This is a genomic window from Streptomyces sp. NPDC037054 (genome assembly GCF_055606745.1).
This window is the reverse complement of sequence record NZ_JBVJSJ010000009.1, coordinates 55,272-112,942: the sequence shown is the minus strand read 5'-3', so window position 1 is coordinate 112,942 and position 57,671 is coordinate 55,272. Positions and strand designations below refer to the sequence as shown.

At 73.1% G+C, this 57,671-nt stretch carries 43 protein-coding genes and 1 pseudogene (2 of these 44 cut by a window edge); 18 read left to right on the top strand and 26 right to left on the bottom strand.

Annotation, left to right across the window (positions count from 1 at the left end):
• The 3 genes from ACZ7D7_RS22225 to ACZ7D7_RS22215 form a co-directional block, all read right to left on the bottom strand.
• Positions 1–13,615 carry the 5' portion of an amino acid adenylation domain-containing protein gene (locus ACZ7D7_RS22225; RefSeq protein WP_470826372.1) on the bottom strand. Its footprint begins 1,301 nt before the window's first position, so only the first 13,615 of its 14,916 coding nucleotides appear in the window; the start codon lies at positions 13,613–13,615; its stop codon lies off the left edge, out of view.
• Between the two features lie 104 nt (positions 13,616–13,719).
• Positions 13,720–14,724, bottom strand: a complete 1,005-nt coding sequence (locus ACZ7D7_RS22220) for a beta-ketoacyl synthase N-terminal-like domain-containing protein (RefSeq protein WP_470826371.1) — start codon at positions 14,722–14,724, stop codon at positions 13,720–13,722.
• Positions 14,721–15,857, bottom strand: a complete 1,137-nt coding sequence (locus tag ACZ7D7_RS22215) for a beta-ketoacyl-[acyl-carrier-protein] synthase family protein (protein WP_470826369.1) — start codon at positions 15,855–15,857, stop codon at positions 14,721–14,723. The genes ACZ7D7_RS22220 and ACZ7D7_RS22215 overlap by 4 nt, the downstream gene beginning before the upstream one ends.
• A 253-nt stretch (positions 15,858–16,110) precedes the next feature.
• On the opposite strand from ACZ7D7_RS22215, the gene ACZ7D7_RS22210 reads away from it, so the two are divergent.
• The 3 genes from ACZ7D7_RS22210 to ACZ7D7_RS22200 all read left to right on the top strand — a co-directional run bounded on the left by ACZ7D7_RS22210 (position 16,111) and on the right by ACZ7D7_RS22200 (position 18,272).
• Positions 16,111–16,668, top strand: coding sequence for a hypothetical protein (locus ACZ7D7_RS22210; protein WP_470826368.1), 558 nt, complete (start codon positions 16,111–16,113; stop codon positions 16,666–16,668).
• Positions 16,669–16,796: 128 nt separating this feature from the next.
• The gene (locus ACZ7D7_RS22205; protein WP_470826649.1) at positions 16,797–17,228 is read left to right on the top strand and encodes an NfeD family protein; all 432 of its coding nucleotides are present in this window, start codon (positions 16,797–16,799) and stop codon (positions 17,226–17,228) included.
• Between the two features lie 3 nt (positions 17,229–17,231).
• Entirely contained in the window at positions 17,232–18,272 is a 1,041-nt protein-coding gene (locus tag ACZ7D7_RS22200) for an SPFH domain-containing protein (protein WP_470826367.1), read from the top strand.
• A 99-nt stretch (positions 18,273–18,371) separates the two neighbouring features.
• Here ACZ7D7_RS22200 and ACZ7D7_RS22195 read toward each other — a convergent pair whose 3' ends face one another.
• Positions 18,372–18,923: a rhomboid family intramembrane serine protease gene (locus tag ACZ7D7_RS22195; protein WP_470826648.1), complete on the bottom strand. Its 552-nt coding sequence runs from the start codon at positions 18,921–18,923 to the stop codon at positions 18,372–18,374.
• 198 nt (positions 18,924–19,121) lie between these two features.
• On the bottom strand, positions 19,122–20,000 hold the full coding sequence (locus ACZ7D7_RS22190) for an alpha/beta fold hydrolase (RefSeq protein ID WP_470826366.1): 879 nt from the start codon (positions 19,998–20,000) through the stop codon (positions 19,122–19,124).
• Between the two features lie 157 nt (positions 20,001–20,157).
• On the opposite strand from ACZ7D7_RS22190, the gene ACZ7D7_RS22185 reads away from it, so the two are divergent.
• The 4 genes from ACZ7D7_RS22185 to ACZ7D7_RS22170 all read left to right on the top strand — a co-directional run bounded on the left by ACZ7D7_RS22185 (position 20,158) and on the right by ACZ7D7_RS22170 (position 23,501).
• Positions 20,158–21,030, top strand: coding sequence for a TetR/AcrR family transcriptional regulator (locus ACZ7D7_RS22185; protein WP_470826365.1), 873 nt, complete (start codon positions 20,158–20,160; stop codon positions 21,028–21,030).
• A 111-nt stretch (positions 21,031–21,141) separates the two neighbouring features.
• Complete coding sequence (locus tag ACZ7D7_RS22180; protein WP_470826364.1) at positions 21,142–22,032, top strand: beta-keto acid cleavage family enzyme; 891 nt, start codon at positions 21,142–21,144, stop codon at positions 22,030–22,032.
• 48 nt (positions 22,033–22,080) lie between these two features.
• A complete protein-coding gene (locus tag ACZ7D7_RS22175) occupies positions 22,081–23,046 on the top strand; it encodes a 3-hydroxyacyl-CoA dehydrogenase NAD-binding domain-containing protein (protein ID WP_470826363.1) in 966 nt (321 codons plus the stop codon).
• The gene (locus tag ACZ7D7_RS22170; RefSeq protein ID WP_470826361.1) at positions 23,043–23,501 is read left to right on the top strand and encodes a thioesterase family protein; all 459 of its coding nucleotides are present in this window, start codon (positions 23,043–23,045) and stop codon (positions 23,499–23,501) included. Before ACZ7D7_RS22175 ends, ACZ7D7_RS22170 begins: the two co-directional genes overlap by 4 nt.
• A 117-nt stretch (positions 23,502–23,618) precedes the next feature.
• Here the strand turns inward: ACZ7D7_RS22170 and ACZ7D7_RS22165 are convergent, their stop codons facing one another.
• Together ACZ7D7_RS22165 and ACZ7D7_RS22160 are read right to left on the bottom strand one after the other, a co-directional pair.
• Entirely contained in the window at positions 23,619–24,557 is a 939-nt protein-coding gene (locus ACZ7D7_RS22165) for an endonuclease/exonuclease/phosphatase family protein (RefSeq protein WP_470826359.1), read from the bottom strand.
• Between the two features lie 153 nt (positions 24,558–24,710).
• Complete coding sequence (locus ACZ7D7_RS22160) at positions 24,711–25,049, bottom strand: plasmid stabilization protein (RefSeq protein ID WP_470826357.1); 339 nt, start codon at positions 25,047–25,049, stop codon at positions 24,711–24,713.
• 201 nt (positions 25,050–25,250) lie between these two features.
• Between ACZ7D7_RS22160 and ACZ7D7_RS22155 the strand changes: the two genes are divergently transcribed.
• Complete coding sequence (locus tag ACZ7D7_RS22155) at positions 25,251–25,673, top strand: SRPBCC family protein (RefSeq protein ID WP_470826356.1); 423 nt, start codon at positions 25,251–25,253, stop codon at positions 25,671–25,673.
• Positions 25,674–25,692: 19 nt separating this feature from the next.
• Entirely contained in the window at positions 25,693–26,001 is a 309-nt protein-coding gene (locus ACZ7D7_RS22150) for a hypothetical protein (RefSeq protein WP_470826354.1), read from the top strand.
• 39 nt (positions 26,002–26,040) lie between these two features.
• Here ACZ7D7_RS22150 and ACZ7D7_RS22145 read toward each other — a convergent pair whose 3' ends face one another.
• The 3 genes from ACZ7D7_RS22145 to ACZ7D7_RS22135 form a co-directional block, all read right to left on the bottom strand.
• Positions 26,041–28,245 carry a SpoIIE family protein phosphatase gene (locus tag ACZ7D7_RS22145; protein ID WP_470826352.1) on the bottom strand — a complete coding sequence of 735 codons (2,205 nt, stop codon included), beginning with the start codon at positions 28,243–28,245 and terminating at the stop codon, positions 26,041–26,043.
• A 233-nt stretch (positions 28,246–28,478) separates the two neighbouring features.
• Positions 28,479–28,676, bottom strand: coding sequence for a hypothetical protein (locus ACZ7D7_RS22140; protein WP_470826351.1), 198 nt, complete (start codon positions 28,674–28,676; stop codon positions 28,479–28,481).
• A gap of 377 nt (positions 28,677–29,053) precedes the next feature.
• Positions 29,054–29,581, bottom strand: a complete 528-nt coding sequence (locus ACZ7D7_RS22135; protein ID WP_470826350.1) for a hypothetical protein — start codon at positions 29,579–29,581, stop codon at positions 29,054–29,056.
• 112 nt (positions 29,582–29,693) lie between these two features.
• On the opposite strand from ACZ7D7_RS22135, the gene ACZ7D7_RS22130 reads away from it, so the two are divergent.
• From ACZ7D7_RS22130 to ACZ7D7_RS22120, 3 genes are all read left to right on the top strand, one after another.
• Positions 29,694–31,163, top strand: a complete 1,470-nt coding sequence (locus ACZ7D7_RS22130) for a BTAD domain-containing putative transcriptional regulator (RefSeq protein ID WP_470826349.1) — start codon at positions 29,694–29,696, stop codon at positions 31,161–31,163.
• Between the two features lie 10 nt (positions 31,164–31,173).
• Positions 31,174–32,247: a bifunctional class I SAM-dependent methyltransferase/NUDIX hydrolase gene (locus ACZ7D7_RS22125; protein WP_470826348.1), complete on the top strand. Its 1,074-nt coding sequence runs from the start codon at positions 31,174–31,176 to the stop codon at positions 32,245–32,247.
• 191 nt (positions 32,248–32,438) lie between these two features.
• Positions 32,439–33,137 (top strand): hypothetical protein, encoded by a 699-nt coding sequence (locus tag ACZ7D7_RS22120; RefSeq protein ID WP_470826346.1) that lies wholly within the window; start codon positions 32,439–32,441, stop codon positions 33,135–33,137.
• A gap of 174 nt (positions 33,138–33,311) precedes the next feature.
• On the opposite strand, the gene ACZ7D7_RS22115 is transcribed toward ACZ7D7_RS22120, so the two are convergent.
• The 5 genes and pseudogenes from ACZ7D7_RS22115 to ACZ7D7_RS22095 form a co-directional block, all read right to left on the bottom strand.
• Positions 33,312–34,388 carry an NADH:flavin oxidoreductase/NADH oxidase gene (locus ACZ7D7_RS22115; RefSeq protein WP_470826344.1) on the bottom strand — a complete coding sequence of 359 codons (1,077 nt, stop codon included), beginning with the start codon at positions 34,386–34,388 and terminating at the stop codon, positions 33,312–33,314.
• A gap of 139 nt (positions 34,389–34,527) precedes the next feature.
• The gene (locus ACZ7D7_RS22110; protein WP_470826342.1) at positions 34,528–35,661 is read right to left on the bottom strand and encodes an amidinotransferase; all 1,134 of its coding nucleotides are present in this window, start codon (positions 35,659–35,661) and stop codon (positions 34,528–34,530) included.
• Positions 35,662–35,786: 125 nt separating this feature from the next.
• A pseudogene (locus ACZ7D7_RS22105) lies at positions 35,787–36,221 on the bottom strand (LuxR C-terminal-related transcriptional regulator); the annotation flags it as partial.
• Positions 36,222–36,927: 706 nt separating this feature from the next.
• The gene (locus ACZ7D7_RS22100) at positions 36,928–37,590 is read right to left on the bottom strand and encodes a lysophospholipid acyltransferase family protein (protein ID WP_470826340.1); all 663 of its coding nucleotides are present in this window, start codon (positions 37,588–37,590) and stop codon (positions 36,928–36,930) included.
• 186 nt (positions 37,591–37,776) lie between these two features.
• The gene (locus tag ACZ7D7_RS22095; RefSeq protein ID WP_470826339.1) at positions 37,777–38,337 is read right to left on the bottom strand and encodes a DUF2269 domain-containing protein; all 561 of its coding nucleotides are present in this window, start codon (positions 38,335–38,337) and stop codon (positions 37,777–37,779) included.
• 325 nt (positions 38,338–38,662) lie between these two features.
• Between ACZ7D7_RS22095 and ACZ7D7_RS22090 the strand changes: the two genes are divergently transcribed.
• The gene (locus ACZ7D7_RS22090) at positions 38,663–39,352 is read left to right on the top strand and encodes a glycoside hydrolase family 11 protein (protein ID WP_470826338.1); all 690 of its coding nucleotides are present in this window, start codon (positions 38,663–38,665) and stop codon (positions 39,350–39,352) included.
• A gap of 70 nt (positions 39,353–39,422) precedes the next feature.
• Here ACZ7D7_RS22090 and ACZ7D7_RS22085 read toward each other — a convergent pair whose 3' ends face one another.
• From ACZ7D7_RS22085 to ACZ7D7_RS22065, 5 genes are all read right to left on the bottom strand, one after another.
• Positions 39,423–40,271 (bottom strand): SCO2400 family protein, encoded by an 849-nt coding sequence (locus tag ACZ7D7_RS22085; RefSeq protein ID WP_470826337.1) that lies wholly within the window; start codon positions 40,269–40,271, stop codon positions 39,423–39,425.
• Between the two features lie 252 nt (positions 40,272–40,523).
• Positions 40,524–41,417, bottom strand: coding sequence for an SDR family oxidoreductase (locus tag ACZ7D7_RS22080; protein ID WP_470826335.1), 894 nt, complete (start codon positions 41,415–41,417; stop codon positions 40,524–40,526).
• A gap of 115 nt (positions 41,418–41,532) precedes the next feature.
• A complete protein-coding gene (locus ACZ7D7_RS22075; RefSeq protein WP_470826334.1) occupies positions 41,533–43,164 on the bottom strand; it encodes a phytoene desaturase family protein in 1,632 nt (543 codons plus the stop codon).
• Positions 43,157–43,675: an SRPBCC family protein gene (locus tag ACZ7D7_RS22070; RefSeq protein WP_470826332.1), complete on the bottom strand. Its 519-nt coding sequence runs from the start codon at positions 43,673–43,675 to the stop codon at positions 43,157–43,159. Before ACZ7D7_RS22070 ends, ACZ7D7_RS22075 begins: the two co-directional genes overlap by 8 nt.
• A 230-nt stretch (positions 43,676–43,905) precedes the next feature.
• Positions 43,906–44,889 carry a winged helix-turn-helix domain-containing protein gene (locus tag ACZ7D7_RS22065; RefSeq protein WP_470826330.1) on the bottom strand — a complete coding sequence of 328 codons (984 nt, stop codon included), beginning with the start codon at positions 44,887–44,889 and terminating at the stop codon, positions 43,906–43,908.
• 281 nt (positions 44,890–45,170) lie between these two features.
• Between ACZ7D7_RS22065 and ACZ7D7_RS22060 the strand changes: the two genes are divergently transcribed.
• The 4 genes from ACZ7D7_RS22060 (at position 45,171) to katG (ending at position 49,567) form a co-directional block, all read left to right on the top strand.
• Entirely contained in the window at positions 45,171–45,665 is a 495-nt protein-coding gene (locus tag ACZ7D7_RS22060) for a hypothetical protein (protein WP_470826328.1), read from the top strand.
• An 85-nt stretch (positions 45,666–45,750) separates the two neighbouring features.
• Positions 45,751–46,698, top strand: coding sequence for a hypothetical protein (locus ACZ7D7_RS22055; RefSeq protein ID WP_470826326.1), 948 nt, complete (start codon positions 45,751–45,753; stop codon positions 46,696–46,698).
• Positions 46,699–46,880: 182 nt separating this feature from the next.
• Positions 46,881–47,327 carry a Fur family transcriptional regulator gene (locus tag ACZ7D7_RS22050; protein WP_470826325.1) on the top strand — a complete coding sequence of 149 codons (447 nt, stop codon included), beginning with the start codon at positions 46,881–46,883 and terminating at the stop codon, positions 47,325–47,327.
• Positions 47,328–47,350: 23 nt separating this feature from the next.
• Positions 47,351–49,567 (top strand): catalase/peroxidase HPI, encoded by a 2,217-nt coding sequence (gene katG / locus ACZ7D7_RS22045; RefSeq protein WP_470826324.1) that lies wholly within the window; start codon positions 47,351–47,353, stop codon positions 49,565–49,567.
• Positions 49,568–49,675: 108 nt separating this feature from the next.
• On the opposite strand, the gene ACZ7D7_RS22040 is transcribed toward katG, so the two are convergent.
• The 6 genes from ACZ7D7_RS22040 to ACZ7D7_RS22015 all read right to left on the bottom strand — a co-directional run bounded on the left by ACZ7D7_RS22040 (position 49,676) and on the right by ACZ7D7_RS22015 (position 57,320).
• Positions 49,676–50,302 carry a hypothetical protein gene (locus ACZ7D7_RS22040; protein WP_470826323.1) on the bottom strand — a complete coding sequence of 209 codons (627 nt, stop codon included), beginning with the start codon at positions 50,300–50,302 and terminating at the stop codon, positions 49,676–49,678.
• A 121-nt stretch (positions 50,303–50,423) separates the two neighbouring features.
• Positions 50,424–50,771, bottom strand: a complete 348-nt coding sequence (locus ACZ7D7_RS22035; RefSeq protein ID WP_470826321.1) for a VOC family protein — start codon at positions 50,769–50,771, stop codon at positions 50,424–50,426.
• 136 nt (positions 50,772–50,907) lie between these two features.
• A complete protein-coding gene (locus ACZ7D7_RS22030; protein ID WP_470826320.1) occupies positions 50,908–52,593 on the bottom strand; it encodes a hypothetical protein in 1,686 nt (561 codons plus the stop codon).
• Between the two features lie 67 nt (positions 52,594–52,660).
• Positions 52,661–53,758: a DUF4185 domain-containing protein gene (locus tag ACZ7D7_RS22025; protein WP_470826318.1), complete on the bottom strand. Its 1,098-nt coding sequence runs from the start codon at positions 53,756–53,758 to the stop codon at positions 52,661–52,663.
• Between the two features lie 125 nt (positions 53,759–53,883).
• On the bottom strand, positions 53,884–55,518 hold the full coding sequence (locus tag ACZ7D7_RS22020; protein WP_470826316.1) for a fucose isomerase: 1,635 nt from the start codon (positions 55,516–55,518) through the stop codon (positions 53,884–53,886).
• Positions 55,519–55,841: 323 nt separating this feature from the next.
• Complete coding sequence (locus tag ACZ7D7_RS22015; protein ID WP_470826314.1) at positions 55,842–57,320, bottom strand: FGGY-family carbohydrate kinase; 1,479 nt, start codon at positions 57,318–57,320, stop codon at positions 55,842–55,844.
• A 280-nt stretch (positions 57,321–57,600) separates the two neighbouring features.
• Between ACZ7D7_RS22015 and ACZ7D7_RS22010 the strand changes: the two genes are divergently transcribed.
• Positions 57,601–57,671, top strand: partial view of a glycoside hydrolase family 172 protein gene (locus tag ACZ7D7_RS22010; RefSeq protein ID WP_470826312.1) — the 5' end (the start) only. Its footprint extends 1,021 nt past the window's final position; only the first 71 of its 1,092 coding nucleotides appear in the window; its start codon is at positions 57,601–57,603; the stop codon falls past the right edge of the window.

Here is a 57,671-nt window from a genome sequence, read left to right as displayed (position 1 = left end):
CGGCCACCGCCTGCCGTACGCCGGGCCGCCGGGTCAGCACGGCCTCGATCTCGCCGAGCTCGATGCGGAAGCCGCGCACCTTGACCTGTTCGTCCGCCCGGCCGACGAACAGCAGTACGCCGTCCGCGTTCCAGCGCACCAGGTCACCCGTGCGGTACATGCGCGCGCCGGGCGGGCCGAAGGGGTCGGCCACGAACCGGGAGGCGGTGAGGCCGGGCCGGTGCAGGTAGCCGCGTGCCAGGCCCGTTCCGGAGACGTACAGTTCACCGGCGATTCCCACGTCCACGGGGCGCAGACGCCGGTCGAGGACGTAGAAGACGGTGTTGGCCATGGGGCGTCCGAGGGGCACCGGGCCGTCGGGCAAAGGGTCCCCGGGTTCGATCCGGTGGTCGGCGCAGCTCACCGTGACTTCGGTGGGCCCGTAGCAGTTGAGCACGCTCGTGCCGGGGTGTGCGGCACGCCATGCGTGCAGCGCTTCGCCGGTCAACGCCTCGCCGCCGAGGAGCAGTTCGGTGCGGGGACTGAACTCGTCCGGCAGTTCGGCCAGCATCGGCAGATGGCTCGGGGTGACCTTGGTCAGCGCGCACGGCCGGTCCCGCAGGGCCGTGACGGTGTCCGGGTCGTCGTCGAGGTCGGCCAGGTGCACGGTGCCGCCCACGGTGAGCGGCACGAGGAGGCCGGTGACGGTGAGGTCGAAGGCGGCCGTGGTGGTCACGAGCACCTCGTCGCGCACTCCCTCGTAGCGCGATCCGGCGAAGGCCACGTAGTCGGACAGCGAGCGGTGTTCGACCAGCACGCCCTTGGGACGCCCGGTGGAGCCGGAGGTGTAGATGGCGTACGCCGGGTGGCGCGGGTGCGGTGCGGGCAGCGGGACGGGGTCCGCCGCCGGTGCCTGGGCCGTGCCGGTTTCGAGGTCCACGACCAGGGTCGGAACGCCGCCGGACAGGTGGCGGGCGGCCTCCCGCGTGGTCAGCAGCAGGGCCGCCCGGGCGTCGTCCATCACGTACCGGAGCCGGTCGCGCGGGTGGCCGGGGTCGAGCGGCACATAGGCGCCGCGGGCCTTGAGGACGGCGAGCAGCGCCACCATCTGACCGGTGGACTTCGGCATGGCCACCGCCACCACCCGCTCCGGCCCGACGCCCCGCTCCACGAGGACGTGGGCCAGCCGGTCGGTCGCCGCGTCCAGCTCGGCGTACGTCATCGCCGTGCGGCCGTGCCGGACGGCGACCGTGTCAGGGGTGCGGAGGGCCTGTGCGGTGAGCAGTTCGGGCAGTGTGGCGGTGGCGGGTCCGGTCGCGGTGTCGTTCCAGTCCACGAGCAGGCGCCGCCGGGTCGCGTCGTCGAGCAACTCGATGGTGCCGATGGGTTGTTGCGGCGCCCGCGCGACCTGGGCGAGGAGCCGGCCGAACGCCTGGGCGAGCCGTTCCACCGTGTCCCGGTCGAACAGGTCGGCCCGGTAGCGGACGGTGCAGCTGAGGCCGTCGGGCGCGCCGTCCGGCCCGGTCCGCTCGGCGAGCTGGACGGCCAGGTCGAACTTCGCTCCGCCGCCGTCGGACACGGCCACCTCGGTGACGTCCACGCCGGAAGCCGTGAACGCCGTGGGCGGGTCGTTCTGGAAGGACAGCATGACCTGGAACAAGGGGTGCCGGGACAGGGTGCGGGCCGGGTTGAGGACCTCCACCAGCCGCTCGAACGGCACGTCCTGGTGCGCGTAGGCCTCCAGGTCCGCGCGCCGCACCCGGTCCAGCAGCTCGGCGAACGACGGATCACCCGATGTGTCGGTGCGCAGGACCAGCGTGTTCACGAAGAAGCCGACGAGATCGTCCAGGGCCTCGTCCTGACGGCCCGCGATCGGCGTGCCGATCGGGATGTCCTCGCCCGCGCCCACCCTGGTGAGCAGCGCCGCGAGCGCGGCGTGCGCCACCATGAACATGCTGGCGCGCCGCTGTGAGGCGAGTGCGGCGAGCCCCCGGTGCACCTCGGCGGGGACGTCGGTCCGCACGCTGTCGCCGCGGTGGTCGGCCACCGCGGGCCGGGGCCGATCGGCGGGCAGTTCGAGCCCTGCCGGCAGTCCGGCCAACGTGGCTCTCCAGTAGGCGAGTTGCGTGCTGATCACCGAGCCGGGGTCGGTCTCGTCGCCGAGCCACTGACGCTGCCACAGGGCGTAGTCGGCGTACTGCACCGGCAGCGGCTCCCAGGCGGGACTTCCGTTCCGGCAGCGCGCCGCATAGGCCTCGGACAGGTCGCGCACCAGGGGCGCGGTCGAGGCGCCGTCGCCGGCGATGTGGTGCAGCACGATCATCAGTACGTGTTCAGCCGCGCCCAGCCGGAACAGCCGTGCCCGCAGCGGCGGTTCGGTCTCCAGGTGGAACGGCCTGCCGACGTCGGCGGCGAGTGCGCCGGGCAGCTCGGCCTCGGTGGTGTCCACCGGCTCGTCCCACACCGCGATGTCGTGGACCGGCAGGACGACCTGATGCGGCTCGCCCTGTACGGCCGGGTAAACCGTGCGCAGCACCTCGTGCCGCTCGATGACGTCGTCGAGGGCGGCCCGGAGCGCCGCCGTGTCCAGCGGGCCGGTGAACCGCAGCGCGGCCGGGATCCGGTACGGGGAGGCCTCCGGATCCATGGCGTTGAGGAACCACAGCCGGCGCTGTCCGAACGACGCGGGGACCCGTTCACCGCGCGGCACGGGACGCAGGGCCGGGCGGCCCGGCCGGGCACCGTCGAGCACCGCGGCGAACTCGGCCACGGTGGGCGCCTCGAACACCGCGCGCACCGGGACTTCCACGTCCAGTTCGGTCCGCATCCTGCTGACCAGTCGAGTGGCGAGCAGGGAGTGCCCGCCCAGCGAGAAGAAGTTGTCGTCGATGCCCACGTGTTCCGGCGCGAGGCCCAGCACCTCGGCGAACAGGCGGCACAGGGCCTCCTCGCGCGCGGTCCGGGGACCGCGCCCGCCGGGTGACGACAGCACGGGCGCGGGGAGCGCGCTCTGGTCGACCTTGCCGTTCAGCGTCAGCGGCAGCGCGTCGAGCGGGACGAAGGCGCTGGGCACCATGTAGTCGGGCAGTACATCGGACACCGAGGCACGGATTCCGCTCGCGTCCGGCCGTGCTTCGGGGGACGGAACGTAGTAGGCGACGATCCGCCTGTCCCCCGGCGTGTCCTCGCGGACCACCACCGCGGCCTGGCCGACGCCGGGCAGCGCGGCCACCGCCGTCTCGATCTCCCCCGGCTCGATGCGGAACCCGCGGATCTTGATCTGCTCGTCCGCCCGGCCGACGAAGTCGAGGTTCCCCTCGGCGTTCCAGCGCGCCAGGTCCCCGGTGCGGTACATCCGGGCGCCCGGCATGAAGGGGTCGGCCACGAATCGTGCCGCGGTGACGTCCGGCCGTCCCAGGTAGCCGCGCGCCAGGCCGGCGCCCGACACGTACAGCTCTCCGGTCACTCCGCGGGGCACCGGCCGCAGCCACGGGTCGAGTACGTACACGCGGCGGTTGTCGATCGGTCGGCCGATGGGCACCGGCGCGGTCACGTCGTCGGCGGAGCGCATGGTGAACGCCGTGGGCATCACGGTGGTCTCGGTGGGCCCGTAGCCGTTGTGCAGCACCAGCGACGGGTTGGCCGCGAGGACCCGCCGGGCCGCGGGCGCCGGCAGCGCCTCACCGCCGACCAGCAGGTCCCGCACGCCCGCGAAGCACTCGGGGTGCTCCTCGGCGACCAGGCGGAAGACCGCGGTCGCCATGACCAGCGCGGTCACCCCGTTCTCCCGGATGGTGCGGGCGAGTTCGGCGACGTCGAGCTCACCGGGCGGGGCGATGACGAGTTGGCGGCCGAACAGCAGCGACACCCACAGTTCGTAGGCCGAGGGGTCGAACGAGTGCGCCAGGTTCTGGAGCATCCGCGCGTGGTTCGGTCCCTCCCACAGCCGGTCGAGGGCGAGGTTGAGGACGGCCCGGTGCGAGACCCCGACGCCCTTGGGCTCCCCGGTCGACCCGGAGGTGAACATGACGTAGGCGAGCTGGTCCGGGAGGACGTGGACGCCGGGATCGGTGTCCACGTCCGGCAGCGGTTCCGCGCCGACCAGCAGCACCGGTGCCGGGTGCGCGCGTTCGTATCCCTCGACGTCGGTGAGCACGACGGCGGCGCCACTGGTGTGGAGCATCCTGGTCTGCCGGTCCGCCGGGCTGCGCGGGTCCAGCGGCACATAGGCGGCGCCCGCCTTCAGCACCGCCAGGACGGACACCACGAGGTCCACGGAGCGTTGCTGCACGACCGCGACGCGGTCCTCACGGGCCACGCCCATGGCGAGCAGCCGGTGGGCGAGACGGTTCGCCCGGCGGTCCAGTTGCCGGTACGTCACCTCGTGCCCGTCCGAGATCAGCGCCACCGCGTCGGGGTCGGCGGCCACCTGCTCGGCGAACCGCTCCGGGATCGACATGTCGGGCACCGCGCGCTCGCGCCCCCGGCCGTCCGCCAGCACCGCGGAGCGTTCGGCGGCGGGCATGAGGTCGGCCGTGACGAGCACGGTGTCGGGATCACGGGTGAGCCGTTCGGCGAGGGTCCTCAGGTGCTCGGCGACGGAGGCGACCTCGGTGCGGGGCAGCAACTCGTCGCGGAAGTGCAGCAGCAGCTCCAGTTCCTCGCCGGGGTGCGCGACGACGGTGAGCGGGTAGTGGCCCGTCTCCTCGCTGCTCGCGCCGGTCAGCCGCAGGCCGGTGCCGGGCAGGTCCATGGTGTCGGGGTCGAGCGGGTAGTTCTCGAACACCACGAGGGTGTCGAACAGTTCTCCGGTGCCCGCCGCCCGCTGGATGTCGGTCATCCCCAGGTGGTGGTGGCCGAGCAGGTCGGCCTGCTCGGCCTGGAGCCGGGTCAGCAGGTCGCGGAAGGAGCGGGCCCCGGCAGTCCTGACCCGCACGGGAACCGTGTTGATCAGCAGACCGACCATCGACTCCACACCGGGCAGCTCCGGCGGTCGGCCGGAGACCGTGGAACCGAACACGACGTCGTCACGGCCGGTCCGGGCCGCGAGCACCAGCGCCCACAGCGCCTGGAGGACGGTGTTGGTGGTGACGCCGCACGCCTGGGCGAGGCCTGCGAGCCCGGTCAGCCGCACGGTGAGGCACTCCGGCCGGTGCTCGTCCGACGACGTGGAGCGGGCCCGGTCGGCGAGCAGGGTCGGCTGGTCCACGCCCGCCAGGGCCCGGCGCCAGGCGTCGGTGGCGGCGGCCCGGTCCTGCCGGGCGAGCCAGGCGAGGTAGTCGCGGTACGAGGCGGTGGGCGCGAGTGCCGAGGGGTCGGCGCCGGCGGCGTAGCAGTCGAACAGGGCGCGCAGCAGCAGCGGCACCGACCAGCCGTCGAGCAGGATGTGGTGGTTGGTCATGACCAGCCGGTACCGGCGGTCGCGGTGGACGAGCAGGGTGAACCGGACCAGCGGCGGTTCGTCGAGGACGAAGCCGGCGCTCCGGTCGTCGGTGAGGACCCGGCGGGCCTCGGCCCGCGCGGCGTCGTCGTCCAGGTGGGTCAGGTCGACGACACGGAAGGGCACGTCGGTGGCGGCAGGCACGAACTGGACCGGGGCGCGCAGCCCGCGGTCGGTGAAGCCGGAGCGCAGGTTGGGGTGGCGGTCCAGCACGATGCGCGCCGAGGCGCGCAGCCGGTCGGCGTCGAGGGGGCCGGCGAGGTCGAGGACGATCTGCGGGGTGTAGGGGTCGGCGCCGCGGTCGTGGTAGGCGGCGTGGAAGAAGAACGACTCGGCGAGGGGCGACAGGGGCAGCAGGTCGTCCAGGTCCGGCACGGCGGCCACCAGGCCGTCCACCTCGGCCTGGTCGAGCGGGACGAGCGGGAAGTCGCTCGGGGTGTGCCCGCTCGCCGTGCCGGCCGCGTCGCGCAGTGCCTCCAGGGCGTGCCGCCACAGTGCGGTCAGCTCCACGACGTCGTGCTCGGCGAACAGGTCGGCCGGCCAGCTCACGGTCGCGGACAGTTCCGGTCCGTCGGCGTTGTCGACGCTGATCGCGTTGATCTCAAGCGCGTGCCGGACGGGGGCGTCGGCGCCCGCTCCGCCGCCGAGTTCGGCCTGTTCCGGGGCGAGTGCCCAGTCGTCGCCTCCGGTGGCGGCGGTCAGCCGGCCGAGATAGTTGAACGCCACTTGGGGTGTGGCGAGGCCGGTGAACTCCGGGGCGGTCTCCGGGTTGAGGTGGCGCAAGAGGCCGTGACCGAGGCCGGGGGGCAGCGTCCTGAGGTGCTGCTTGACCCGGCGTACGGCGGCGGCCGCCTGCTCGGCGGTGTACGCCGGTGCGCCGGAGTCGTCGTAAACGGCGCACACGTCGATGCCGGACAGGTCGAACCGGGCGGGGTGCATGGTGGTGAACCAGCCGACCGTGCGGGATACGTCGAGTTCCTCGATCTGGTCCCGGCCGTGGCCCTCCAGGTCGACCAGCAGGGCGTGGGAGTCGTCGCCGCGCCGGGTCCGCCAGTGGGTGACCGCCAGGGCCAGCGCGGTGAGGAGCATCTCGTGGGTGCGGGCCCGGAACGCGGCCGGCACCGTGGTCAGCAGGTCGCCGGTCAGCCCGACGGGGAGGGTGACGCGTATCCGGCGGAGGTCCGCCGCCCTGTCAGTGGCCGGGTCGACGGGGCGGGAGCCGAGCGGGGCCTCGGGCTCGGCGAGCACCGCCAGCCAGGCGTCGAGGTCGGACAGGACGGCCGGGTCGTGCGCGGTGTCCGCGACGGCCTGTGCCCAGCGCCGGTACGGGACCGGCCGCGGTGAGTCCGCGTCGGCGAGCGCGGGGCCCGCGGCCAGGTCGGCGCCGAGGACACGCCAGGACACGCCGTCCACCACGAGGTGGTGCAGGACGAGCAGCAGCCGTCCTTGCCGGTCGGGTCCGGCGTCGAACCACACCGCGCGCACCATTACGCCGGATTCCGGGGCGAGTTCGCCGTGTGCGCGGTCGTGTTCGGCCCGCAGGGCGGCGAGGAGGTCGTCCGGGGTGTGTCCGGCGGTGTCCACGCGGCGCAGGCAGGTGTCGGCGGTCACCGTGCCGGGTTCGTCGATCACCGCGCGCCAGGTACGGCGGCCGACCAGGCGCATGCGCAGCGCGTCGTGCCGGTCCAGCACGGACTGGAGGGTGGCGCGCAGGTCGGACTCGGTCAGGCCTGCGGGGGTGGTGAGCAGCATGGACTGCGCGAAGTCGGCGACCGGGCGGTCGTGTTCGCGCAGCCAGTGCATGATCGGGGTGAGCCGCACGGGTCCCGTGGCGTCGGCCGGGTGCTCGTCGGCGCGGTCGGCCGTGTCCCGGTCGGCGGGCACGGCGGCGGCCGCGAGGGCGGCGACGGTGCGGTGGCTGAACACGTCCTTCGGGGTGAGCAGCAGGCCGGCCGCGCGGGCGCGGGTGACCAGCTGGATGGACATGATGCTGTCGCCGCCGAGGTCGAAGAAGCTGTCGTGGACGCCGACTTCGGGCACGCCGAGCACCGTGGCGAACAGGTCGCACAGGACGGTCTCGGTGGCGTCGCGGGGTGCGGTGCGGGTGCCGTGCGCGGTGAACTCGGGCGCGGGCAGGGCCCTGCGGTCGACCTTCATGCCGTTGGCGGTCATGGGCAGCGCGTCCAGCACCACGACCGTGGCGGGCACCATGTACTCGGGGAGTTTCGTGGCCGCGTGAGCGCGCAGTTCGTCGCCGTCCGCGCCACCGGGTACGGCCGGGAGGACGTACGCCACGAGGCGCTTGACACCCGGGGTGTCCTCGCGGACGACGACCACGCACTGCCGGACGGCGGGGTGGTCGCACAGGGCGGTCTCGACGTCGCCGGGTTCGATGCGGAAGCCGCGGATCTTGACCTGGTCGTCGGCGCGGCCGAGGAACTCCAGCTCGCCCGCGGTGTTCCAGCGCACCCGGTCTCCGGTGCGGTACATCCGCGTGCCGGGTGCCCCGAACGGGTCGGCGACGAAGCGCTGCGCGGTGAGGCCGGGGTGGCCGACGTAGCCGCGGGCGAGGCCGTCCCCGGCGAGGTACAGCTCGCCGGGCACGCCGACCGGCACGGGCTGGAGGGCGGCGTCGAGCACGAGGGCCCTGGTGTTCCACATGGGGCCGCCGATCGGCGGGGTCCCGCCGGGCCGCAGCGGGCGGCTGAAGAGGGCGGCGACGGTGCACTCGGTGGGTCCGTAGGCGTTGAGCATCCGTCGGCCGGGGGCGAACCGGGTGACGAGTTCGGGCAGGCAGACGTCGCCGCCCACGGCGAGGGTGCGCAGGTCGGGCAGGTCCACGTCCGGGAGGGTGGCCACCGCGGCGGGCGGTATGAGCGCGTGCGTCACCCGGTTCGCGGTGAGGACGCCGGCAAGCGTGTCGCCGATCAGGGGGCCCTCCGAGGACACCACGAGCGCGGCGCCGGCGCCGATCGCCAGGCACAGCTCCAGCACGGACAGGTCGAAGCTGGGCGAGGAGGACTGCAGCACGCGGCTGTCCGCGGTGGTCCCGAACCGGTCCATGAGGAACGCGGTGAACCCGGCGAGGCCCCGGTGGGTGACGGCGACGCCCTTCGGGACGCCGGTGGTTCCGGAGGTGTAGATGACGTAGGCGGTGTTGTCCGGGGAGAGCGGGGCGCGCCGGTCGGCGTCGGTGACGTCGCCCGTGCCGTCGTCCGCGCACGCGGCGTCCCGCGCGGCGTCCTCGTCGTCGACGAGCAGCACCGGTCCCGCCGACTCGGGGAGCGCGGCGGCCGTCCGTGTGGACGCCAGCACGAGCAGCGGCCGGGCGTCGCCCAGGATGTGGGCGATCCGGTCGGTGGGCAGGGCCGGATCGACGGGGACGAAGGCGGCGCCGGCCTTGCTGATGGCCAGTTCGGCGACCGTGAGGTCCACCGAGCGGGGCAGCAGCACGGCGACGAGGCGCTCCGGCGCCGCGCCGCGTGCAATCAGCTGCCGGGCCATGCGGTTGGCGCGCGCGTTGAGGGCGGCGTAGCTCATGGGCTCGCCGTCGGAGAGGAGCGCGGGGGCCTCGGGGGTCGCTACGGCGGTGTCCTCGAAGATCCGGGCGAGGGTCCGCGCGGGGATGTCGCGTGCGGTGTCGTTCCACTCGACCAGCAGCCGGTGCCGTTCGGCCGGGGCGAGCACGTCGATGGCGCCGACCGGGCGGTGCGGGTCGGTGACGGCGGCGGCGAGGACGCGGACGAGGCGGTCGGCGATGGATGCGGCGGTGTCGGGGTCGTACAGGTCGGTGCTGTATTCGAGGTGGCCGGTGAGTCCGGCGGGTGTGCCGTCCGCGGCGCGCCGTTCGCGGACCTCCAGCACCAGGTCGACCTTCGTGTACTCCCGGTCGGCGGGCAGCGGTCGCACGTCGGCGCCGGGCAGGTCGAGTCGCGGGTCGTCGTCCTGAAGGACGAGCATCACCTGGAACAACGGGTTGTGGGCCGTCGACCGCTCCGGTCGCAGTCGCTCCACGAGCCGCTCGAACGGCAGGTCCTGGTGGGCGTAGGCGGCGAGGTCGGTGTCCCGTACGCGGCCGAGGAGTTCGGCGAAGGTGGGGTCGCCGGAGGTGTCGGTGCGCAGGACGACGGTGTTGACGAAGTAGCCGACGAGGTCGTCGAGTGCCTGGTCGCCGCGGCCGGCGACGACGCTGCCGATGGGCAGGTCGGTGCCGGCGCCCAGCTTGGTGAGAACGGTGGCGAGCGCGGCCTGGACGGCCATGAACAGGGTGGCGCCCTGGCCGCGGGCGAGTTCGGCGAGGCCGCGGTGGACGTCCGCGTCGACCTCGACGCCCGCCGTCGCGCCGCGGTACGTCGGCCGGACGGGGCGGGGACGGTCGGTGGGGAGGGTGATCTCCTCGGGCAGCCCGTCGAGCGCGCCGCGCCAGTACGCGAACTGTCGCGCGGCGAGGCTGTCCGGGTCCTCCTCGTCGCCGAGGACGGCGTGCTGCCAGTGGCAGTAGTCGCGGTAACTCACCGCCAGCGGCGGCCAGTTCGGACACCGTCCGGCGAGCCGGGCGGTGTAGGCGTGCGAGAGGTCACGGGTGAGCGGGGCCAGCGACTGGCCGTCGCCGGCGATGTGGTGCAGCAGCAGGAGCAGGACGTGCTCGTCGTCGCCGACGGCGAACAGCGTGGCGCGCAGCGGCAGTTCGGCGGCGAGGTCGAAGGTGTGGCGTCCGGCGGTCCGCAGCGCGGCGGGCAGTCCGTCCGCCGCGACGTCGACGACGTCCAGTTCGGGGTGCGCGGTGTCGGCGGGGAGCACGACCTGGTGCGGGTTCCCGGTGTCGTCGTCCCGGAAGAGGGTGCGCAGGGGTTCGTGCCGGGACGCCAGGTCGTGCAGCGCGGCCCGCAGCGCGTCGTGGTCCAGGGCGCCGCTGACGCGCAGGACGAGGCCCATGTTGTACGTCGGTGACGGGCCCTCCAGGCGGTGCAGCACCCACTGCTGGCGCTGCCCGGCCGACAGCGGCGCCGGGGTGTCCTCCGCGGCCGGGAGGAGCGGCGGACGGCTGCTCGCCGAGCCGGTGCGTTCCAGGAGCCGCAGCGGGGTGGGCGCCTCGAACACGTCCCGTACGGTGACGTCGGCGCCGAGCACCGCACGGATCCGGCCCACGAGGCGGCTCGCCAGCAGGGAGTGCCCGCCGAGGGCGAAGAAGTCGTCGTCCGTCGTGACGGCGTCCACCCCGAGGACCTCGGCGAACAGGCCGCACAGCAGTTCCTCGCCGGCGGTGCGGGCGGCCCGGCCGGCGCGCCCGGCGCCGTAGTCCGGGGCGGGCAGCGCGCGCCGGTCGAGCTTGCCGTTGGCCGTGGTGGGCAGCCGGTCCAGGGTGACGAACGCGGCGGGGACCATGTGCGCGGGCAGCGTCCCGGCGAGCAGCTCCCGCAGTGCGTCGTGGTCCGGGGCGGTGCCGGGGGCCGGGACGAGGTAGGCGACGAGCCGGTGGTCGCCGGGTTCGGCGGCGTGGTCGTCGCGGGCGACCACCACGGCCTGGTCGATGCCGGGTGCGGCGGCCAACGCGGCCTCGATCTCGCCGAGTTCGATGCGGAAGCCGCGGATCTTCACCTGGTGGTCGACGCGGCCGAGGAAGTCGAGCTCGCCGTCGGCGGTCCAGCGGGCGAGGTCGCCGGTGCGGTACATCCGCGTCCCCGGCGCCCCGTACGGGTCGGCCACGAACCGCTCGGCGCTGAGGGCGGGCCGTCCGAGGTAGCCGTCGGCGAGCTGGACGCCCGCGAGGTAGAGCTCCCCGGCGACGCCGGGCGGGGCGGGCCGCAGTGCGGGGTCCAGCACCAGGACGCGGGTGTTCCACACCGGGCGTCCGATGGGGACGCCGGTGTGCGGCTCGTCGGGGCCGCAGGGGTGCGCGGTGACGTCGACGGCGGCCTCGGTGGGGCCGTACAGGTTGTGCAGTTCGGCATTCAGCAGAGAGGAGAAGCGTTGCGCGGTGCGCCCGTTGAGCGCTTCGCCGCTGCAGATCACGCGGCGCAGGTGGGCGCAGTCGGCCGGGTCGGCGGCGGCGAGGAAGGCGTCCAGCATCGACGGCACGAAGTGCGCGGTGCTGATGCGCTCGGCGCCGATCACCCGGCTGAGTGCGGCGGGGTCGGTGTGCGCGCCGGGTTCGGCGACGACGAGGGTGGCGCCGGAGAGCAGCGGCAGGAAGAACTCCCACACGGACACGTCGAAACTGGCCGGGGTCTTCTGCAGCACGCGGTCCGTGGCGTCGATGCCGTAGGCGTCCCGCATCCACAGCAGGCGGTTGACGATCGCCCGGTGGGACACGGCGACGCCCTTGGGCCGGCCGGTGGAGCCGGACGTGTAGATGACGTACGCGGTGTCCGCTCCGGTGGGCGCCGCGCCCCGGTCGGTGCCGGCCGGGGCGTGGTCCGCCGGGTCGGTGAGGCCGCTCACGGTGTCGAGGGGCAGGCGCGGGGTGTCCGGGGTCGGGGGGAGCGCGGCGTCGAGGCCGGCGGTGGTGAGCAGCAGGGCCGGGCGGGCGTCGGCGAGCATGAAGGTGATCCGGTCGGCCGGGAGGTCCGGGTCGACGGGGACGTAGGCCGCGCCGACCCGGTGCGCCGCGTACAGCGCGGTCACCAGCTCGAAGGACCGCGGCACGGCGACCGCCACCCGGTCGCCGCGGCGGATGCCCCGGGCCAGCAGCAGGCGCGCAAGCCGGTCCACGCGCCCGCCGAACTCGGCGTAGCTCAGGGTCGTGCCGCCGAAGACCACGGCGGGCGCGTCGGGGGTCGCGCGGACCTGCCGCTCGAACAGCTCCGGCAGGGTCGTCGCCGGTACGTCGTGCGCGGTGTCGTTCACCTCGTGCAGCAGGTGCCGGCGCTCGTCCGGGGTGGTGGTGTCGACGGCGGCGAGCGGGTGGTCCGGCGACGCGTCGACGAGGGCGTCCACGACGGCGTCCAGCCGTGCGCGCAGGGCGGCGAAGTCCGCTTCGGTGAAGACGTCGGCGTGGACGTCGTAGACGAGGTCGAGGCCGCCGTCGTCGGGGCGGCGGTCCAGACCGAGGGACAGGTCGTCGGTGGGCACGGTGGAGGCGTTGCGGCTGACGCCGGGGTGGCCGGCGAAGTCGAGCACGGTCCTGCCGAGCGCCAGGTTGATCTGGGGTCCGTAGAGTCGGCGCGTGCCGCCGAGCAGGCCGAGGTCGCGGCGCAGGTCCTCCTGGCGGTAGCGCTGGCGCCGCACCGTGGCCCGCAGGTCGGCCGCGACCGCGCGGACCAGGTCGCCGACGGTCCTCGCCGCGCGCAGGTCGATGCGCAGCGGCAGCACGTTGGAGATCATGCCGGGGGTCTTGTCGCAGGCCCCGCCGCGGGCGGCGACGGGCAGCCCGAGCACGACCTCGCGGTCGCCGCGTCGGCGGTCCAGGCAGAGCGCGAGGGCCGCGACGACCACGACCGGCCACGCGACGCCGAGTTCGGTCGCGGCGGCGCGTACGGCGTCCACCCGCCGCGGCGGCCAGGAGACGACGGCGCGGCGCTGGTCGCGGGGCACGTGCGGGGTCTCGGTGCCGAGGGTCACCGGGTCCGGGGCGTCGGCCAGTCGCGTCGTCCAGAACTCCCGGTCCTGTGCGTGGCGCGCGGAGGCCCGGTACTCGGCCTCGGCGTCGGACAGGGTGCGCAGCGGCGCGAAGTCGGCCGGGGGGACGGGGTGTTCGCCGGCCAGCGCGGTGTAGACCTCGGCGCAGCGCTGCTGGACGAGGAACTCGCCGACGCCGTCCATGAGCAGGTGGTGATACTGCTGGAACCACACGTATTCGGTGTCGGCCAGTTTCAGCAGCGCGAAGTCGTAGGCCGACGGGCGGGTGATGTCCAGGTGGACGTCGAGCCGCCGCCGCTGCCACTCCTCGGCGGCGGCGGCCGGGTCGTCCTCGGCGGAGAGGTCGACGTACGTGAACGGTGGTTCGGCCGGCGTTCCGTCCACCACGAGCACCGGTTCACCGCCCGCGTCGGAGACCCGGCCGCGCAGCACCTCCATGTCGGCCACGGTCCGTTCGAGGGCGCGGCGGAACAGCGCGGTGTCCAACACCCCGGAGATCGTGGTCCGTTCGGCCACCCGGTAGCGGGGGTTCGTCGGGTCGATGAGTTGCGCGAACCACAGGCCTCGCTGCCCGGCGGTCAGTGGCACGTCGAAGGAGGCCGTGTTGGCGTCCGGCATCGGTTCTCCAGGATCGGCGGAGACCGCCGGGGGTCGGATCCACCGGCGGTTCGGACATCAGGTGTCGGGTGTGGGACGGGGGATGCGGGGTGCCGGTCGGCTCGTCAGCGAGCGGGCGGCGGCGTGAGCACCAGGCCCGCGGTCGCGTCGCGCTCGTCGTCGCCGGCGGTCGCGTAGACCGCGCCGGTCGCGCCGGTGGCGAAGGCGCCGACGGCGGCGACACACTGGAGCACGCCCAGCGCGCCGGAGGACGGCCCCCAGGCCGTGGTGAGGTCGTGGCGCGGCACGCCGGGCAGCATGCCCTCGGGCGCGCCGTGGCCGGGCACGTGCCAGGCCAGCGGTTCCGTGGCGTCCAGGGCGGCGAGTGCGGCGACGCAGGCCGCGAGGCCCGCGCCGCGTGCGTGGCCGCCGACGCGGGCGAGCGGGCGGGCGCCGCGCCCGGCCGCCGAGGCCTCGGTCTCCACGACGAGGGCGACGGCTCCGTCCAGGGGGGCGGTGCCGTCCGCAGAGGCGGTGCCGTCCGGGGACACGGTGCTGTCCAGGAGGGTGCGGGTGGGGTCGGTGTCGGGTTCGACGCCGAGCACCAACGCCCTTGTCAGGCGACCGGTTTCGAGCATCGTGGCGGCCCACCGCACGGCGTCGAGGCCGGAGGTGGAGCCGTTGCAGATCATGAGGTTCGGGCCGCGCAGGCCGTGCTTGATGGCGACCGACGACGCGACGACGTTGCAGGACACCTTCGGCAGGTCCATGGGGCTGAGGGCGTCGGTCGTCTCGGTGCGCAGCGTGTCGACCACGCGCGTCACGGTGTCCAGGTTGCCGGTGTTGGAGCTGACCACGACACCCACGGTGTCGGCCGGAACGGTGAGTTCACCGTCGGCGAGCAGGCCCGCGTCCCGCAGCGCGGCGTCCGCGGCGCAGTAGGCGAGCTGGGTGGCCCGGTCCTTGTAGCGAAGGCCCCTGTACTTGCCGACCTGGCTGAGGAGTTGGGCGGTGTCGACGGGCTCGGCATGCTCCTGCCGGCCGGCGAGCACCGCTTCGGGGCGGTCCGCGCCGGGCAGGGTCACCCCGGTTCCGGTGACGACGACTCCGGGGTAGGCATGGCTTCTCATCGGGTTAATGCCTCCAGTACGGCCACGGTGTTCATCCCGCCGAAGCCCAGCGCGTTGACCTGTGCGACAGCGACGGGCCCGCGGGCGGCGGTGCCGGTGACGAGGCGGAACTCGGCCGCCTCCGCCACGGGTTCGGTCAGGCCGACGACGGGCGGGACCAGGCCGCGCGTCATCGACTGCACGGCGCTCACCAGGCTCATCACTCCGGAGGCGCCGCCGGTGTGGCCGGTCATCGACTTGATCGCGGTCATCAGCGGCGCGCCGGCGTCGGCGCCGAACACGGCCTGCGTGGCGGCGGCCTCCACCTCGTCGTTGAGCAGGGTGCCGGTGCCGTGCAGCATGACGAGGTCGACGTCCGCGGGGGCGACGCCCGCCGTGCGGTGCGCGGCGCGCATCGCCTCGGCGAACCCGTCCGGGTTGGGCGCGGTGTCGTGGCGGGCGTCACAGCCCACCTCCACCGCCCGTACGCGGCACAGCGGTTGGGCCGCGTCCCGGCTGAGCACCACGGCCGCGGCGCCCTCGCCCATCATGACGCCGGCGCGGTTGCGGTCGAAGGGCTGGAGCCGGTCGGGTGCGACGGGGTGCACCCGTTCCATGACGCCGGACATGCTCTCGTTGAGGACGTCGACGCCCGCGACGATCACGGAGTCCGCCTGGTCGGTGGCCAGCATGTCGGCGGCCAGCGCCAGGGCGTAGACGGAGGCGGCGCAGGCGTTGGCGACGGTGTGCGTGTCCGTGGCACCGAAACGGTTCCGCAGCGCGGCACCGAAGTGCAGGTCGTCGGCGGTCAGGGCGCCGAGGCTGCCCTTGTCCCGCCAGTGCAGTTCGGCCGAGCGCAGTTCGCGCAGTCCGCTGCCGACGAGGATCGGCACGTCCGCCAGGTCCGTGCCGAGCCCGGCCCGGGTCGCGGCCTGCTCGATCACGTCGCCGAGGAACGCGGTGGCCCGGCCCGGCACGTCACGCCCGTCGGGGTGGTCGTGGATCTGATACGCGCGTCTCCCGCGGTAGGGTGCCGCGTCGATCCCGTGCAGCTCCCGCAGCCCGCTGCGGCCTTCACACAGGTTGTCGAACATCTCGTCCGGATCCCCACCGACGGCGCACACCGCGCCCAGTCCGGATACCACCCAGTTCATGCCACCCCTTGCCCGTCCCGTCGAATGCCGAGGACAGCCATCCTCATGGGGCCGTACGGACGGAAACAACGACACCTGCACCAAGTTGCACCCGCTGCGCCCTACGCCCGATACGCCCCGGCCGCCTCTGGGAAACGCCCTGTTCGCACGGCATTTTCCGGGCCGGGTGACGACGCCGTCTCCGCCGCGCGGCGGAGCGGGCCGGTCCCGCGGAAGGAGGTGGCGGCGGTGTCACGGGTGCCAGCATGGCCTCATGTTCCTGAAGAACGCCCTGCCGGACGTGCCGCGCCGGATCGTCCTCGCGGCGCACGCCGTACCGCTGGTGACGCTGCCGTCGGCGCTCTGGCGGCTCTCCCTGGCCGCCGGTCTCCCCGTGGCCGAGCTCTCCGTCGAGACCACCCCGCAGGTGCTGTACGTCGTGTGTCTCGCCGTGTTCTCCGAGGCGCTGGCACTGCTGACGCTGGGTCTGGTCCGGCCCTGGGGCGAGGTCGTGCCGCGCTGGATCCCGCTGCTGGGCGGCCGCGAGGTCCGTCCGCTCGCGGCGACCGTCCCGGCCGTGCTCGGCGGGGTGGCACTGGTCGGGGTGCTCGCCTGGGTCTTCTACCGCCATTCCACGACCATCGGGCTGGAGGGCACCGGCACGGCAGCCCAGTACACGTTCATGCTGGTCTGCTACATCCCGCTGTGGGCCTGGCCGCCCCTGCTGATCACGGTGGCCGTCTCGTACTACCGACGCCGCACGGGCGCCTCGGCCGGGTCCGGTGGGGGTCGCGATGACGGGGCGGGGGCCCGGCAGCAGGTCCGGGGGTAGAGCGGAGGTCCGTGCGCCGCCGCCACGCGGTGTCCGGGATGTCCAGGAGTACCGTGAAGGTATCGGGGCGTGTCACACACCGGCTCCGGTGCCGGTGCGCCCGGGCGCCCCACCCGGGAGGGCCCGTGATGGATCCATGGCTGATCTGGTTGATCGTGGCGGCCGTTCTGGTCCTGGCAGAGATCTTCACCCTCACCGCCGCGCTGGGAATGCTGGGCGTGGCCGCGCTGGTCACGGCCGGGGCCGCCGCGCTCGGTGTCCCGGTCGCGCCGCAGTTCCTCGTGTTCACCGTCGTCTCCGCGGTGACGCTGCTGTTCCTGCGCCCCGTCGCGCTGCGGCACGTGTTCCAGCCCCAGAGCCAGCGGTTCGGCGTGGACGCGCTGGTCGGCAGGTCCGCGTACGTCGTGACGGAGGTGACCGGCCGGGACGGGAGGATCCGCATCGACGGCGAGGAGTGGACCGCCCGCGCCTACGACGAGACGCTGGTCATTCCCGCGGGAGCCGGCGTCGACGTCATAGAGATCAGCGGCACGACCGCATTCGTCTATCCCCGGGACTGACCCATGGAAACCTCGGCTCTGCTCATCGCCGGTCTGATCGTCGCGGTCATCGCCGTCTTCACGGTGGTGCGTGCGGTACGCATCGTGCCGCAGGCCCGCGCCCGCAACGTCGAACGCCTCGGCCGCTACCACCGCACCCTGAACCCCGGCCTCAACCTCGTCATCCCCTACATCGACCGCGTCCACCCGATGATCGACCTGAGGGAACAGGTCGTCTCCTTCAAGCCGCAGCCGGTCATCACCGAGGACAACCTGGTCGTCGAGATCGACACGGTCCTGTACTTCCAGGTCACCGATCCGAAGGCGGCCTTCTACGAGATCGCGAACTTCCTCCAGGCGGTCGAGCAGCTCACCGTCACCACCCTGCGCAACGTCGTGGGCTCGATGGACCTGGAGAAGACGCTCACCTCGCGCGACACCATCAACAGCCAGCTGCGGGGCGTGCTGGACGACGCCACCGGCAAGTGGGGCCTGCGGGTGAACCGGGTGGAGATCAAGGCGATCGACCCGCCGCAGTCCATCAAGGACGCGATGCAGAAGCAGATGCGGGCCGAGCGGGACAAGCGGGCCGCGATCCTCGGGGCCGAGGGGCAGCGCCAGTCGCAGATCCTGACCGCCGAGGGCGACAAGCAGGCCGCGGTCCTGCGCGCGGAGGGCAACCGGACCGCCGAGATCCTGAAGGCCGAGGGCCAGTCCCGGGCCATCGACGAGGTGTTCCAGGCGGTGCACCGCAACGACCCCGACCCGAAACTGCTCGCCTACCAGTACCTCCAGATGCTGCCGCAGCTCGCCCAGGGCCAGGGCAGCAGCTTCTGGGTGATCCCCAGCGAGGTCACCTCGGCGCTCCAGGGCGTGTCCCGCGCTTTCGGGGAGGCGCTGCCCCAGTCGCCGGCCACCCGGGACAAGCCCGACGACGACAGGGCCGCTCAGGCCGCCGACGACACGGCGCGCGCCGCGGAGGCCGCCGCCGAGGCCCTCGCGGACGCTGCCAGGGCCGACCGCCTCACGACCGGCAGCACGCCGGTGAACCGCCCGCCCGAGTGAGGCGCCCCGAGTGAGGCGCCCGCCCGGGGCTCACGCCCCTGCCCCACCCCCGGCTCACGTCCCTCGATCCCTCCCGGGTTCACGTCCCTCTGCCCGGGCTCACGCCCCCGCCCCCGCCCCGCCCTCACGTCTCGGCCGCCGGAACACCGCGGCCGCCGCGGCGCCGCCCAGCAGCCCGAAGAAGTGGCCCTGCCAGCTGACGCCGGGCGTGGTGGGCAGCACGCCCCACAGGATCGAGCCGTAGACGGCACCGACCAGGACGCCCACCAGTACGTCACCGACTCGGCGGTCCACGAAGCCGCGGAGCACCAGATAGCCGAAGAGGCCGAAGACGACGCCGGACGCACCCGCGGTCGTGGAATGGGCCGGTGCCGTGAGCCACACGCCGAGACCGCTCACGAGGACGATCACGGCGACGACGGACAGGAAGCGGCGTATCCCGGACAGCGCCGCGAGGAAGCCCATGACCAGCAGCGGCACGCTGTTCGCCGCGAGATGGTCGAAGCCGAAGTGCAGGAACGCGGCGGGCACGACGTCGAGCAGTTCGGAGGCCTCGCGCGGGGTGATCCCGAACGGGTCCAGGGCGTGACCGCTGATCACGTCGACGACCTCGAGCGCCCACAGCAGGGCGACCCAGCCGCCGGCCAGCAGGGCGGCGTCCCTGACGCGCGCGCGGCGCGGGACGGCCGCGGGGCGCGCCGCAGCGTGACGCCCGTCCCCGGCGCCCACGCCGAAGTCCGCTCCGTACGTCACGGCAGCCCCCTCACCCTGTTCTCCCTGTGACCGCGCGCCGTACCGGCCCACGCACCCTGCTCAACGCGCGAGAGACCCGTCCCGGTTCCGGCCGAATCACCTCCGTCCGGGAACCGCCTTGCCGAGCAGGGACGTGAGGATCCGCCCGGCGTGCGTCCACAGCAGCGCGCCGCCCGCCCCCGGCACCACTCGCCGCCGGGAGCCGGGGATGCGGGAGGCGAGGAACGCGCCGTTGTCGGGCGAGTGACCGGTGTCGCGCTCGCCGTACCAGAGGTCGACCGGAACGGTGATCTCCCCCAGGGCGAACGGCCAGCGGCCCATGGCCAGGACCGTGTCGCGGGCGTAACCGGCCGCTCCCCGGGCGAAGCCCTCCTCCAGGGCGCGGCGGTAGGCGGCGGCGAAACGCGGCTCCTGGTAGACGGCCAGGTCGCAGTCGGGGCTCCCGCCCGTCACCATGCCCCACATCGCGTCCGCGTCGAACCCGGCGAAGAACTCCTCGGCGCCGGCGGGATCGGACCCGACCCGGTCGACGAGCCCTCGCAGTTCGCCCGACAGGGCCGTGGTGAACTCGGGCGCGGCGATCTCGTCGGCGCCGGACACGACGGCCACCGCCGAAACGACGCCCTGGTGGGCGCACGCGAGGGCGAACGGCGCCCCCTGCGAGTTCCCGACCACGGCCGGCCGGCCCAGCCCGCGGAGCGCGGCGAGTTGGCGGATGTCGTCGGCGAAGCCGGAGAACGTCCGTCCGGGCGCGGGGGTGGAGGCGCCGAGCCCGGGGCGGTCCACGGAGACCAGACGCACACCGAGTGCCCGGACGGCGTCCGGGCCGAAGCCGAGCCACCTGCTCGTCGCCGCGCCCGGACACAACAGCACCGGCGTGCCGTCCGGCGGCCCCCACTCGGCCCACCCCAGCGACCGCCCGTCGGCCAGCCGGGTCTCGCCGAGCCGGGCGGGGTCTGCGCAGTACACGGTCATGGTCGACATGATCGCAACGGGCGCGGCGTTGCGGAACTGACTTATGCATCAGTCAGGGTCACAACGCCGGTCCCCGTAGCCAGCAGCCTGCCTATTTTCATCGATACTGGCCCTTGCGTGTTGCGATCAGCTCAACGCGTGGCTACGGTGTCGAGTCATGGAAACCACCAGTGAGGTCGCCGCACGCGTGCGGCAGGTGATCGCCCGGGCCGGGTGCAGCCAGCGCGAGTTCGCCCGGCGGATCGTCATGGATCCGTCGAAGCTGTCGCGTTCGCTGAGCGGCGGGCGGCGGTTCACCGCGGCCGAGCTGGCCCGTATCGCGGACGCCTGGGACGTCGACGCGGCGTGGCTGCTGGGCGCGCGGCCGGACTCACCCGCGGGCGCCTCGCGCGCGGCCGAGGTGCCGGGCGGTGCTGCCGGTCCGCCGGTCGCCCTGCCCACCGCGGGCCGTCCACTGCAGATCGTCCGCGAGACCGTGCGGCTCATCGCCGAGCAGGGTTTCCACTCCGTCCGCGTCGCCGACATCGCCGCCGCGTGCGGCACCAGCAGCGCGGCCGTGCACTACCACTTCCCCGGGCGGGCGGAGCTCCTGGAGGCCGCCGTGCGCTGGTGCATGGACGAGGACACCGCGGCCCGGGCCGCGCACATCGCCGCCGGGGAGGACCCGTACAAGGAGCTGTGCCGGCTGATCGAGCTCCAGACGCCGCACACCGAACAGCAGCGCGTCCAGTGGCGGGTGTGGCTCGACCTCTGGGCCGAGGCCGCTCGTTCCACCGCCGTGGGCCGGCTGCACGTGGAGTACTACCGGCAGTGGCGTACGACCGTCGCGGACGTCATCGCACGGGGTGTGGCCCAGGGCGTCTTCCGTCCGGCCACCGACCCGGAGGCCGCTGCGCTGCGTCTGACCGCGCTCATCGACGGGCTCGCCTCCCAGGTCCTCGCCACGGCAGCCGGCGACCAGGACGGCACGAGTCCGGACGACATGCACGCCGCGCTACTGGCCCACGTCCACGCCGAGTTGAGCGCCTGAGCCGAGCTGAGCGCCTCACCCCGCACCCGGCCACCTCTCCCCCTCTCCCCCTGTCCCCCTATCCCCCGCCCTCCCCTCCTCCCCCCCCACCCGTACCTCGGAGGTCCCCCCATGCCCGTGAACGACAGCGTCATCATCACCTGCGCCCTCACCGGCGCCGGCGACACCGTCGCGCGCAGCCCGCACGTGCCCGTCACTCCCGCCCAGATCACGAAGTCGGCCGTCGAGGCAGCGCGGGCCGGAGCCGCGATCGTGCACATCCACGTCCGCGACCCCGCGACGGGCGCCCCGTCCCGCGACCCGAAGCTGTACGCGGAGACCGTCGACCGCATCCGGCAGACCGGCACCGACGTGGTCGTCAACCTGACCGCCGGCATGGGCGGCGATCTCGTGCTGGACGCCGACGAGCCGCTGGAGAAGGGCCCGTTGGAGGGCACCGACCTGGTGGGCGGGCTGGCGCGGCTGCCGCACGTGGAGGACCTGCTGCCGGACATCTGCACGCTGGACTGCGGCTCCCTCAACTTCGGCGACAACCTGTACGTCTCCACGCCGGAGATGCTCCGCAAGGGCGCCAAGCGCATCCAGCAGCTGGGCGTGCGGCCGGAGTTGGAGATCTTCGACACCGGACAGCTGTGGTTCGCGAAGCAGTTGTACGCGGAGGGGCTGCTCGACGATCCGTCGGTGTTCCAGCTGTGCATGGGCATCCCCTGGGGCGCGCCGGCGGAGCCCGAGGTGCTCCAGTCCATGGTCAACATGCTGCCCGCGGGCGCCCAGTGGGCCAGTTTCGCCCTCGGCCGGATGCAGATGCCGTGGGTCGCCCAGTCGATCCTGCTGGGCGGCAATGTGCGCGTGGGCCTGGAGGACAACCTCTATCTGAGCCGTGGCGTGAAGGCGACCAACGCCCAGCTCACCGAGCGCGCCGTCACCATCACGGAGGCCCTGGGTTGCTCGGTCGCCACCCCGGACGAGGCACGCCGGCGACTGGGCCTGCACCGCCGCTGACCCGCTCCTCCCCCGCCCGCAACGCCCCACAGACCTCGAGGAGTTCATGTGTCCCGCCCCTCCCCACAGCACGTCACCCGGGTGACCTGCGCCGGCGCCGGAGTCATCGGCGGCGGCTGGGTCGCCCACTTCCTCGCCCGTGGCTACGACGTCACCGCGTGGGACCCCGCCCCCGACGCCGAGGCCAGGCTGCGGCGCCTCGTCGACGCCGCCTGGCCCGCGCTGACCCGCGTCGGGCTCGCGGACGGCGCCGACCGTGACCGGCTGACCGTGGCGCCGACCCTCGAAGAGGCGTGCGCGGCGGCCGAGTTCGTGCAGGAGAGCGCGCCGGAGGACCTCGGCCTGAAGCGGGATCTGCTGGCCCGGCTGGACGCCGCGACCCCCGCGGGCGTCGTCATCGCCTCGTCCACGTCCGGCTATCCGATGACGGACATGCAGACCGCGGCGGCCGACCCGTCGCGGCTGGTGATCGGCCACCCGTTCAACCCTCCGTACCTGATACCGCTGGTGGAGGTGGCGGGCGGCGAGCGCACCGACGCGGAGGCGGTCGCCTGGGCCGCCGAGTTCTACGACACGGCCGGCAAGTCCGTGATCACGCTGGACCGGGAGCTGCCCGGCTTCATCGCGAACCGCCTCCAGGAGGCGCTGTGGCGCGAGGCGCTGCACATGGTCGCGAGCGGTGAGGCGACAGTGCGGGACATCGACGCGGCCATCACCGAGGGGCCGGGACTGCGGTGGGCGTTCATGGGGCCGTGCCTGACGTTCGCGCTGGCGGGCGGCGAGGGCGGCATGGCGCACATGCTGGACCACTTCGGCCCGTCCCTGAAGTCGCCGTGGACCCGGCTGGAGGCACCCGAACTGGACCGGAAGCTGTACGACGCGATGGTCGAGGGCTGCGAGGAAGCCGCCGCGGGGCGGTCCGTCGCGGACCTCGTCGCCGAACGCGACCAGGGGATCATCGACGTCCTGCGCGCGACGGGCCGGCTGCCGAGGACGGGCGGTGCCGGCAAGTGAGCGCGCCGCTGCCTGAGTTCACGCAGACGGTCGGTCCCGAGTGGATCGACTACAACGGCCACTTCAGCGAGGCGTACTACGTCCTCGTGTTCGGGTACGCCACCGACGCCATGATGGACGCGACCGGTCTGGATCACACGTACCGCGAGGCCACCGGCTGCTCGCTCTACACGGCCGAGTCGCACGTCCGTTACCTCCGCGAGGTGAAGGAGGGCGCCCGGCTGCGGATCCGGACCCGGGTGCTGGGCATCGGCGCACGGAAGGTGCACTTCGCGCACGAGATGTACGCGGACGACGGCGAGTTGCCGGTCGCCGCCATCGAACTCCTGGGCGTCCACGTGGGCGCGGACGGCGCGGTCGCCTTCCCCGACGAGGTGCGCGCCCGCTACGAAGCGCTGGCCGAGGAGACGCCCGAATGGGTGGGCCGCGCCGTCCGCCCCGTGCGCCGAGGCTGACGCCGGCCGCGCGTGCCGTCGGAGCCGGCCCGTCAGGGCTGGTCCGTCAGGGCTGGTCCGTGCGGCCCGCACACCGTCGAGTCGCACCGTCACGGTCGGTCCGTCACGGTCGGCCCGTCACGGTCGGTCCGTCAGGGTGATGCGGGCGGCGACCGGCAGGTGGTCGCTGCCGGTCGCGGGCAGCGTGCGGATGCGGCCGACGGTGGCCGAGCGGGCCATGACCTGGTCGATCCGGGCGACCGCGAAGGCGGCGGGGAAGCTGAACGCGAACCCCCGCTCCGGCACGTTCATCCGGGAGGTCAGCGGGGACAGCCCGCGGTCGTCCACGGTGCCGTTGAGGTCGCCCAGCAGGATCACCGTCGCGAGTTCCTCCTCGGCGACGGCCCGGCCCAGCAGGTCGGCGCTCTCGTCCCGCCACGCCGAGGCCAGGCCGCTCGCGCGGATGCGCACCGAGGGCAGGTGCGCGACGTACACCGCGACGGTGCCGCGCGGTGTGTGGACGGCGGCCCGCAGTCCGCGGCTCCACGCCTCCGTGATGCCGCGTGGCTTGATGGGCACGCTGCGGACGCCGGTGAGCGGGTGCTTCGACCAGAGCCCGACGGTGCCCCGGACGGCGTGGTACGGGTAGTCCGGGGCGAGCGCCTTCTCGTAGGCCGGCAGCGCCGCGGGCACCAGTTCCTCCAGCGCGACGAGGTCCGGCCCGGCGGCGGCGAGGACGCAGGCGGTGCCCGCCGGGTCGGGGTTCTCGTCACTGACGTTGTGCTGCACCACCACCAGGTCGTGCGCTCCCGGCCCGCCGCCGGGCAGCAGCAGTCCACCGAAGAGATACGTCCAGGCGGCCACCGGCAGCAGCAGGGCCGGCAGCGCGACGGCCGAGCGGCGCAGCAGCGCCAGGCCCAGCAGCACCAGGATCACCAAGCCGAGCCACGGCAGCAGGACCTCCAGCAGGCTGCCCAGGCGGCCCACCGAGTTGGGGACCGCGCGATGCCCGGCGAGCAGCCCGCCGGTGACGAGGGCGAGGACGGCGATCACCCGCCCGCGCCGCCACGTCGACATCGGCGTAGGCGTAGGCGTCGTACCGCCGTTCTCGCGACCCACCCGGTTCCCCCGTCCGCTCGCCCTCGCTGGACAGGACGAGCCGCGGGGCGATCCGGTTGCCGCCCTCCGCCCCCGGCGCACCCCGCGCCGAACGGAGCGGAAGGGAGCCGGTCAGTGACCCAGGGCCCTGGCCAGCTGCTGCTTGTTCATCGAGGAGCGGCCCTCGATGCCCTTGCGCTTGGCCTCCTCGTACAGTTCGTCGCGGGTGGCGCCGGACCGGGATCCGCCTCCGCCTCCCGAGGACTTCGACCCGCCGCCGCTCTGGCGCGAAGAGGACGTCTTGCGCGACCCGCCGCCGGAGGACTTGGTCTCACCGGCCTGGGACCGCTGCTTGTTGACTGTGCGCGCGGCCATTTCCTTGGCCCGCCCGGTCGAGGCGCCGCGCTCCTGCGCGCTCTCCTTGATGTGCTCGTACTGGCGTTCCCGCTTGGAACCCGATCCCTTGGGCATCACAAACCCACCTTTCGGCGCTGCGTGGCCGCCGTACTCGATGCGTACGGTGCGTATGCGGGGTTTCCCCCTCGGCAACGGCAAAACCGAGGAACGTGCCGCTTCCCCCCGCACGGCCCAACGCCGGGACGGGACGGATGTGGGCGCCGGGGCCGGATGGGTACTTGGGCGGGGCACCCCCGACGCGAGGACGGAACCGCGATGACCGAGTACGAACGTTCACGCACGATGCCCGCGCAGCCCGAGCACGTCTTCGACCAGGCCGCGAACCCCGACCAGCTCGACACGTGGCTGCCGGACGCCCTCCACGTGGGCCACGTGGACGCGGCGGAGCTTCCCGCCGTCACCGTGCACGAGGACCGCACCGACGAGGACATGTCGGCGCTGTTCCGCGCCCAGCGGGAGCAGATGCGCCTCGAATGGGGCACCCGCGACCAGGGCAGCTACGCCGGCTGGCTCCAGGTCGCGGGCATCGGCAGCGGCGGCAGCGAGGTCACGGTCCACCTGTCGTTCTTCGACGAGGGCCACGACCCCGGCGAGCAGACGGTGAGCGACGCGCTGGACGGCAGCCTGCGCCGCCTGGAGGAGCAGGTGCGGCTGCGCGTCGACAACGCGGCCGGCTGACCGGCGCCCGGCGCAGGTCATGGCGCGCGTCAAGCAGTACGCGGTCGCCGCCTCCGGACAGTGGACCGACGAGGAGGAGGGCCGCCGCCGGCTGCCCGCCGGTGAGGTCCACGCCTGGGAGCCGGGCACGAACCAGACGGTCTGCGGGCTGTCCCTGAGCCGCTCCCGGCTGGTCCGCTTCTCGCACGTCACCTGGCCGGACACCTTCCCGGAGTCCGGTGGCGCCGCGGACCGGGTGCGGCGGCAGTGCCCGCGCTGCGCGTCCGTCGCCGGGCGGCGCGGCGGTGACGCGCGCCCGCGCTGGCACCGCACCAACCCCCGGCCGTGAGCGCCCCACGGCCCCCCGCGCGGGCCCGGCGTGCGGCGGTCAAGGCGCCTCGGGGCAGGGCGCCTCGGGGCCGGGCGCCTCGGGGCCGGGCGCCTCGGGGCCGGGCGCCTCGGGGCCGGGCGCCTCGGGGCCGGGCGCCTCGTACTTGAGGACGAGCAGGGCGATGTCGTCGGTGCGCTGCCCGGTGGCGCTGCGCTCTCGCAGCAGGCCGTCGATGAGCAGGTCCAGGTCCCGGTCGTCGGCGTGGCCGAGGCGGTCGGCGAGCAGGGCGATGGAGTCGTCGATGTCGGCGCCGGGGGTTTCGATGAGGCCGTCGGTGTAGAAGACGAGCAGCAGCCCCGGGGTGAGGGGGATCTCGGTCAGGGGGTAGTCGGCGTCCGGGTCGATCCCGAGCAGGGGGCCGGGCTCGACGGGGACGGGCCGGGCCTCGCCGTGGAGCGGGCGCAGCAGGGGCGGCGGGTGGCCCGCGGCGGCCAGCGTCGCGCGGCCCCGGGCGAAGTCGAGGTGGGCGTAGAGGCAGCTGGTGAACAGGTCGGAGCCGAGGTCGTGGATCAGCCCGTTGATCCTGGCGAGCACCTGGCCGGGGGCGGTGCCCGCGGTCGCGTGCGCGTGGACGCCGGTGCGGACCTGTCCCATCAGCGCGGCGGCGGCGACGTTGTGGCCCTGGACGTCGCCGATGACGGCGGCTGCGGCGCTGTCGCCGAGCCGGATCAGGTCGTAGAAGTCGCCGCCGATGTCCATGCCCCGGGTGGCGGGCAGGTAGCGGGCGGCGACCCGCAGGCCGGTGATGTCCGGGAGGGTGTGCGGCAGGAGCGCCTTCTGGAGGCCGTGGGCGAGTTCGTGCTTGGTGTCGTAGAGGCGGGCGCGGTCGAGGGCCTGGGCGATGAGGCCGCCTAGGGAGGTCAGGACGGCGCGTTCCTCTGCGGGGAACACGTGCGGGCTGTCGTAGGACAGGACGCAGCAGCCGACGGGCCGGCTGGAAATGATCAGCGGGAGGAAGGCCCAGGCCTGCTTGCCGCTGATCATCGGCGCCCGCGGGTACGCCTTCCGCATCTCCTCCGGGTCGCTGAAGAACGCGGGGACGCCGCTGCTGAGGACGTGTCCCGCCGGGGTCAGGGTGGTGTCGAGCGGGAGGCCGTCGAGCCGGTCGACGGCCTGGCGGGGGTAGCCCCGGGACCCGGTGATCCGCAGCCGTCCGGCGTCGACGGCGGACAGGACCAGGCCCTGGGCGCCGAACGCGGGCATGATCTGGTCCGCGACCAGGTCGATGACGTCCTGCACGCCGATGACCTCGGACAGCGCCGCCGCCAGGTGCGTGAGCTGGTGGAGCTGGCCCGCGCGGGCCGGCCGGTGAGTGGCCCGGGACCGCTGCGGCTTCGCCAGGGGCGGCGCCTCCTCGCCGGAGCGCACGACACGGACGCTGATGCCGCTGGCGTCCGGATAGAGGTGGAAGTCCAGCCAATGGTCCGGCGGGCGGAACGCGGTGAAGGACACGGGCTCACGGCTGAGCACCGCGGCGCGGTAGCGGTCCTCGACGACGGGGTCGTCCAGCCAGCGCAGCGACTGCCAGGGCACGGTGCCCAGTACCCGCTCGGCGTCGCAGTCCAGCAGCTCGCAGGCCCCGGACGTGAGATAGGTGAAGCGTCCTTGCAGGTCCAGGGCGCAGCTGCCGCCGGGCAGGCGCTCGGCGAAGTCGGCGGCGGCCAGGGCCGGTCCGGCGGCCGACTGGCCCGTCGCGACGGGCAGCACCCGCGGCCGGTCGCGGGACGGGTGCCCGCCCCGCTCGACGACCTCCTCCAGCAGCCGGGCCAGGCGCCGGCAGCTCGCCGCGATGTTGCCCCGCTCCCGCCCGGTCATGTACGACGGGCGGGTCGCGGGCCACATCAGCAGCAGGGCACCCCACCGGCGGCCACCGGTGACCGGCGCGGCGACCAGCGCCAAGGGGTACGGCAGCGCCAGCGCGGTGCGGGGATAGGACCGGGTCAGCTCCTCCTGGCTGCCCACCCACACCATCCGGTCCTCACGGACCGCGTCGGCCACGGGGGCGGGCGCCGACACCGGGACCCTCAGATAGGGTGCGGCGAGTTCGGCGGAGGCGCCGCACAGCGCGTCGAGCTGCAGCACCTGTTGACTGGGGGCGAGCAGGTAGAGGGCGCCGATGGACGCACCGGTCCGGCGCACCGTCTCCGCGAACGCGACGTCCAGTTCATCGGTGTCGGTGGACGGGCCACCCGTGCTGGTCACCAGGCACCCCCAGCGTCGGAAGGGCGGGTCCCGGGCTGTTCCGGGCAGCAGTCCGGCCCCCTCGGCGCATGGTTTTCCGCATGCCGGACGCACCCGACCTCACCCATGTGACGACGCTACGCCCCCGGGCTGTCGTCGGCACGTCTTGACACGGGACGCGGGGCGGACGTGCGGCCGCCCCGCGGGCCGCGGACCGAGTCGTCCGGGGCCCCACGGGGCGGTGGCGCGTCGCGTCAGTGCGAGGCGGCGTGCAGGCTCGTGCCGAGCGCGAGGCCCTTCTCCGTGCCCACGCCGGTGACGTCGGCGCAGAGGTGACCCACCGGCGTCTCGAGGAAGAGGCCGCCGGAGCCGCCGACGCCGAGTCCCCCGGAGATCCCGTCCAGGTCGGTGTCGGACATCTCGGCGGTTTCGACCTGCTGGCCAAGGTTCATAGCGCGCGGTTCCCTTCCGATAAGCACTTCCGAATCGCAGGGTCCGCCCGGTTCCCGAAGGGGGGAATTCCTCCCGGCGACCCCTGCCAGGTGCAGGATCAAAGCACGCGTGAGAAGGGGCGGCCAACTGACCGGAAGTCAGTCCGACCGCGCCGCACGCTGCGACTTCACCGGCATGACCACGCGGTGCCCACGGACACCAACACCTTCACACTGCCTGCGTTTTCAGGTCACCGCGAGGCCTGGACCACCTTTTCCCGAAAGCCGCATTCCCGCGCCAAGTCAATCCGCGGGGAGGCCGGTCGTGACGACTGTTCAGCTCTCGTCGGCGCGCCGACGGCCGGTGTGCAGGTTTCCCGGATATTCGGCACCGGGCGTCAGTCGATGCGCTCGCACAGTGCGTCGACGGTGGCGTTGCGCGTCGAAAGGGTTTTGTGGCCAGTGGCGCTGATCTCCATCGTGTACGAGCCGTCGACGATGTAGAGGCCGCGCGGCAGCGTGCCGCCGTTCTCGGCGAAGCCGACCAGCACGGGGCCGCTCACGGTCCAGAACTGGGAGCCGTCGGCCCGGTATTCGACGAGCGCCCGGCCGCCGGCATCGGCGTCGTAGGAGGCGCCGGTGTCGGTGTTGGTGACCCGCACGACGAGGTCTCCCTTGTAGTCGACGCTCTTGGCGGTGCCGTCGGGGTGGGTCTCGCGGACGTGCCGCACGACCTCGTCGACGACCGGGTCGCCGTGCACGGGGAAGTCGCAGCGGACGCCGGCGGCGACATCCCACGGGGCGGACGGGGCGGGTGTCCACGGCGAGTCGGCGGACGTGTGCGCGGCACCGGCCGCCGTGGCGGGTGCCGTGGCGGCGAGGAGGGCGGCCAGGGCCAGCGGTGCGGTCAGGGCGGCTCTGTGCATGGGTTCTCCCGGAAGTCGCTGTGCGCGGGGGCGGAACTCATGGTCGGCCCAGGACCTGACCGCATTCTCACCACGCCCGCCCACCGCTCGACGGCCGTAAGGTGTGGACGTCATGGACTTCTCCCTGTTGGGTACGTTCGAGATCCGCGACCGGGGCCGGCGCGTCGGCCTCGGCAGCCGTCGTCAGGAGCGGTGTCTGCTCGGTGTGCTGCTGCTGGAGGCGGGCAGCGTGGTCACGACCGCGCGCCTCATCGACCTCCTGTGGGACGGCGCCGCTCCCCCGTCGGCACGCGGCACCGTCCACACGTACGTCGGCAGGCTCCGTGCCCTCCTGGGCCCGCACGGGCTGCGCATCGAGAGCCGGCACGGCGGCTACACGATCGATCCGGACGCCGATGGCGGGCACACCGTCGACATACGGGAGTTCCTCGCGGGTGTCGAGCGGGCAGCCACCGCCGGGAGCCCCGCCGAGCGGGTCCGGGCCTACGACGCCGCCCTGGCCCTGTGGCGCGGTCCGCTGCTGGCCGACGTGTTCGACGACCGGCTGCGCGGCAGGCTGGGCGCCCGGCTCGCCGAGGCGCGGCTGACGGCGCTGGAGCGCCGGGCCGAGGACGGGCTGACGCTCGGGATGCACGAGAGGGTGCTCGCCGACCTGACGTCCGTCGCCGAGGAACATCCGTTGCGCGAGCGGCTCGTGGCCGCCCGCATGACGGCCCTGTACCGGTCGGGCCGCAAGGCCGAGGCACTTGAGCTGTACCGGCACACGCACCGGCTCATGGTGGCCGAGCTGGGCATCGAGCCCGGCGCCGCGCTGTCGCAACTGCACGAGCGGATGCTGCGCTCCGACGCGCGCCTGGACCGGCCGTCCGTGCCGCACGCGGTGCGGGTGGGCGACGAATGGCTGCCGTGGAGCACCGGCGGGCACCCGGCGCTGGAGTTCTGCAACACCTACGCGGGCTGGGGCGGCGGGCCCCGGCTGCCCGGTTCGGAGTGGCTGCGCCGCTACTCGACGCTCGCCGTGTGGGCCGGGCACCACGACCTGGCCGACGGACCGCTCGTCGCACGGTTGTTGGAGCTGGCCCGGACCCGCCCCGACGTGGCCGACGCGGCGCTGGAGGAGGCCCGCCGGCTGCGCGCCGATCTGTACGCCTGTCTGACCGACATGGACGACGCCCGCGCCTTCCGGGCCGTGGCCGAGGTGGCTCAGGAGGGCGCCGCGTCCGCGGTGTTCGTGCGGGGCGAGGACGGCCTCGGCTCGTGGCGGTTCGGCCCCTCGGCGGGCCTGCGCCTGCCGGTGCTCGCCGCGGCCCGCTGCGCCGCCGAACTCCTCGCCGATCCACGCCGGTTCACGGTCCGGGCGTGTCCCAGCGAGGACTGCGGCTGGTTGTTCCTCGACTTGGCCGGGCGCCGCCGCTGGTGCAGCACGGCCACGTGCGGCACACGGCGGCCGGGGACACCGGAAGGAACCGTCACGCGCGCGCCCGGCGGTTGCCAGGACCTGCCGGGCGGAACCGGGTCACCCGACCACTCCGAGGACTGGCCCGACGCCAGCACGGGCAGAGCACACACCACCCGGCACTGAGGAGTTGCACGTGACACACAGCCCGCCCGAGACATGGGACGCGCACTACGCGAGCGGCAGGTCGTTCCGGCCCCTGGGCGACGACGAACGCCGGCTGCTCGCCGAGCACGCTCCGGCACCGGACGGCGCACACGCCCTCGACATCGGCTGCGGACTGGGCGAACTCGCCCGGCACCTCGCCGACCGCGGCTACCGGGTCGACGCCGTCGACTGGGCACCGGGCGCCGTCGCCCGGGCGGAGGCCGAGCCGGGGAACGACGGGACGGTGTCGTACCGGGTCCTCGACATCGAGCGGGACGGCCTCGACGCCCTGCGGCCCGCCTACGACCTCATCACCCTCCGGCTCAGCTGGGCGTTCCTCCGCGACCGCACCCGCGTCATGAGCCGGCTGCGGGAACGGCTGCGCCCCGGCGGCACCGTGTGTGTGATCACCCCCGTCGCGGAGACCGCGCCCCACGGCAAGCGGGACATCGCCCTGGACGAGGACGAGATCGCGCTGCTGCGCACCGGCTGGGGCAGCGCGGAACGCCATGACGCCGGGGGCCTCGCCGTCCTCTTCCTGCGCGACCCGGCACCCGCCCGTGTCACGTACGCCGGCAGGAGGCAGCCGTCGCCGCACGCCCTCACAGGCGCGGGTGCCGTCGTCACCGACCCCGACGGGCGGGTCCTGCTGGGCTGGTCCCGGCGCGGCGTGTGGGAGCTGCCGGGCGGCAAGAACGACGCCGGCGAGGGCTTCGTCGACGCCGCCGTACGGGAGTTGGCGGAGGAGACCGGACTGAGAGCCACCAAGGCGCGGCTGCTGGCGCTGCTGATGGACGCCACCCACGGCATCCCGCGGATGACGGCGGCCGTGCGGGTCGTCGCGTACACCGGTGAACCGGTCGTCACGGAGCCGCACTTGGTGCACCGCTGGGAATGGCACGAGCCCGCCGACCTGCCCGCTCTCGCCCAGCCCCTCTTCACGCCGAGCGCACATGTCATCGACACCGTGTGGCCCGGGCTGCTGACCGGACTGCCGCCCGTGCACCGCTATCCCGTGGCGGGACGGGTCGAACACACACACCGTGAGGCCACACCAGGGTGATGTGAGCGATGAGATGACGCTGACGGGGAACAATCGGCTCCACTCATCCGTACTATCGCCATCCAAAGGTGTCGGGCAGCACACACACTGCCTCGCCCCGCACGAGAAATGTGAACCTCCGTGCGGCTCCGCGCGTTTCACCGTTGTGCGCGGGGCGGCGCCGAGACACCACCGCGAGGAAGGTCAGCACCATGTCCGAGAACACCACGGCCGTCGGCGCACTGGCGTCGCAGTACGCCGCCCAAGTGACCGGCGACCTGGAACGCAACGTCAAGGAGCAGGAACGTATCAGCGCCGAAATCGCCGCCCTTCAGGAGCAGTTGGCGACGCTGCAGCAGGACCACGCCGTGCTGGTGAACATGCAGCAGGCGCTCGGTGTGACGCCGTCCCCGGTCCAGCCCGCGCCCGCCGCCGTGCCGGCGCCGAGGACGAAGGGCACCGCCGACCGGGCCAAGAAGGGCACGCCCGCGAAGAAGACCACCGCCGCCGCGCCGGCCCCGTCGAAGGCGAAGCCGAAGCCGAAGACCGGGAAGCCCGCCGCGGGCAAGGCCGCCACCGGGAAGTCCGCGAAGGCGACGGCCACGGCTGCGGCCGGAACTGCGGCTGCGAAGAGCCCCTCCTCGCCGACCCTGGTCGAACTGGTCCGCGCGCACCTCGCCGAGCAGGGTGAGCCGCGTTCCGCCGCGGAGGTGTCGACGGCACTGGGCCAGGCGCACGCCGGCCGGACCTTCAAGACGACGGTCGTGCGCAACACGTTGGAGAACCTGGTGGCCAAGGGTCATGCCCAGCGCAGCAAGCAGGGCAGCGCGGTCTTCTACACGGCCCCCGACACGGCGGACCAGAAGGCCGAGGCCTCGACCGAGGACGCCAAGCCGGACGCCCCGAAGTAGTGCCCGCGCTCACACTCCCGTGAGCCCGGACCACGTTCACCGCACTCGCCGAGGCACCGCACGGCCCGGCGAGGCGGGTGAACGGCCGACGGTCCCCTTCCGTCGCGCGCCGCCGTATCACGCGGGGCGTACGACGTCTGACGCCGACCACCGGATCGCAGCCGGTCGGGTCCGTCAGGGGCGCCAGCCGTACTGCGGGGGGATGCGCACGTCGCCGCCGAGTTCGCGGGCCGCGCGCCGGGCCCAGGTGGGCTCGCGCAGCAGCTGGCGGCCGATCAGGACCGCGTCTGCCTCGCCCGCGGCGAGGATCTTCTCCGCCTGGGCCGGGTCCGTGATCTCGCCGACCGCCGCGACCGGCATCTCCGTGTCGCGCCGGACGCGGGCGGCGAAGGGCACCTGGTAGCCGGGGCCGACGGGGATGGTGACGCCGGCCGCGTTGCCGCCGGTGGAGACGTCCAGGAGGTCCACCCCGTGCTCGGTCAGGACGCGGGCGAGGGCGACGGTCTCGTCCTCGGTCCAGCCGTCGGCCTCCAGCCAGTCCGTGGCGGAGACGCGGAAGAAGAGGGGAAGGTCGTCGGGCCAGACCTCGCGTACGGCGTCGACGACCTCGACGGCGAACCGGATGCGGTTGTCGAAGCTGCCGCCGTAGGCGTCGGTGCGGCGGTTGCTGTGCGGGGAGAGGAAGTTGCCGATCAGGTAGCCGTGGGCGCCGTGGATCTCGACGACCTGGAATCCGGCGGCGAGGGCGAGCCGGGCCGAGGCGCGCCACTGGTCGAGGATGTCGTGGATCTCCTCGACGGTCAGCTCGTGCGGGACCTTGAGGCCGGGATACGGTTCGGCGCTGGGGCCGAGCGGCTGCCAGCCGTGCTCCTCCGGTCCGACGGGTCCGTCGCCCTTCCACGGCTGGCTGGTGGAGGCCTTGCGGCCGGCGTGGGCGAGCTGGATGCCGGGGACGGTGCCCTGGCTCTTGAGGAACTCGGTGATCCGGCGCAGGCCGCCTGCCTGCGTCTCGTTCCACAGTCCCAGGTCGTGGGGCGAGATGCGGCCCTCGGGCGACACCCCGGTCGCTTCGAGGATGATCAGGCCGGTGCCGCCGGCCGCGCGGGCGCCGTAGTGCTGGAAGTGCCAGTCCGTGGCCACGCCCTGCGCCAGTCCGTCGGGAGCCGCGGAGTACTGGCACATGGGCGGCATCCACACGCGGTTCGGGATGGTCACGGAACGCAGGGTGTACGGCTCGAACAGGGAAGACACACGAAACTCCGGGCGGTCGGGGTAGCGGCGGCCCGGGGCCGCCGCCTGTCATTGCGCGAGGAGATATTAGCATCGCGGGCATACACGCGCCAGCAATAACCTGCGTGTGCAATTACATGGTCGAGCGTGAGCCGTCGCCTCAGTCGCAGTAGCTCTCGAGGGTTCCGCGGCGCCGGACGTCGAGCGTCGCGCAGTGGAACGAGCCGCCGAACGGCGCGTAGTGCAGCAGGTCGCACGGGATGGGCTCGAAGCCCCACTTCTCGAGCGCGCGCAGCATGCCGGTGTGGTGCCGTTCGGCGACGACCCGCTTCTCGTCGATCATGAGGACGTTCATGCTGAGCCACTTGCCGCACATCGAGGTGATGCCGAGCAGGCGGTCGTCGATGGGGTCGGGGTCGGGGGCGACCAGGATGTCCCAGGACCTCAGGGCTTCCGGCAGGCGGTCGACGTCCACGTACTCGGGGTTGACGAGGGCCTTGCCCGGCGCGAGCGGCACGAACGTCGTGTCGATGTGCATGGGCGTACGGCAGCGGCTCTCGATCTCGTGGATGCGGTAGCCGGGGCCGAGGTGGCGGCGCAGCCACTCGATGCCCATCCGGTTGGTGACATTGCTCCGCGTGACGAACAGGTCGCGCCCGGCGCGCACGAAGTCGGCCGCGTCGAAGACCGGCTCGAATTCCGTGAGGATGTGGCGCATGGGCTCGTCGGCCCCGGGGACGCGGAAATCCCGCTCGAACAGTTCGTCGGTGAGCTGCGGTTTCGGTGCCGCCGTCCAGCGGGCACCGCGCCGGAAATAGTCCTTCAGGATCTCGCGGTAGGAATGCGTCTCGAAATACCGGCACGGCCATGCCATCGGCGTCTCGATGATCTCGTCGCCGACGACGAGCATGCTGTCGCGCGGGCAGGTGTTGCAGAACCCGCGCGACGACCAGTCGGGGGTGCTGAACCGCTGCTTGTGGTCGACCGCCTCGGGTCGTCTGACCGTCACTCCGAGGGACTCCAGCAGCGCCACGAACTGGTCGAGTTCCCGCTGCGCCCGCTCGACCATCAGGCGCGGATACTTGAACCCGGCGGCGAGGCCCTGGAGTCGCGCCGCCCAGTCGGGGATGTTGCAGGTCACCACGGGATGGCTGGAGGGAATGGTCGCGCCGTCCAGACGCCCGACGACGATCTCCTCCAGCGGGTCCCATTCGTTGTGGGAACTGACCGGCGAGCCGACCGCTTCAGGGGCGGGGGAAGTCGTCGGAATGCCGGGCCCTTGCAATGCCGTCATACGCAACCACTTTCGACACGGAAAACCTGCCGGTCAATCTTTCCGGAGAGTGATTCGTGGTGACCGTGTACCGCCTGCCGCAGGTCGTACACCTCGCCGTGCGTTCCGGCGCCGCCGGGGCTCTGGCCGAGAATGCCGCGCTCGTAGGCCGTGGCCACCGCCGCCGCGCGGTCGTTCACGCCCAGCTTGGCGTACACGTGGGTGAGGTGGGTCTTCACCGTGGCCTCGCTGATGAAGAGCTCGCGGGCGATCTCGCGGTTGGAGGTGCCCTTGGTGACCAGGGCGAGCACCTCGCGCTCGCGGGTGGACAGCGGTTCGTTGCCGGGGGCGCGGACGGCGTGGACGAGGCGGGACGCCACGGCCGGGGACAGGACCGTGCGGCCCTCCGCCGCCGCGCGCACCGCCGTGAACAGTTCCTCGCGTGGAGCGTCCTTGAGCAGGTAGCCCGTCGCGCCGGCCTCGATGGCGGGGAGGGTGTCGGAGCCCGTGTCGTACGTCGTGAGGACCAGGACCTTCGCGCGGGCGCCGCGCCGGGCGAGTTCCGCGATGGCGTCGACTCCTCGGGGCGACATCGACCGATCGGTTGATGCGGGCGTACGACTCAGCGGCCCGGGCGGGGCGGGGCGGGGCGGGGCGGGGCGGGGCGGGGCGGGCGACTCAGGGTGAACACCCGATCGGGCTACGGTTGCGCGCCGTTGGGCCGCCTGGCTCATAGCGTCGGGGCGACGCACGCTCGGAAAGGAGGCGCCATGCGCCCTCGTAACGGTGTAATCGCCCTGCTGATAGCGAGCGCAGGAATCGTGCCGCTGGCCGGCCCCGCTCAGGCCCAGGACCTCGACTGCCGTGACTTCGCATTCCAGGAGGACGCGCAGGCATTCTTCAACAGCGACCCGACCGACCCGAGCCGTCTGGACGAGGATCAGGGCGCGGACGACGGCATCGCATGTGAGGTACTGCCCCGACGAGGGACGAGTACGTCGCCGGCCGTCGGACCCACTGTCACGCCCACCTCCGCTTCCATCTCCACCCCCACGTCTGCCCCCACGTCTGCCCCCACGCCGTCCACCGTCGCCCCGACGCGTGGTGTGCGCGGTGGCCTTGGAGGCTCCTCCGCTGCCGGGCCCAGCCCACAGGACACCGCGATCGGACTCCTGCTGGTGACGGGTTCCCTCGCCGTGGGGTACGTCGTCCGTCGGCGTCGGACCGGCTGAGCGCCGCACGCCCGCCGCCGAGTCGTCTCGGACGGCTCTCGGACCGCGGCGACGCCTACGCGGCCAGGGCCGCCGGTTCTCCCAGGCCTGCGGCCGCCGTTCGCCAAACCGTGGTGACCGCGTTGTGGGCCTGGGCCGTGCGGGTGGCGCGGTCGCCGACCGGGGTGAGGGGGGCGCTCACGTGGACGTGGAGGCGTGGGCGGCGCAGGGGTGCGGTGGCGAGGCCCGCGAGTTGCTTGGCCGTGCTGCCGGAGGTGATGCGGCGTGCACCGGCCTGGCCGACGGGCACGATGGGCGCGCCGGTGCGTTCGGCGAGGCGGGCGAGGCCACTGCGGAACGGCAGGGGCGCGGCCTCGGCGGCGTCCTTGCGGTCGGGTATCCCGCCCTCGGCGTAGATGAGGACGAGGCGCCCGGCGTCGAGTGCGTCGGCGGCGAGGTCGAGCGCGCGGGCGGCGCGCGGGTCGTTGCGGTGCACGGGGATGTGCCCTTCGCGGGCGAGCGCCGCGCCGAGGAGGGGGACGCGCCACAGGCCGGCCGCCGCCATGACGACCGGGCGTACGCCGAGGCGGTGCAGTGCGGCGAGTACGACGGCCGGGTCGGCGAGCGAGGTGTGGTTCGCCGCGATGATGCTGCCCGGTGCGAGGTCGGCGTCGGCGTCCGTGGTCACGGTGAGGCGGCCGGCGACGGGCACCAGGACGTCGGCGAGGCGGCTGAGCATGAGGAACTCCCGGTGTCGACGTGGATGATCCGCATCGTGCCGCGACCGGGCCCGGCCCTGCCTGAGTGCTTGTACTCATTTCGCGCGTGCCGGCTACCCAGGAGGCGGGGAGGCGCGAGGCGTCCGCGCGACAGCGCGCGGCAGGACTGCCTCGCCCTCCGGCAGCCTCCGACGGCGCCCGGCAGGTCAGACGGCCTGCCGGACACGCTTGTTCTCCGCCTGCTCCCGCCCTGCCGCCCCGCGCTCCCGCCCTGCCGCCCCGCGCCGCTCGCGGCCCCGGCGGGTCGGGCCCCAGGGCTTGAGGATCGAGATCGCGGTCATGAAGACGTACGCCGACAGCGAGACGATCGGGCCGATCAGGAGGTCCCCGGCATCCGGCAGGGCCTCTCCCCCGGCGGTGGCGGAGACCGCCGCGTTCACCCCCGGGCGGAGCGCGAAGGCGGTGGCGCCGGTCGTGGCCAGGGTGAGCCAGAACTTGGTCCAGACCCAGCGGTGCCTGGCCAGTCCCCAGGGCGTACCGAGCGCCAGCACCAGGCCGGAGGCCAGGGTGAGGAGCGCGAGGGGGAGCAGCAGCCAGTCGGCGAAGACCTTCATGGCCCGGACCGACGCCTCCGCGGTCACCGGGGTCCCGGTGCTGGTCGCGGTGACGGCGAGGGCGAGCAGCCCGAGCGTGAGCCCGAGCCAGCCGGCGGAGGCGGACACATGGACGACGAGGGTGGCCCGGCGTGCGGGACGGTTCAGCTTCACGTCACCCACGGTGCCGTGCGGACGCGCCGCGGGCGTCTGACGGCGGGAGTAACTCCGGCTACTCGTATCCGAGTACGCCCGCATGATCGGCGCACAGGTCGAAAGTTTCGTTCTTCATCCGCCGGGATTCCGATCGAATCCCTCGGGCATTTCGAGCAAGGATCGCGAATCATCGGATCTGTCAGGGAATTGACCTGGCTCAATGACCACGGTTCCGCCAGTCACCCCGAGAGAATTTTTCGCAACCTCTGCCGAAACTGTTGACAGTCCATCAGGCCGCTTCAACACTGGCGGCACCGTCGAACCCCCCACACCTGGAGGACGCATGCACGAGAACGACGCCTCGGCACGCCGGCTCAGCCGCAGAGGATTCCTCGGCGGCACGGGCGCGTTGGCGCTCGCCACGACGTCCGGTCTGATCCTGCCGGGCACCGCGCACGCGGACACGACGATCACCCGCAACCAGACCGGCATGGACAACGGCTTCTACTACTCGTTCTGGACGGACGGTGGCGGTTCGGTCTCCATGACCCTGAGCTCCGGCGGCAACTACCGCACGTCCTGGACCAATTGCGGCAACTTCGTGTGCGGCAAGGGCTGGAGCAACGGCAGCCGCAGGACCGTGCGCTACTCGGGCAGCTTCAACCCGTCGGGCAACGGCTACTTGACGCTCTACGGCTGGACGTCGAATCCGCTCGTCGAGTACTACATCGTCGACAACTGGGGCACGTACCGGCCCACGGGCACGTACAAGGGCACCGTCACCAGCGACGGCGGCACGTACGACATCTACCAGACGACGCGGTACAACGCCCCGTCCGTGGAAGGCACCAAGACCTTCAACCAGTACTGGAGCGTCCGGCAGCAGAAGCGGACCGGCGGCACCATCACGACCGGCAACCACTTCGACGCGTGGTCCCGCGCCGGCATGCGGATGGGCAGCTTCAACTACTACATGATCATGGCCACCGAGGGCTACCAGAGCAGCGGCAACTCGAACATCACCGTGGGCTGAGCATCACGGTGAGCCGAAAGACCCGTGGCGCGGCGGCCGTCGGCCGTCGCGCCACACACGGTCGACAGGGTCAGTCGACGCCGACGCACAGAACGAGCAGGCAGAGTTCCTGGGGTGACTTGGTGGCCGGCGGTGTCGTCGGCTCCTGCGCACCCGAATCCGGGCTGCCGGCGCCGTCGTTGGCGGACGGCGGCGTCGGTACGGGAGTCGCCTCCGGCCGGTCCGCGATGTCGCCCGTACCGTCCGTGACGCCGGTGCCACCCGTGCCGGCGGAGCCCGTGCCGTCACTCACGGACGGCGCCTTGACGCTCGGCGGCGGCGTCGACGTCGCGGTGGTGCGCGGCTGAGCGGCCACCTCCCGGACACCGCCGTCGTCCGACGGCGTTGTGCGGGCCCGGCCGGTGGCGCCCTGCCTGCTGGAACGCTCGGCCGCGGACGGCGTGGGCGTCGAACGGGGCTCCTCGGGGCGCGTCACGGTCGAGTTGCTGCCCTGCCCCGTCGGCACCTCGCCGAGGTCGACACCCGGGTCGTGCGGCGCGGCGGCGGCACGCGCCCGGTCGCCGGACTGCTGGTCGGTCGCGACCATGGTGAGGCCGCCGCCGACGAGGGCGACCGCCGTCGCGACCACGGCACGGCGCTGGTTCTTCTTCCATCGGGCCCGCTGGCGGCGCCGGGCGGCCCGGCCCTCGGTCACGGGTGGCGCGGCGAGGACGTCCGTCTCGTCGCCGGGCCCACCGTCCTGCCACGTGTCGAAGTCGCCGGGGTCCGTCCCGGCCACCGCACCCGCCGTCGCCATCGTGGCCGGGGCGGGGGTGACACGAGCGTAGGCGGCCGGATCGATGTCCGGGGCGTAGGCACCGCACCCGGGGCACACCAGGGCCCCGTTGAGGTGCCGACGACACGAGGAGCAGTAATCCATCTCCGGTCTTCCTGAGTTGACACGCCGTCGGTCCACGGGACCGCGGCCCGGTCACGTTCGTACGCGCAATCGAGCGATCAGTAACGGTAACGACGCCACGGTGACACTGTGTGCAGAGGATGTGAGGCTCCTGCGGGGATCTCCCGACCGCCGCATAGTTTTCGGAGGAGCCATCTGCCGAAGCCCGGCACGCCGCCTCGTTTGGTGCGAAGTTGCCCTGGAACAGGGCGAGTTGACAAGTGAGCGGCGCGGTCAGGTCGTGTCCCGGGGGCCCCGCCGTACGGCCGCGCTGTCGGCCTCTCCCCCGGCGCCGAGCGGGCCGGTGGCGCGCAGGGCGTCCGCCGCCTCCGGTGCGGACAGGGCGCGGCGGGACGCGCGCAGCACCACGGACGGCAGCGCCGCCCGGGTCGCCTGGGCCAGACGCAGCCACGCGGGCACGTAGACCGCCGTTCGCCGTCGTTCCATGGCGCGCGCCAGCCGGACGGCGCCCGGCTCGACGGGGTCGACGCGGCGCGCCGGACCCGGCAGCCGCAGGCGCAGCTCGCGCAGGGCGGCGTACCGGTCGCCGTCGCGGATCATGTCGGTGTCCGTCCAGTTGGGGTACGCGATGCCCACGGCCACCCCGTGGTGTGCCACCTCGGCCCGCAGCGCGTGCGCGAAGGCCTCCGCGCCCGCCTTGGAGGCGCAGTAGGCGCTCATCATGGGGACGGCGCCGACGGCGGCGAGGGAGGCGACCTGGAGGTAGTAGCCGGCCGTCTCGATCAGGTCCGGCAGGAAGGCGCGGGCGGTGTGGGCGCTGCCCGTGAGGTTCACGTCGATCACGCGCCGCCAGGTGGCCGGGTCGGTGTCGGCGAACGGTCCGGCCGCGGCGATGCCCGCGTTCGCCACCACGGCGGAGGGCCGGCCGAGCCGGTCGCGCACCTCGTCGGCCGCCGCGCGCAGCGCCGTCAGGTCCGTGATGTCGACCTCGACGGCGAGCGCGGATGTCGGCAGCGTGGCGGCCACCGCGTCCAGGCGGGGCTTCTCGTGGCCGAGCAGGGCGAGCCGTGCGCCGCGCCGCGCGCACTCGCGGGCCAGCGCGGCACCGAGGCCGCGGGCGGCGCCGGTCACGACGACGGTGCGATCGTGCAGGGGACTGCGTGTCACGGGGCCACCTCACCTCGTCCTTCCGGCACCTGGCACCACGCCCCGCCCATCCCGGCCCAGCACCCCGACCCGCCCATTCCGACCCGCCAGCGCGCCCCGCCCGACCGGCCACCGCTCACGGCGTCGGCCGGGTCTTGCGCCCGGCCCGGTCGCGTTGCAGCAGGGCCCGTTGGAGTCGGACGCGTCCGGGCGGCAGGTGCCGGCGCAGCGCGGCGCGTGCCGCGTTGGCGCCGGGTGCACCGTGGACGCCGCCCCCCGGGTGGGCCCCGGCCGAGGCGAGGTACAGCCCGGCCAGCGGTGTCTCGGGTCGCCCGGTGCCGGGCACGGGACGGAAGAACAGCTGCTGGTGGATGGCGGTGGTGCCGCCGTTGACGGCGCCGCCGTGCAGGTTGCCGTTGAGGGCCTGGAGCGTCGGCGGGGCCAGGACGCGCCGGGCCCTGATCAGCGCGCGGAACCCGGGAGCGAAGCGCTCCACCTGGCGCTCGACGCGGTCGGCCATGACCTCCGCCTCGCGGGTGTCCCAGCGCCCGGTGAGGCCCTCGTCCCCGGCGTCGGCCCGCACGTCGTGGGGTACGTGCGTGTAGGCCCAGGCCGACTCGGTGCCCCGGGGCGACCGGGTCGCGTCGGAGGTGGTCATCTGGCCGAAGAGGGTGAACGGGCGGTCCGGTACGCGCCCCATGGCGATCTGGGCGGCGAACCGGGTGAGTTCGTCGACGCCGTCCGCGAGGTGGACGGTTCCGGCGGACGCCGCCTGCTCCGACCGCCACGGCACGGCGCCGTCGAGCGCCCAGTCGACCTTGAAGGTGGCGAAGTCCCACTGGAAGCGCCGCAGGTCGGCGAGGAGCCTGTCGGGCAGGTCCGCCGCGTCGACCAGCTCGCCGTACAGCGTCGGGACGGACACGTTCGCGAGCACGGCGCGGCGCGCGGGGACCGTGTCGCCGTCGGCCGTGCGCACGGCGACGGCGCGCCCGCCGCGCACGACGACCTTGGTGACCCGCCGCCCGCAGCTCAGCACGCCGCCCCGGGCGCGCAGGCGGCGCACGAGCGCCGCGGTGAGCTCGCCCGAGCCGCCGACCGGCACCGGGAAGCCGTGGGACTGCCCGAGCATGGACATCAGCCAGCCGAAGCCGCCGCTCCCGGCCGCCTCCGGCGCGAGGTCCGCGTGCAGGGCGTTGCCCGCGAGCAGCAGCCTGCCGCCCTCCCCGCGGAACTCCTCCTCGCCCAGCCGGCGCACCGGCAGCAGCAGGGAGCGGGCGAGCCGGAGCCCGCCCGCGGCCCGCAGGCGTACGGCGAGCCGGGCGGTGGCCCGGAGCGGCGGGAACGGGGTGAACAGGGCGCCCAGGACGTCCGGCTCCAGGCGTGCCCACACGTCGTGCAGCCGGCGCCAGGCGTCGCCGTCCCCGGCGGCGAAGGCGTCGAGGGAGGCGGCGGTGGTGTCGATGCCGCGGTCGAGCACCGCGCACCGTCCGTCGGTGAGCGGGTGGGCGAGGACGTGGGGCGCGTGGCTCCAGCGCAGGCCGTACTCGTGCAGCCGCAGCCCGGCGAGGACCGGCGACGCCGCGGCGAGCGGGTAGAACGAGCTGAACAGGTCGTTCACGAAGTCCGGGCTGACGCCGCGGTCGTGGCGCACCGCCCCGCCGGGTTCGGGCTGTTCCTCCAGGACCTCGACGCTCCAGCCGGCGTCGGCCAGGACGTTCGCCGCCACCAGGCCGTTCGGACCGGCGCCGACGACGACGGCGTCAGGCACGGCCGGCACCGCCCGGGGCCGCCGGCCGGCCGCGGGCCACTCCGTCCGCCGTCTCGTCCGGCGAAGCGCCGGCGGACTCCTCGGGGGACTCGCACAGCCGGGCGAGCCGGCCGAGCATGGCGCGGTGGCGCCACTGGATGAGTGCCTCGAGACCGGCGTTGTGCAGCACGCCGCCCGCGCCGCGCAGCGGATGCTCGTCCACGATGATCAGGCAGTGGTCGCCCCAGGGCCGCAGCTCCATGGCGATCCGCGCGGTGCCGAGGATCCCGGCATGGGCCTCCAGCTCCAGCGCGGTGCCCTCCACACAGCGTCTGACGACCGTCTCGTTGCCCAGCCGCACGGGGCCGAGGGACACCTCGTAGGCGATCGTCGCGCCGAGCTGCGGCCACTGTCCCCGTTTCGGCTCGGAGGTGGCCGCGCCCACCACCCACTTCGCGTATGTGCTGCCGTCCGCGATCACGGACCACACCCGCTCCGGACTCGTCTTGATGAGGCGATGACGCACTGCCACGGGCGTCTCCCTGGACTCGTTGGTGGACAAGGCCACCCCTGAGTTCCCTCCAGGCGGCGCCTCAACCAGGGGCGCCGGACCGCCCCACCGGGCGCCCGCGCGCCGTGCCCTCGTCGGGGCCGGGGACACTGTCCGGATGGTCCGGAGGGGGTGAGCACGGGTCGGCACACGACGACGGCGGCGTCGAAGTCGCGGCCGTGGTCGGTGGGCCCCGGGCGGAGCCGTGCCGGTCAGGCCAGCAGGTCCAGGAGCGCGTTGCCCCGGTCGGTGAGGTGCAGGCGGACCTGCTGGCCCTGACGCTGCCTCAGCAGCAGTCCGGCGTTGCTCAGTTGGTCGCAGTGGTACGAGGCGGTGCTGACCGAGAGGCCGACGTGCCGCGCGGTCTCCGACACCGAGGGCTGCCGCCGGGCGCTGCGCAGAATGCCGGCGCGGGCCCGGCCGAGCAGCGCGGCGAGACGGTCGGCGCCGGTCGCCGTGTCGGGCGTCGCGGCGGTCAGCACCTGCGCGAGGCCGGGCAGGGGGTAGCCGATCCAGAGCACGTCGTCGCGTTCCGCGCTGTGCGTGTCCGCGGTGTATCCGGAGGCCAGGGGCACCAGGACGACGCGCCGCCGGCCCAGTTCGGTGAGGGTCCGGGGGCACGAGTGGGGCAGCCTGAACGTGCCGTCCGCGTACCGGACGCGGCCGCCGAGGGAGCCGACGAGGACGTCCAGAGTGCCGGTCACGGCGGCCAGGCCGATCCGCTCCTGTTCCCGGCGCAGGTACGGCTCCGCCGCCCGCCACAGCGGGACGAGGCCCTGCCACACGGCGAGCACCGCTGTGCGGTAGGCGTCGAGGAACTCGCGGGGCCGGAGCGCGGGCGCCCGCCACCGCGCGGGCGGGGTGTCGCCGAATTCCCGGTGCAGGTCGGCGAGCAGGGCGTCCGCTTCCAGCGCGTCCAGTTCGGCCAGGACCGCCGCCTCGCCTGCGGCGTCGAGGTCGCCGGTCAGGGACAGCGAGTCGGGGACCCAGCACACGGACGTGAACAGGGACCTCATGGCCGCGGCCTGCGACGGCGGCAGGGACTGGCGCACAAGGGCGCGCAGCGGCGCGGGCACGTCCGGCGCGTTGCCGGCGAGCACCTGGAACAGCAGGGAGAACAGCGTGGCCCCCGGATGCGGACGGACGGCGAGCGGTACGCGGTCCAGCCGTCCGACGTGCACTGAGTAGTCGCCCACCGGTGTCCCCCCGTGTCTCCACGGCGTCGTCACCGACGCCGTGCCCCCTGTGTTCCCCGGTGGGTCAACGTCCCCGCGCGGGCCGGGATTCCGCGTCGGTACGTCGATATCCGGCCGACTTCGAAGGCGCTCGCGGCACCCGCTCCGGCCGCCTTTCGAGCAGGCTCGAAAAGCTTCTGCGGCGGGCGGCCGTCGGCGAGCATCAGGGCTGCGAGCGTGCGCTGCGCCTCTGGCGCACTGCCGTACGTCCCCGTACGCGTTCCGACAGGAGGGACCCATCCATGCGCGCGAAGCGCTCATTCACCGGCATCGTCGGCCTGCTGACCTGCATGCTGCTCGCCGCGTTCTCCACCGGCACGGCGCGGGCCGCCGCCCCCTCCGACGGCGGGGCGGGCGGAAGGGTCCTGGTGGCGCCCGCGGCGCCGAAGTACGCCGAGACGCTCTCGAACCGGCGTCCGGCCGCCGCGCCACCGACCGTCTCCCCGGCCGCGAACTACATCCACCGGGCGACCGGTGAGTCCTACACCTGTGCCGACGGGAACCTCTGCACCGAGGTCTGGGACCCCACCGCAGGCAAGTGGAAGATCTTCTTCCTTTACTACTGCAATCGTTACGCGCTGGCCAACTGGCTGGGCGGCGGTTACTACCACAACTTCCAGACCAGCGGCACGGTCGCCTCCTTCTACGGCTCCGCCGGCCAGACCCTCACCTCGTCGCGAGCCGTGAGCAGCGGCTACCAGGACTGGAACCCGGTCTGGTCGATCCGCAACTGCTGACGCGGCCCGCACCCCGCCGCGCACCCCCGGTCGGTGACCGGCCGGGGCCCTCCCCACACCAGAAGGTCTCCCAGGAGGTTCACTCATGCACACGGTTCGCGGAGTCCCACGTCACCGGCCGGCCCCGCGCGGCGGTCCGGCGCTCACCCTGGGGCTCGCCGCCCTCCTGACGGCACTGCTCGCCGCGTTCGCGGCGCCCGCGCACGCCACGTCGCCCCGGGCGGCGACCGACGTCTGGGCGGGCATCGGAACCGGCATCGCGGTCTACGACCGGCAGACCGGCACCTTCACCGAACAGACCAACGCGCACGAGCGGTTCCGTGCCGCCTCGGTCGTCAAGCTCCTCATCGCGATCGACCACCTGTGGAACCGCGGCCCGGACTACGCGCTGCCCGCCGACGACCGGGCCCGGCTGGACGCGATGCTGCGCTCCAGCGACGACGCGGCGGCGACGTACTTCTGGAACCGCAACGGCGGCCCCGCGATCGTCACCCGCGCGGTCTCGCGGCTGGCCCTGACCGACACGGCGGGACCCCCGGCCGGATCCGAAGGGATCTGGGGGTACACCGCCACCTCGGCGGCGGACACGGTGCGGGTCTACCGGTGGCTCCTGGAGAGCGCGCCGGGCGGGCTCCGCGACATCGTGATGGGCAACCTGCGGGCGGCGACGCGCTGCGGCACGGACGGATTCAACCAGCACTTCGGGATCCCGTCCGTGTTCGAGCGGCCGTGGGCCGTGAAGCAGGGCTGGTCGGGCTTCGGCGCTTCCGGCGTCTGCGGGAGCGCGGCCGCGGCGACCCACCGCCCGGCGGCCGCGAACGCGGCCGGTGTGGAGCTCGCCCGTACGGCGCTGCACACCACCGGCACCGTGGGAACCGGCGACCGGACCGTCGTCGCCGTCTTCACCCTCCAGCCGCAGGACACGCCCTTCGACGCCGCGGTCACCAACCTCAACCGCGTGGTGCGCTCCCTCACCGTGCCGGGCGCGGTCCTGCGGCCCGCCGCGGTGTCCGGCGCCCGCTCCACGGGCTGACCGCCGGCCGTTCACACGGTGTCGTCGGCGCCGCCGGGCTCCCCACGGGGGTGGGAGCACCGGCGGCGCGGTGGACGTTCGTACTGGTCACAGGCGTGTGTGCCGTTGCCTGACGATCGTCAAAAACCTGAAAGCCTCGTTTTCCTTAATCTTTTGTGTTTATGGCGGTAGGGTTCGTCGACATGACAGCGCCCCGGACCCCGACGACCGCCCAGGAACTGCGCAGCGCAGGCCTGCGCGTGACGGCTGCCCGTGTCGCTCTGCTCGAGACCGTCCGGGACGGCGACCACCTCGGAGTCGAGGCCATCGCCTCCGGAGTGCGGGACCGGGTCGGCCACATATCGCTGCCGGCCGTGTACGAGGCCCTGCACGCCCTCACGGCGGCGGGTCTCATACGCCGAATCGAGCCGGCGGGCAGCCCCGCCCGGTTCGAGGGCCGGGTCGGCGACAACCACCACCACCTCGTGTGCCGCTCGTGCGGGACCGTCGCCGACGTCGAATGCGCGACCGGCGAGGCGCCCTGCCTGACGGCGTCCGAGGACCGCGGCTTCTCGATCGACGAGGCCGAGGTCATCTACTGGGGCCTGTGCCCCGACTGTTCCATCGCTCGCAGTTCCTCAGCACCATGATCCGCCAGCTTGGAAGGATTCACATGTCCGAGAACCACGAGGCAATCGTCACCGACCCCAAGACAGAGGGCGAAGGCGGCTGCCCCGTCGCGCACGGGCGCGCACTTCACCCGACCCAGGGCGGCGGAAACCGCCAGTGGTGGCCGGAACGGCTCAACGTCAAGATCCTTGCCAAGAACCCCGCCGTCGCGAACCCCCTCGGCGAGGAGTTCGACTACGCCGAGGCGTTCAAGGCGCTCGACCTCCCGGCCGTGAAGCGGGACATCGCGGAGGTGCTGACCACCTCGCAGGACTGGTGGCCCGCCGACTTCGGGCACTACGGCCCGCTCATCATCCGGATGGCCTGGCACAGCGCCGGCACCTACCGGATCAGCGACGGCCGCGGCGGCGCCGGCGCCGGCCAGCAGCGCTTCGCCCCGCTCAACAGCTGGCCGGACAACGCCAACCTCGACAAGGCCCGCCGTCTGCTGTGGCCGGTCAAGAAGAAGTACGGCCAGAGCCTGTCCTGGGCCGACCTGATGATCCTCGCCGGCAACGTCGCCCTGGAGACCATGGGCTTCGAGACGTTCGGCTTCGCCGGTGGCCGCGAGGACGTGTGGGAGCCCGAGGAGGACGTGTACTGGGGCCCGGAGACCACGTGGCTCGGCGACGAGCGCTACTCCGGTGACCGCGAGCTGGAGAACCCGCTCGGCGCCGTCCAGATGGGCCTGATCTACGTCAACCCGGAGGGCCCGAACGGCAACCCGGACCCGCTGGCCGCCGCCCGCGACATCCGCGAGACGTTCCGCCGCATGGCGATGAACGACGAGGAGACCGTCGCCCTCATCGCCGGTGGTCACACCTTCGGCAAGACGCACGGCGCGGGCCCGGCCGACCACGTCGGCGCCGACCCCGAGGCCGCCTCGCTGGAGGAGCAGGGCCTGGGCTGGAAGAACACCTTCGGCACCGGCAAGGGCGGCGACACCATCACCTCCGGCCTCGAGGTGACCTGGACCGCCACGCCCACGCAGTGGAGCAACGGCTTCTTCAAGAACCTCTTCGAGTTCGAGTACGAGCTCACCGAGTCCCCGGCCGGCGCCAAGCAGTGGGTCGCCAAGAACGCCGAGGCGATCATCCCGGACGCGCACGACCCGGCGAAGAAGCACCTGCCGACGATGCTCACCACCGACCTGGCCCTGCGCTTCGACCCGGTCTACGAGCAGATCTCGCGCCGCTTCTACGAGAACCCGGACCAGTTCGCCGACGCCTTCGCCCGCGCCTGGTACAAGCTCACCCACCGCGACATGGGCCCGAAGGCGCTGTACCTCGGCCCGGAGGTGCCCGAGGAGACCCTGCTGTGGCAGGACCCGCTGCCGGAGCCGGAGGGCGAGGTCATCGGCGCCGCCGACGTCGCGGCCCTCAAGGCCAAGATCCTCGACTCGGGTCTGACCGTCTCGCAGCTCGTCAGCACCGCGTGGGCGTCGGCGTCGACGTTCCGCGGCAGTGACAAGCGCGGTGGCGCGAACGGCGCCCGGATCCGTCTGGAGCCGCAGCGCAACTGGGAGGTCAACGACCCGGACCAGCTCGCGGTCGTGCTGCGCGCCCTGGAGACCATCCAGCAGGAGTACAACACCGGCGCCAAGAAGGTCTCCCTCGCCGACCTGATCGTGCTCGGTGGCTGCGCCGCGATCGAGAAGGCCGCCAAGGACGCGGGCTTCGACATCGAGGTGCCCTTCACGCCGGGCCGCGTCGACGCCACCGAGGAGCACACGGACGCGGAGTCCTTCGCCGCGCTGGAGCCGACCGCGGACGGCTTCCGCAACTACCTCGGCAAGGGCAACCGCCTGCCGGCCGAGTTCCTGCTGCTCGACCGCGCCAACCTGCTCACGCTGAGCGCCCCCGAGACGACCGTCCTCGTCGGTGGTCTGCGCGTCCTCGGCGCCAACCACCAGCAGTCGCAGCTGGGTGTCTTCACCGACACGCCGGGCGCGCTGACGAACGACTTCTTCGTCAACCTGCTCGACCTGGGCACCACGTGGAAGGCGACCTCGGAGGACCAGACCACCTTCGAGGGCCGTGACGCCGCCACCGGCGAGCTGAAGTGGGCCGGCAGCCGCGCCGACCTGGTCTTCGGCTCCAACTCCGAGCTGCGCGCGCTCGCGGAGGTCTACGCGAGCGACGACGCGAAGGAGAAGTTCGTGACGGACTTCGTCGCGGCGTGGAACAAGGTCATGAACCTGGACCGGTTCGACCTGGTCTGATCCCGAGGGATCCCCGACCCGGGGCCGGCCGACCGCCGTCGGCCGGCCCCGGCCCGTTGTCACGGCGAGGCTGTCACGACCGGGCCCCGCCGCTTCCGGCGGCCGGCGTCAGGACAGCTTGTTGACGGCCGTGACGGTCGCGGCCTTGAAGTCGCCGACCTGCGCGTGCCGGAAGGTGCCCATCTGCGCCCACTTCACGACCGTGACGGTCCTTCCGTCGCGGCCCACCGAGAGCAGGGCGATGTCGGACGCGCCCCAGGTGGCCATGGTGTGCACGCCGTAGACGTGGGCGCCCTCCTCGACGGGCAGCTTGCCGAAGTACTTCCGCTTCGCCGTGATGTCCGGGTACTGCGCCATCAGCGACTTGGCGCAGCCGGCGAGCTTCTCGCGCAGCAGTTCCGCGAACGCGGCGGCCCGCTCCTCGTCCCGCTCGACCACCGTCACCTGGAGCGCGTTGGTGTCGTACTCCGTCCAGTACGAGCGGTGGCTGGAGATCGACGGCAGCGCGTCGCCGACGCAGATCGGCAGCGGGTCCGGCTGCCCGGCGGTGACCGGGCCGGCGTACCAGGGCGACGTGGCGTGCGGCGGGAGTTCGGCCGGCTCCAGGAACCGGGGCGTGTCCGAGGACGGTTCGGCGGCCGCAGCCGTCGCCGGGACGGCGGCCAGGGCGAGTACGGCGGCGGAGGCCAGGACGGCCGGCGCGGTACGGGTGCGGCGCGTGCGGGTGTTGTGCATCGTTCCCCCAATACGGTGAGCGTTCACCCCGTACGACCCGTGAGGAACCCACATCGTTGCCCCGCACCCGTGCCACAGATCCGTCACGGTCGTCCCCGCCCGGCGACAGCCGCCGTGAACGTCACCGGTGACCGAGCACGTTGATCACCCGGCCGCTGGGATCGCGCACGAAGAAGCGCCGCACGCCCCACTCCTCGTCCCGCAGCGGGTGGAGGATCTCGGCCCCGCTCTCCCGCATCAGCCGGTACGCCTCGTCGACGTCGTCCACCTCGACGCTGATGTCCGGGTGGACCGGCCCGGTCCTGTCGCGCGTGATGACGCTGATCTGGGCCGACGGGTTCGTGGGTGAGGCAAGCGTCCTGATCCAGCCCTGGTCCATGACCTCCTGGAATCCCAGCAGTCCGTAGAACTCCCGGCTCTCCTCCCCGGCTTCGGACTGGATGTTGGGTACGACGCGGCGGACTTCCATCCCGGGCTCCCGATGAGATCGCATGCTTCCGGCCAAGACACTCCAGCCCTATCACGCGACGGTTCCCGGGACAGCCCTGTGCGGGCCGGTCGCCGTTCCGGGACCGGCCCGCAGGGGCGTGACGGGGTGGGGCGGGTCAGCGGTAGTAGGCCTCCATCTCGGCGATCGAGGTGAACGTCTGGGTCCCGCCGCTGCCGCCGATGACGCGGACGCCGTCGCCGGTCGTCGTGCTGAAGGTGAAGACGTACGTCTTGTTGGTGCCGGCCGCCGACGACGTCGGGTAGGACGGGGTGACGCTCATGCCGGTCACGTCGGTCCACACTCCGTCGCGCCGCACCTGCACGCGGGGCGGGGTGCTGAACCAGCCGCCGTCGCCGAACATGGTGCCGGTCGTGTAGGTGACCTGGTTGAGGCGGTACTGGCGCGGCCAGGTGTAGCCCCACCAACTGGTCGGCTTGCGCTCGTCGTTCCAGTCGTCCTCGTTCTGGTTCTTGATGCCGTCGTTGTAGATCGCCCGGCCGAAGTGCGTGGCGCGTTCGACCGCGACGGTGCCGGGTTCCCGGGCGAGGTTGCGGGCGGCGTCCGGGGTGTTGCCGGGGGTGGTGGGCACGGACGGGGTGAGGGACATCCTGCGCAGGGAGAAGGTGTATGCCCAGAAGTCGCCGGGCGGGTAACCGCCGCCGCAGGGGCAGACGTTGGACTGGAGCCACATCGACTTGCCGTCCGCGCTGATGTACTTGGACGGGATGGTGGTGGCGTAGCCACCGTGCTTGGTGTGGGTCCAGGGGTAGCCGCCGAAGTCCTTCGGGGTGAACCGCTTCCACGGGCCCCACGGGGTGGGTGACTCGTAGAACTCGAAGGTGTACTCCGTCCAGGACGTGTAGAGGTAGCGCTTCAGGGGCTTGTTGTAGACGACGCCGCCCTGGCTGATGACGCTGAGGTCCCGGACCCGGCCCGCGGTGCCGACGTTCTGGTAGATGCGGCGGTCGTCGTGCAGGGCCGCCACCCGCTGGTCGATGTCGCTGGTCCAGCGGGGGGTGCCGGCGCTCTCACCGGCGTAGAACTGCCAGGCGGCGCGGTCCTGAACGGAGTTGGCCGGCACCCGCGCGAGGTAGAGGTCGACCGGGTCGGGGTCCGGGTCGAAGGTGTCGCGCCAGTTGTGGTCCATGCCGTAGGCGTAGACGTAGCCGTCGGGGCTGTTGACGTTGTCCTTGCCGTAGTCCAGGAACATGACCGTCGTGAACTTCTCGCCGGAGAACATCGGCGTGGTCCTGTCCGACGTCCAGGTGGCGCCCTTGTCGGTCGACTTGACGATCGTCGCGCTCGGCGCGTGGTCCAGTGTGCCGCGCTTGAGGTCCTGCACGGCGAGGTACAGGGCACCGTTGACGCACACCATGCCGGTGGGCTTGCGGTAGTACTGCTGGGGGTCGCCCCAGATGCGGCCGACCTGGTCGCCGACCGCCCGCTGGGTGCCGGTGAGGTTGCCCGGCATGCCGCTGACCCGGGCGACGCCGATGTCCTGCCAGGTGCTGCCGAAGCCCACGCCGTCGCCGTACGCGGTGTAGACGTGGTCGTCGTCGGACCAGCACGACGGCCACAGGTCGCCGTGTTCCTTGTTGTCGCCGATCGCGGGGGCGCCGACGGTGGCGCCCGGGGCGATGTCGACGGTGGAGAAGAAGGTGCTCTCGGGGGCGCTCGCGGTCGCACGGACCGGACGGCGGTCGGCGCCCCTGCCGCTGTCGGCCTGGACGGCGGGTGCCGTCAGCGCCCCCGTGACGGCCAGCCCGGCCACCAGGGTGATGACGGATCTGAGTGTGCGCACGGACGTGCTCCTCGCGGTGGTGTCGAGAACTTTCGGGGACGGGGGGACGTGCTCAGGGGGAACGTGCTCAAGCGGCCAGACCGTTGATGCGGTACTGCATGACCCGGTAGTTCTGGGCGTCGTACCACTGGCTCACCGTGATGTGGAAGTTCGCGAAGGTGGAGCCGGGGACGATGAAGCCGCCGTACGGACTGGCGACCGCGTTGCCCCACTCGTTGCCCGGAGTGGTGGGCACGATGATCGTCTGCTCGGGGGTGGTGAACAGGTTGCTGGTGGGCAGCGCGAAGATCTGGGCGCGCATCGACAGAGGCTCCATGTTGAGCCAGGTCAGGGCGTACTTGCCGCCCATCGCGCGGAAGCAGATCTCGCCCCACCGGCGTCGCGGGGTGATGGTGGTGGGGTAATTCCCCCAGTTCCAGGCGCCGTTCGCGTAGCCCCACGGCTGGTACGCCGCCGGGTTGCCCACCTGGTCGTGGCGGACGCGGTGCAGCAGGAGGTCGGAGGGGACGTCCCGGTTGAACACCGTCGACAGGACGTAGCAGTACCCGTCGTCGGCGACCGCGTACGTCTTCTGCTGGAACTGGCCGCCGTACTGGTCACCGGGCCACAGGCACAGGTACTCCCAGGTCCGGCCGTTGTCCCGGGAGCGCCAGAAGTCGGAGTGGTGCGTCTGGTGGAGGGGGCCCCGCATCAGGTGCATGTACATCGTGTCGCCGATGGTGAACACGTCCGACGGGAGCGCGGTGGTGTTGTTCTCGTGGCCCTCCGGAACGAGGCCCACGGCGTGCGCACCGCCCACGCTGTCGTCGATGACGAGGTGGTCGAGGTTGGGCCGCCGGGCGCGCAGGCCCACCGGGGAGCGCCAGTCGCGGTCGCCCACGCCGGTTCCGTCGAACGTGTCGCCGCACAGGAACAGCATGGTGCCGTCGGGGCAGGTGACGGGGATGCCCAGGTCGGTCCAGGGCGCGGCGAACTGCCCCGTCTCCGCGGGGCCGGTGAGGTTGCGGATCTTGGTGCCGGTGATCGCGGCCGGCGCCGCGTGCGCGCCGGGCGCTCCGGCGCCGAGGGCCGCGGCCGTCGACAGGCCGAGGCCTGCGGTGAGGACCCGGCGGCGGCTCGGGCCGTCGCCCGCCGCGTCAGGGGTGGGCGGTTGTGAACGGACCATGCTGAACTCCTCGGAATCGTGGGGTTTCCCGGTTCGCGTCCTTGCTCGTTCACGTGCGGTCGCACGCCGGTGGTGTGCCCGGGGAGACGAGAGGGGCACACCACGGACGTGAACACCCAAGGGGGTCAGAGAGTCACGTCACCGCACAGGTGCACCTCGACGCCCAGCTCCGCGAAGAGCGCCGCCTTGGCGCGCAGGGCCTTGTCGGCGGTCTCGGCGTCCGGGGCGTAGGCGACGTTGAGGTGGTTGGCGCGGTGGCGGGCCATGAACTGGTCGCGGGTGACGCCGTGCAGGACGGCGTGCACGATCGGCCACTGGTGGTTGGTGGCCTCCAGCCGGCGCCGGGTCTCCTCGGCGGGCAGCTCGACGGAGGTGGCACGGCCCATGTCGACGTGCAGCCGGCCGTCCATCAGGAACACCCGCGACCACACGATCTCGCCCGGCTTGGACACACCGCTGAGGGTGCCGCCGCCCAGCGGGAAGAACATCGGCGGCTGACGCATGCTGTACGACTTGTGGTAGCCGCCGTTGTGGGAGGCGGGCACCGAGCCGGAGATCTCGAAGACCCACACGAAGCGGCCGTCGTACTCCTCGCCCCAGCGGATGTCGTGGAGCGTGGTGGCGGGGTCGAGGCCCATCGCCGTCCAGATGCGGTTGGTGACGAGGGAGTCGACGGCGACGCCCTCGTCCACCTCGTTGAAGTGGGGCAGCGGCGCGCCGGCGTACAGCTCGCGGGCACCGTCGCGGCTGCGGACCGGCGGGCGCTGGACGTTGTTGAGCAGGCCCTCGGCGAGGTCGCTCGCGGGCACGGTGTCCTTCAGGCCCTGCTGGTACTGGATGCCGACCGCGTCCAGCCCGAAGTCGTCGGAGATGCGCAGCGCGGCTATGTACATCTTGAACTGGCTGAGGAGCTGGGCGTCGGTGAGTTCGGTGGCCTCGTCGGTGCCGGTGTGGAAGGTCATGCCGGCGTGATCGAGCCAGACACGGACCGCCTGCGCCTCCTCGTCGGACACCTTGTTCATCTCGGCGACCAGGGCGCTCTGGGAGAGGCGCTCCTTGTAGATGCCGAGCGGGTTGAGGAGTTCGTCGTCGATGATCGCGTTGTACATGCCCATGCAGCCCTCGTCGAAGACACCGATGATGGCCTTCTCCTCGCGCAACTGCCGGGCGAGCGCCACACCCAGCTCGGTCTCGGGGTCCTCGGGCAGCGGCGGCAGGGGCCGGACGTGGCCGGCGTCGTGGGTGAGGGTGCCGGTCTCCAGCCAGGTGCGCAGGCCGTCGCGGGCCCAGTCGTCGGTGAAGTCGGTGCTCCACAGCACGGAGTAGTCGCGGCCGGCCTTGGTGAGGCTTCCGGCGAGGTTCAACAGGCCGACCAGGCCGGGGAATTCACCGCTCCAGTTGGCGACGACGAGGATCGGGCCCCGGTGGCTGCGCAGCCCGGCGAGGACATGGTGGCTGTACTGCCAGACCGCCTCCACGACGATCAGCGGGGCGTCCTTCGGCAGGGTCTTGAACACCTCGATGCCGGCGCGCTGGCTGTCGATGAACCCGTGGCCCTTGGCCTCGTCGACCGGGTGACCCCGGCGGACGCTCCAGCCCAGATCGGTGAGGGCGGCGGCGAGGTCGCTCTCCAGTTTCTCCTGGGTCGGCCAGCACGTGACGTTGGCGGCGGGACGCAGGTCACCGCTGGCCACCGTGTAGACGGTGTGCGGCTCGGCGGCGGGCGTCGGTCGGAGGTCGGGCAGGGCGTACGCGGTCATGTGCTCTCCGGTTGATGGGCGTCCGGCCCCGCGCGACGGAGCGGCGGGGCAAGCGGTCGGGGTGGCCGCCGTACGGGACGGGCGGCGGGTCGACAAGTCGTTGTGGGGCACCGGGATACGGGGCGGCGGACACGGATGAGGCCCGGACACCGGGCGGACAAGGGGTGGATACGGGCCGTCCTGGCGGGGGCGGGACGGGAAGGGACGCGGGGCCGTGCGGCGCACCGCCGAGTGGGGTGCCGGGCACGGTGACGCGCCGGGCAAGGTGACGTGCGGGTCGTGGTGAGCGACCGGCGCGCCCCTGGCCGCACGCGCCACCGGCGTCAGCGCTCCTGCATCGCCGACAGCGCGTGCACCACGGCCCCCGTGTCCGGGTACAGCCGCCGGTACAGGCCGTACAACTCGTCGTATCTCCCGGCGTGTTCGGCGCGCGGCGTCACCGTCTCGCGGACCGGGTTCCACGCGTCGATCGAGGCGTCCCCGACGAGTTGCGCGGCGAGCAGCGCGCCGCCGTAGCTCGCGCCGATCGTCGTGGTGCGCAGTTCCTGGGGGCGGCCGGTGATGTCGGAGACGATCCGCGTCCACAGGTCGCCCTGCGTGCCGCCGCCCACGGCGACCACGCGGCGGATGTCGCCGCCCGCCGCCTTGATGACCTCGATGTTGTGGCGGACGCCGAAGCCGGTCGCTTCGAGGGCGGCCCGGTAGAGGTCGCCGCGCGTGTGGGACAGGGTGAGTCCGGCGATCACACCGCGGGCGTCGGGGTCCATGACGGGGGTGCGTTCCCCGGAGAAGTACGGCAGGAGCAGCAGGCCGTTGGCACCGGGGCCGGACTCGGCCGCCAGGCGGGTGAGTCCGGCGTGGTCACCGGCGGCGAACAGGTCGCGCAGCCAGTTGGTGACGGCACCGGAGGTGGCCATGCCGCCGGCCAGGTTGCGGGTGCCGGGCAGCGCGCCGACCGTGCCCCACAGGGACGGGCTGGTGAGCGGCTCGGGCACGGTGTGGATCAGGAACATGGTGGTGCCGTACATCAGCATCAGGTCACCGGTGTTCTGGGCGCCGACGCTGAGGGCCTCGGCCCATGCGTCGATGGTGCCGGTGGTGACGGGGATGCCGGCGGGCAGTCCGGTCTCGCGAGCGGCCTCGGCGGTGACGGTGCCGGCGGCCTCGCCGGACCAGCGCAGCGGGGGCAGCTCGATGCCGGGGGCGACCTCGGCGGCCCAGGGGGTGTACCACTGGCAGGTGTGGGTGTCGTACAGCGGCGTGCACTGGCTGGCCGAGTGGTGGTCCAGGACGTAGGTCCCGGTGAGTTTCCTCGCCAGCCAGGAGCTCGGCATGTAGAGGCGGCGGGCCCGGGCGTAGAGCTCGGGTTCCTCCTCGGCGATCCAGGCGATCTTGGGTCCGGCGGCCTGGGTGGTCAGGGCGGAGCCGCAGCGCCGGATGATCTCCTCGGCGCCCAGCCGCTCCTCGATGCGCCGGATCTGGGGGACGGAGCGGGTGTCCACGCCGTAGAGCACGGCGGGGCGCAGCGGGGTGTCGTGCTCGTCGGTCAGCAGGACGCAGGGGCCCATGCCGCTGACCCCGACGGCGGTCACGGTGGTGTCGCCGGCGGCGGTCAGCTCCCGGGCGAGCTCGGTGAACTCGCGCCACCAGACGGCGGCGTCCATGTCGAAGCGGCCGGGACCCGGCCGCGTGGGCGTGTGCTCCCGGACCGCCGAGCGGATCAGGGCGCCGTCGAGGCCGACGAGGACGCCCTTGCTGCTCGACGTGCCGATGTCCACACCGATGACTGCGTTGCGAGGCATGCCGAGCACGCTGGCAGAAATCGATTTCAGCGTCAAGAGACCGCACAGAAGCGACCGTCACGTCCACAAATGGCCACATCAGGCACCCCGTACGCCACCCGGCGGACCAGCCCTCGTCTCACCTCTTGACACTCCCAGGGGCCCGTTCTACGTTGCGGTGAAATGGATTTCAGGGGTGTCGCACCGCCCGTCGGAGTCACCTCTTCGTCCCCGCGCCCCACGACGCCTTCCGCGGCCCGCGGCGCGCGCCCCGTACTCCACCCTGAGGGCAAGAATCACGATGACGACCTTTGGACTCGACGGACTCTCCCGCCGCACGCGAGCCGTGAGCCGTTCCATCAGCGCGGAGAA

Excerpts from the sequence above, each read along its gene's own strand:
- ACZ7D7_RS22185 (WP_470826365.1), top strand. The coding sequence starts at position 20,158 with ATGGAAACCACCAGTGAGGTCGCCGCACGCGTGCGGCAGGTGATCGCC.
- ACZ7D7_RS22135 (WP_470826350.1), bottom strand. The coding sequence starts at position 29,581 with ATGCACAGAGCCGCCCTGACCGCACCGCTGGCCCTGGCCGCCCTCCTC.
- ACZ7D7_RS22160 (WP_470826357.1), bottom strand. The coding sequence starts at position 25,049 with ATGCCCAAGGGATCGGGTTCCAAGCGGGAACGCCAGTACGAGCACATC.
- ACZ7D7_RS22140 (WP_470826351.1), bottom strand. The coding sequence starts at position 28,676 with ATGAACCTTGGCCAGCAGGTCGAAACCGCCGAGATGTCCGACACCGAC.
- ACZ7D7_RS22220 (WP_470826371.1), bottom strand. The coding sequence starts at position 14,724 with ATGAGAAGCCATGCCTACCCCGGAGTCGTCGTCACCGGAACCGGGGTG.
- ACZ7D7_RS22090 (WP_470826338.1), top strand. The coding sequence starts at position 38,663 with ATGCACGAGAACGACGCCTCGGCACGCCGGCTCAGCCGCAGAGGATTC.
- ACZ7D7_RS22215 (WP_470826369.1), bottom strand. The coding sequence starts at position 15,857 with ATGAACTGGGTGGTATCCGGACTGGGCGCGGTGTGCGCCGTCGGTGGG.
- ACZ7D7_RS22060 (WP_470826328.1), top strand. The coding sequence starts at position 45,171 with ATGCGCGCGAAGCGCTCATTCACCGGCATCGTCGGCCTGCTGACCTGC.
- ACZ7D7_RS22110 (WP_470826342.1), bottom strand. The coding sequence starts at position 35,661 with ATGACGGCATTGCAAGGGCCCGGCATTCCGACGACTTCCCCCGCCCCT.
- ACZ7D7_RS22085 (WP_470826337.1), bottom strand. The coding sequence starts at position 40,271 with ATGGATTACTGCTCCTCGTGTCGTCGGCACCTCAACGGGGCCCTGGTG.
- ACZ7D7_RS22205 (WP_470826649.1), top strand. The coding sequence starts at position 16,797 with ATGGATCCATGGCTGATCTGGTTGATCGTGGCGGCCGTTCTGGTCCTG.
- ACZ7D7_RS22150 (WP_470826354.1), top strand. The coding sequence starts at position 25,693 with ATGGCGCGCGTCAAGCAGTACGCGGTCGCCGCCTCCGGACAGTGGACC.
- ACZ7D7_RS22015 (WP_470826314.1), bottom strand. The coding sequence starts at position 57,320 with ATGCCTCGCAACGCAGTCATCGGTGTGGACATCGGCACGTCGAGCAGC.
- ACZ7D7_RS22055 (WP_470826326.1), top strand. The coding sequence starts at position 45,751 with ATGCACACGGTTCGCGGAGTCCCACGTCACCGGCCGGCCCCGCGCGGC.
- ACZ7D7_RS22130 (WP_470826349.1), top strand. The coding sequence starts at position 29,694 with ATGGACTTCTCCCTGTTGGGTACGTTCGAGATCCGCGACCGGGGCCGG.
- ACZ7D7_RS22040 (WP_470826323.1), bottom strand. The coding sequence starts at position 50,302 with ATGCACAACACCCGCACGCGCCGCACCCGTACCGCGCCGGCCGTCCTG.
- ACZ7D7_RS22155 (WP_470826356.1), top strand. The coding sequence starts at position 25,251 with ATGACCGAGTACGAACGTTCACGCACGATGCCCGCGCAGCCCGAGCAC.
- ACZ7D7_RS22025 (WP_470826318.1), bottom strand. The coding sequence starts at position 53,758 with ATGGTCCGTTCACAACCGCCCACCCCTGACGCGGCGGGCGACGGCCCG.
- ACZ7D7_RS22035 (WP_470826321.1), bottom strand. The coding sequence starts at position 50,771 with ATGGAAGTCCGCCGCGTCGTACCCAACATCCAGTCCGAAGCCGGGGAG.
- ACZ7D7_RS22165 (WP_470826359.1), bottom strand. The coding sequence starts at position 24,557 with ATGTCGACGTGGCGGCGCGGGCGGGTGATCGCCGTCCTCGCCCTCGTC.
- ACZ7D7_RS22180 (WP_470826364.1), top strand. The coding sequence starts at position 21,142 with ATGCCCGTGAACGACAGCGTCATCATCACCTGCGCCCTCACCGGCGCC.
- ACZ7D7_RS22020 (WP_470826316.1), bottom strand. The coding sequence starts at position 55,518 with ATGACCGCGTACGCCCTGCCCGACCTCCGACCGACGCCCGCCGCCGAG.
- katG (WP_470826324.1), top strand. The coding sequence starts at position 47,351 with ATGTCCGAGAACCACGAGGCAATCGTCACCGACCCCAAGACAGAGGGC.
- ACZ7D7_RS22100 (WP_470826340.1), bottom strand. The coding sequence starts at position 37,590 with ATGCTCAGCCGCCTCGCCGACGTCCTGGTGCCCGTCGCCGGCCGCCTC.
- ACZ7D7_RS22190 (WP_470826366.1), bottom strand. The coding sequence starts at position 20,000 with ATGACCGTGTACTGCGCAGACCCCGCCCGGCTCGGCGAGACCCGGCTG.
- ACZ7D7_RS22210 (WP_470826368.1), top strand. The coding sequence starts at position 16,111 with ATGTTCCTGAAGAACGCCCTGCCGGACGTGCCGCGCCGGATCGTCCTC.
- ACZ7D7_RS22120 (WP_470826346.1), top strand. The coding sequence starts at position 32,439 with ATGTCCGAGAACACCACGGCCGTCGGCGCACTGGCGTCGCAGTACGCC.
- ACZ7D7_RS22200 (WP_470826367.1), top strand. The coding sequence starts at position 17,232 with ATGGAAACCTCGGCTCTGCTCATCGCCGGTCTGATCGTCGCGGTCATC.
- ACZ7D7_RS22050 (WP_470826325.1), top strand. The coding sequence starts at position 46,881 with ATGACAGCGCCCCGGACCCCGACGACCGCCCAGGAACTGCGCAGCGCA.